Origin of the sequence: Dysgonomonas sp. GY617, from assembly GCF_015233815.1 — a bacterium.
Lineage (GTDB): Bacteria > Bacteroidota > Bacteroidia > Bacteroidales > Dysgonomonadaceae > Dysgonomonas_A.
The window spans coordinates 258,410-316,080 of record NZ_JADCLR010000001.1; the positions used below are offsets into that span (position 1 = coordinate 258,410).

Here is a 57,671-nt window from a genome sequence, read left to right on the forward strand (position 1 = left end):
CCGAAAAAACAATGAGAATAGCTGGTACTAAGACAACTTTTGTTGGAACGAAAAACTAAGATATATTTTCATCTGAATAAAAAAGGATTCAACAGCAATGTTGAATCCTTTTTGTATCTGTATGTTTTGGGTGTGAGAAGTCGCATTAATCCTCCATTACCTCCTCTCTTCAATTTCTTGTAAGACCAATTTATTAATATCGGTTTTAGCATCTCTCATAATATGTATTCTTGTTCCTCTCTCTCGAGCAAGGGGAGTTTTTATCTCATCAAAATACTCCACCGTTTCGAACAATGGTCTTTCTTTATCTCTATCCAGATCGTTATCCGTCAGATCGTGTACCATAATTATATTCTTTATTTCTTTACTCAAATCAAACCAGTTGATATAATCGGCATTAAAAGAAACTGCTTGATGAGTCTTATTCTTTGTATAGAAATTAAAAGCTCCCGCTTCTCCGTAATTGCTGCATAAGATGAGGGTATGCTCTTTGTCTTGAATAGTATTTAAGGCACTGTCTACCTTGTGTGCCATTTCTTTCCACCCAAGCATATCTGAAAAATCCTGAGGTATGGGATGTTCTTTTCCATCTTCCCAACGAGGCTGCCCCATTTCCTTATATCGTTCTTCAAGTACCGATGGCGGTACATTGGGATAAAGGAAACTTAATGTAGGAATAAATAAAAGTATGGGAATAATAATAGCAACGGGTTGTAAATATCTTCTCCATCCCTTGCTGAGCAACACCGACAGATAAACCGAACCGAATGCAATAAGAATAGGATATAAGCCAATAGCATAATATCCTTTGGCTTTGAAGTAAGTGAATACTACGAGTGTAAATAAAAATGACCAGAAGAAAACCTGATATTTACGGAAAGGTTCGTATATGAAAAATGCAGCAAAAGCAGCTAGAATAACAAAAAGAGAACCTAGAAAGAACATGATTTGTTCGCTTAGAAAAGTAAATCGGCTGGAGTTTTCTAATTGAGTTTTTGTAAGTTCTTCTAAATGCTTGAAAACAGGAAAATCGTTCTGGTATTGCCATATTAAATTGGGCAGAATCAATACCAATGCTAAAATTGCCGAAAAATAAAGATGCTTGTTTGTATATACTTTCCTTAAGTCGGTAAGCAAGAGAGCAGGCAACAATCCCAATATTAGAAAAACAATATTGTATTTATTCAGAAAACCAACAACAAACAGTATTGCCAGAAAATAGAGATGCTTATTCTCTTTAGTATTTATATATTTTAGAATAACAAAATAGCCAGAAGTCCAGATTAATATATCGAGCGAGTTAGGCTGATAAAGTGTATTGATGCGAAGGAGCGAAGAGAATAAAATGGCAGTAGCTCCTAATACCAATGCAAATAAATTGCCTTTGAGTTCTTCAATCGTTTTCCATACCACTGCTATGGTTAAAGCTCCAAAGAGAGCAGGGAAAAGTTTGACAACAAATTCGCTTTTGCCCAATAATAAAATAATAGAAGAAAGCCACGATGTAAGTGGTGGAACGGATGCATATCCCCATGCTAGATGGTATGCCTGATCGATGTGCAGATACTCGTCTCTATGCAAATCGTATTCGGGACTAATGAGGAAATACTGAATGATAAATTTTGCAATGATAAATGCCCAAAATATACCGGTCTTTGTATTCATAGTTTGAAATAGATCGATTAGTTCTGTCTATATTTTTTTGTAAAGATATATAAAGGTCATTATAAATTTTACGCTGTAAATAATAAAAATAACAGCTCTTTGGTATAAAACCAAAGAGCTGTTGTCTTTTATAGTTAATTGCTTAGAATCAATTGTGTTATCTTAGCTTATCTGCTGTGAAAGTATCCATATCATCATAATCAAGATTTTCGCCACACATAGCCCATATAAAGGTATAGTTGCTTGTGCCTGCTGCCGAGTGAATAGACCACGATGGAGAGATAACCGCTTGCTCGTTAGCCATAAAAATATGACGAGTTTCCTGAGGCTGTCCCATAAAATGACATACTGCTTGTTGCTCAGGTACTTTGAAGTAGAAATATGCTTCCATACGACGCGAGTGTGTGTGTGGAGGCATGGTGTTCCATACGCTACCTTCTTTGATCTCGGTCATACCCATTTGCAATTGACAGCAAGGTACTATTTCGCTTAGAATAATTTGGTTCAACAGACGTTCGTTAGAAGTTGCTTTAACTCCTAAGTCTCTTGTACGACGCATTTCGGATGTAATTTGCGCAGTAGGATATGCTTTGTGTGCAGGCGATGATGCAAAGTAAAATTTAGCAGGTTTACTGCTATCGTTACTTTTGAAGATAACTTCTTTTGAACCACGACCTACATAAACAGCGTCTTTAAATGCTAACTTATATTCAGTACCATCTACCGTAACAGAGCCTTCGCCTTCGATACAGATGATACCCAATTCGCGACGTTCACAGAAATACTCTGAGCGGATCAAATCAACAGTCTCCAACTTCAATGCTTCTTTTACAGGTAGTGCACCACCAATAATCAAACGGTCGTTGTGAGTATAAGTCATCAATACCGAATCAGCATCGAAAAGCTTTTCAACTAAAAATTCTTTACGCAACTGTGCTGTGTCATATTTTTTGACATCATCAGGATGCGTCCCCCAGCGTTCTTCTATACTTGTTTTCATTTTAATTAATTATAATAGAGTTAATAAATTATGCTGTTTTTCTACGTGCTAAGATAGCAAAAAATATCCAATTTGTATATCACACTTTACAAATTAGCGAATGTTATGATTGGCTAAGAGGTGCAGAAACCAGCTTTTATAGTTAAGGTATTAGTAAACATAAAGAATAAAATAAGAGGTAAAACCTTTGCGGATATTACCTCTTATTTGGTATTTGTAGAATGAGATATTTAATATTTCAATCCCGCTTTAGATGCTGCATCTTTAGTGCTCGATACGGGTATCAAGGTAAATGCCCAGTCGTAATCCTCATCCGAATAGATAGTAGCTTCGGGTATTGGGCGCGATCCCCAACTGTCGTAACCGGCTACACCTTGTTGCTTAAGGTCTACACAAATCTCAACAAAGTCACGAGGCGTGATGTCGTTGATGTGTGTATGCTTAGGCAAAATATTGCGGGCTTTCTTCATATCCTTGTTTGCAATTTCTGCTGCCGAGAAATTGTTCCATTGATATTCAGCATCAGCTTCTTCCGAATCGAAATCTTCTACCGAGTTTCTCAGTGCATTGAATCCGATTGTTTTTTCTGCCTGAATCAGTAACCCCTTGCCATTGCTTTGGGTAGCAGTTAACCAACGGGTATCGGTATGATGTCCGTTTTCCTGTGGACGTACGTAAGGATAGTACAGGTCTTCTGCTGTTGCTTTATACTGCCCTACCATTGTACCCATGAAACGATCCACATAGTTTTCCTCAGGTCCGCGTCCAAAATATTCGATGTTATTCATTCCCACCGGAACTCTGAATCTTACACCTATACGTGGCACTTCCAATACATTGTTCTTGGCTTTAGCTTCTGCTTTGGCTTTAGGTGTGTACGTTGCCATTTCTTCGGCTTCCGATTTAGCAACGCTTGCTTCTTTAGCCTCTTTGAGTGCTGTAAAGCGAGACGATATATTAACTACACCCGATGGATAAATCTTATAATCGATTATATAGTGGTTTCCTGCTGCAAGTAGATAATCTACACTTAGCAATACATTATCACCCTCTTTGCTCGTTTTAAGATCTGCAATCTTGAAATCTTTGCTCGATTCCTTCCATATCTGTAAACGACTTGGCGCTCTGTTGCCATAATCGTTGTCGGTAGGTGCTCTCCAGAAGTTAGGCTGAATACCAAAACCATCTTTGAAATACTCCTGACCATCTACTTTGTATGAAGTTACAATACCTTTCGATCTGTCTAGAGTAAAATTCACCTTAGAAGACGAAATAGTGACAAGTCCGTTTTGCTCAGCAATACTCAAAGCAGGAGCATTAGGCGATTTGTATTCTTTCTTGTCGGCTGCAATAGGTAGTTGAAACTGATCGTAAGCTATGATATGACCTACGGGAATAAGAGGTTCGGGTACTTTGGTTGTTACCTCAAAATTAACGAAGTATTCAACGCCGGCTTCAGGTTTTAGACCCGTTAGCGGAATGTTTACCGTCTTAGAAGTTTGTGGGGCAAGTGATAAAGGAAGATTGCCTTCTTTTATAGAAGTACCGTTTTTATAGATTTTATACTTGATCTGATATTTAGATAGATCGGTAAAATAGAATCTGTTGTTAACTTTTACTGTACCTGCCGACAAGTCTACTGCTTCGAATGCTATATTTTGAAGGTTGTATTTCACTTCTGCCATAGCAGGGTGAGGGCGTTGATCGGGACCAATCAAACCATCAGCCACAAAGTTTCCGTCCGAAGGCATGTTTTTGCCATAATCGCCACCATAAGTCCAGTAAGGTTTACCATCCTTGTCGTAAGCCAACAAAGCATGATCTATCCATTCCCACACATAGCCACCTTGTAAATTTGGATATTTGTAGATAGCATTCCACTGTCCGTGGAAATCGCCTGTCGAATTACCCATTGCATGAGCATATTCCGATGGTACTACAGGACGGTCGCTACCTTCTTTACCTATCTCTTCTAACCATGCTGCCGAAGGATATTGAGGTACATACATATCGGTATTCCATTCCCACAATGCACGTTCGTAACATACGGGGCGATTCATCAAATCCTTATCATGTTCCTTTACCCACAGATAAGTCTGATAGAAGTTGTATCCGTTTCCGGCTTCGTTACCTAACGACCAGATGGTTACCGATGGATAGTTCTTGTTTCTTTCGAACATGTTTTCGGTTCTGTATATGTGATTAGCCAACCAATCGGGATTGTTACCCAACGATTTGCCTTTGCTCAGATTGTAGTACATACCATGCGACTCTATATTTGCCTCATCGTATACGTACAAACCAAATTCGTCACACATTTCGTAAAATTTACGATCTTGAGGATAATGGCTCAAACGAACTGTGTTGATGTTGTTTAGCTTCATCAATTCGAAGTTTTTACGCATTTCTTCAGGTGTAACGTAGTGTCCTGTGTATTGGCTAACTTCGTGTATATTAGTTCCCTTTAGTTTGATGGGCTGTCCGTTTACATAGAAAAGGTTTTGTTTTTTACCATTCACTATATAATCACTTTCATTAATCTCAATTTTACGGAATCCAACTTGAAAGGGTACAACCTCAGCCGTTTGATTTCCTTTCTGAACAGTCATAACCAGTTTGTATAGATTAGGATATTCAGAAGTCCAAGTAGCTACGTCGTTCAGAGTTGCATTAAAGTTGGCAGTCTTCATACTGTTGGCATCTATGTTTAAGGTGCTTGATGAGGTTGCAACAACTTTGCCTTTATCGTCAATCAGTTCGTAGCTAATATTTACGGGCGATGCAGCCGAGCTTGTGTTCTTCACATCAATACCCAGTTTGAATATTCCGTTTTTGTAGCTATCGTCTAATGTAGATACTACTCTGAAATCGTTTACCGCTGTTTTGGGTTGCGACCACAAGAATACATCTCTTTCGATACCACTGATACGCCAGAAATCCTGACACTCGAGATACGAGCCTGTACTCCATCTGAAAATTTTGATAGCTAATGAGTTCTTTCCGGGTTGAACATACTTGTTTAGAAGAAATTCAGCAGGGTTTTTCGAATCCTCGCTGTAACCTATTTCTTTTCCGTTGATATATACATATACACCCGATTTTGCTCCGGCAATATGCAGGTAAATATCTCTGTCCATCCAATCAGCAGGAATATCTATGTCGCGACGATATACACCCACCTCATTATCATCCGGCAAAAGCGGAGGGGTAGGGTTGCGAGGTTGAAATTCGTATCCGTGATTTATGTAAATAGGTAGCCCAAAGCCTTGTACTTCCCAGTTGCCCGGTACTTTTATATCGCTCCAACTTGAAGTATTGATGTTGGCATCCGTTACATTGGCAGGTAGTTTTTTGTAAGTGTCTGCATAGTAAAATTTCCAAGTACCGTTCAGTAACTCGTAATATTTACTGCTTTCGTATTTTCCCGTTAAAGCTTCGGCTTTGCTGTCGTATGACATAAAGCTCGTTCGTGGTTTTTCTTTGTTTACTGACAAAACATTCAGATCGCGCCAGAAAGGAAGTTTCTCCTGAGCTCCTAACGACATCCCCACTGCCAGTATACAGCATATGGAAAATAGTTTTTTTATCATGTCTTATTTTAATTATTATATGAATGAGTAATATTGAGATTCTTTTTTGAATATAAGGATAGAGTTTTGCTCTATCCTTATTGCTATTCAATTATAAGATCTGAGTCTTTAGTCTTTCAACTTTTTATATCTGGTCAAAGCTTCCAAGAAATAATAATCGGCATAGGTAAGAGGCACATCAATTTCGTTTTTGTGAGGAATACTTCCTACACTGTGCATCAAAATGAAGTTGCCATTGCTACCCAATGTTGCTCTGTAATTGGGTGATGCTAAGCTTTTCAACATCTTTGTTGCCGAATCGATATAGGCTTTGTTATTTGCGAGCTGACCCAATTCAAACAATCCCGAACATACTACTGCCGCAGCCGAAGCATCTCTTAGTTTCTCTTTGAATTCTACTGCATACGATTTTCCTTCAGGTGTAAAACCTTCTTGTCCCACATTGAAATCCCAAAGAGGTACAAGATCTTCGGGTAAGTTCTTCAAATAAAAGTCTGTTGCTTTGATAGCTGCATTAAGATAGGAAGAGTCTTTTGTTTCGCGATACATCATTGTATAGCCATAAATAGCCCAAGCTTGTCCGCGCGACCAAGTTGAATTGTCGCTGTAACCCTGACAAGTTGCCTGATCTTTTACTACTCCCGTTATAGTATCGTAATCTACCACGTGATAGGTACTGAAATCGTCTCTGAAATGATTCTTTAATGTTGTGTTGGCATGGCTCACTGCAATATCGTAGTAACGTTTGTCGCCACTCACTTTAGAAGCATAAAACAACATTTCCAGATTCATCATATTATCTATAATAACAGGATAGAACCATTCGGTAGTATCGTTCCAAGCCTTGCGATAATTCCACGATTTTATACATTTGGTAACATCGCTATAACGTGACGATAACGATTGTGCACTCTGAATCAAAATATCTTTGTATTCGGGTTTAGGAGCCAAACGTTCGGCATTTCCATAACTGCAATACATCATAAAACCCAAATCGTGATGACCTGTAAAAGTTTTAAGAGGCTCTAGGCTTTCAGTCCATTTTGCAGCCTGATTGCGCCATGTGCTGTCGCCCGTAAGTTCGTACAGATACCAAAGCGATCCGGGGAAGAAGCCGGGAGTCCAGTCATACATATTGGTGACTACCAATTTGCCTTCGGGATCGAGCGTACGAGGATAGTTTTTGCCTGTTGGCTCACCCACACTTTCGAGCATCTTAAGAGTTTGGGCAGATGCAAATGCTACATTCTGATCGATAAATTCGGCTTTTACTTTTTCCGCTTTCGGAGTACATGAGAAAGCCATTATTCCCACAATGGAAAGTGGCAGGAGTTTGTTTTTGAAAATTTTCATAGTTATTAAGTATTGAGGTAATATTTATAGATGTATTTTATAATTGTCTTTGTATGTTATGATTAATGATATTGTAAGTAGAACTTTCTACTTTATTTTTTAATTGATTCATGGTAATCCTTCGGGAACGATTTTCCACTCCAAGCCCTTTTAGAAGTCCATTCCTCAGCAGGAGCAGTCCAGAAAGGAGCATCGGCAGGTAATCCCAAAGGTAAAAATACCAATGAGGTAAGGTATAAGCTTCCGTTGTTGGTATAGTAATCAGCCAATTCGGGTTGATGCCCTACGAAACCTAATTGAAGAAAGTCGTCTTTTCCGAAGTTGCCTTCAACCGAAAACATGTTTTTCATCACCGTTGTCAATGCACTTCGTACCTGCCCATTGGTGAGGGTTTTAGGTAATCCGTATTTCCATACAGCCAGAGCCAGTGGCTGAAACGATCCCATACGATAGGTCATAGAACGACCTACGGCAGGAAATGTTCCTTCTGGAGAAATCAACCTTTCTATCAATTGATTGTAACGTTGCATACGTCTGATTGCCAAATCGGAACTGATAGCGGTGTACATTTTCTTGCTTTCCAATATCTCGGTTATTTCCACCAACATCGGGTGCATCACATAGCCATTGTAATAGTCGAGCGAATACTCAGGACCATCCGAATACCATCCGTCTCCCAAATACCATTCTTCCATCTTTTGTACAGCCAATCGCAATGCAAAACCATCGGCATCTTCATCTATGCTAACCAAAAAGGCTTCTATTATACCTCTGAACAGTATCCAATTATTGTAAGGAGGTTGTATGGTGCGAAGGCTTTTAAATTCTTTGATGTATCTATCTTTAGTAGTCTGATCTAAAGGCTCCCACAACGTTTTAGGCGCACGTATAAAGCTTGTAGCTATATAAGCCGCATCAACAAGTGCTTGGCTGGGACCTTTCCATCCCAAATAATCGGGACTGTTGGGATCAACCGAATGCGCATAGCTTTTGAGTGCCCACTCACGTAATTGTTTTCTTTGTTTACCTTCGGCGGTATTGTCGTCAGGCAAATTCAGCCAAGGTGCTACTCCCGCCATTAAGCGTCCGAATGCCTCCATGTAAGTAACGCTGATGTCTCTTTTATCCCATTGAGGGCTTAGCTCAACGGTCATGTTTTTTTTGAGTTCGCCTTTGCTCATATTGCTCAATACAGGAGCCGAAATTTTGTAGCAGAGGTTTGCCCAATAGGCTCGATCCGATTCGGGAGATGTGTCTTTTTTCTGAGCGTAGGTTGTAAAGCTCAGCAAAAAGCATAGTGTTAAAATGCAGTTTTTCATCGTATAAGTATTATTTGAGGTTTAATAAAATATAATGCTGTTACTGTTTAGGTTTGCGCAAATAATGTGAAAAACAGCTACAATCTTTCACAAAGATATAATCTGGCATAGACTAAACAAAAATAAAAAATACATGACTTAAATTTATATGTTTTTCATTAAAGGGGATATCCTTTTGCAATATAAGAAATAGGGGTGATAATATATTGATATTTAATCTATTTTTAAAGCTTTTTTGCTTTTGATATTCGGGGTAGCGGCAATAGAATGAGAAAAATGAAAGTCTGACCTTAATACTGGCTGAAAAAACAAATAATTCTGATTCAATTTTGTTTCTTTGTTTCCTTATTCCGAAAACTGATTTTTATGTTTATACGACTATTTGCATTGTTCTTTATTTTGCTCAGTGGCAGTGTTTCGATGCATTCGCAAGGTATAACTGATTGTAGTACTTGCAGTACAACCCTTTTGAAAGCTCAGGATATAGATACTTTGAGTGTGGATGAGCTTCGGTTGTTTACCAATGAAATTTATGCCCGTAAGGGATATAAGTTTTCGAATGAGCGCTATCAAGATTATTTTCAGGGGTTTGAGTGGTACAAGCCTTTAGCAGACAATAGTCTGGTGAAGTTATCTACTGTTGAGGAGCAAAATGTAAAGTTGTTGCAAGATCGTCGCAAGGCTCGTGAAGATGAAAGGCTGGTTATTCTTACTTACTTTAAAGGGCTTAAACAGTTGGCTGTAAACGGAAATGATGCTGAGTTGAAGAGAATCTTCGTAAGTTCACCTTATGCCGAAGAGGCATCGATAGACTATTTAAAAGCGGTACTTGTACGTATGAATTTTGATGATGTCAATTGGTACAAAAACAATGCTTTACACAGAGTGGAAGTAGACAATGGGTATGTGAAGATGCGCTATTCTTTTTCCGTATCTAGTGAAGGTATTGCTTTAGAATACAATTATATGGCACATTCTGATCTTATGGAAGACTTTGGAACGATGTTCTCCGATTACATGTCAGAAGAAGAGTATGCCGTTTGGTGGGTCTTTTCTTATGAGAATGGTAAAGTTGTTTTTAAGAATATCGGAATGGCTGGTTGATAAGGTCTTAGAGCTTTCAGTTACTTAATTTCTAACAATAGTATTTACAATGGATATTATAAATGGTTTCTTATCGTTTTTTGTACCTCTCTTTTTAGTATTGGTCTATTATTGGTACGTTACTATACCTCTTATTGCTCTAGCTATATTTGGCTACATAAAGACAAAGAATGAAGGCTTGAAACGTGCGATTCGTATTTTTTTCGCATTCCTTATACTTTCGGTAGTCGGTATTCTTGCAATGTTAATTAACAATGGCTGAAAATACATTTACTTGAAGGGCATTTGCTACGTTTTCCAATGAAAGCAAACAAATATCTTTAGAACCTTCACAACTATAAAAAGGTCTTAGACCTTTATTGCTGATAACTTTCTCGCGATTCTTGTATAACCTCCGTATTTTTTAGTGCCCAGTTTACTAATCCTCTCAACGGGTCTAATAAACTATATCCCAGATCGGTCAATTGATACTCTACACGAGGAGGTACTTCCGGGAAAACTTGTCGGCTCACCAAACCGTCAGCTTCCAGCGAACGAAGCGTAACAGTAAGCATTCGTTGCGAAATATCAGGTATCGATTTGTGAATCTCTCCAAATCTCATCTTCGGATTCTGGCTGAGGGTGTATATAACCAATAGAGACCACTTGTCGCTAAGGCTCGCAATTATATCGCGAATAGGACAAATACCTTCTATTATATTATTTACTATTTTTTCTTCACTCATAAGTGCCTCTTTCTCTGTATTAGTTATCTCCATGTAAGTATCTTATTATCATGTGCCTTCTTGTTTATATAGATCTTCATGTCTATATTTACATGCACAAAAGTAATAAAGTTCTTAAAAGTAACTATTGTCAAATTTTAAAAATATAATCTTATGGGAAAAAAAGTAGCTGTAATAGCATTTAGTCCGGTAAACGGAATGGGTTTATTTCAATACTTGGAGGCATTCTTCGAAAACAAAATTCAATACAAAACATTTGCTATTGATAGCACCAAAGAAATCAAAACCAATTCGGGTATAACTATTACTTTGGATGATGTAATCGCAAACCTCAAAGGTCACGAATCGGAATACGACGCACTCGTTTTCTCTTGCGGTGATGCTATGATGACGTTTGGGGACAACGCTGACAAACAATATTATAAAGATATGTTTGAGGTTTTGAAAAAATTCAACGATCAGGGAAAACTTATCGCAGGACATTGTGCTGCTGCCGTAATCTTCGAAAAAGCAGGAATCACAGCAGGCAAAAAAGTAGCTGTACATCCTTATGGAAAGCCAGCCATTCAGAGCGGTGTTGCTACAGATGATAAAGCAACGGTAGATCAAAATCTATATACTGCTCAATGCGAAGGTTCTATCTGGGAACTTATGCCTCAGCTTTTGGCTGCATTGAAGTAATATTGATAAGGCTCATCGAGAAAGGCTTTGATTCGGAATCTCTGAATCAGAGCCTTTTTTGTTTGATTTGATAATAGAGGTTTTCTATTTACGCTATATTCTGTTCTAATAATTAATTATATTTTTGTAGTTGAATAATTTGATTGGCTATGACTAAGAAAGAATATAGAGAGACGTTTGACGAAGAGGAGGCAGTAGGCTGGTTGGCAATAGATAAAAAGGTGGAGGAAGTTTACGGTACTCAAAATCCTCGTCATTATGCATCTGTGCTGCGTTATGTACTCGGAGGAAATGATCCTTTGGATGGAACAAGTATCTACGATTCTGAGAAGCAAGAATTTCACCGTCATTTTGTGAGTTATGGAATGTCGGAGTTGTATTATAACGAAGATGCGGTAGAAAGCGAATTCAGCAGATGGGGATTCGAGTTTACTTTCCGTTTGAAACCTTTCGAGGAAGACGAAGAAGATCCCGTATGGATTATTGAGGTCATGAATAATTTGGCTCGATATGTATTCGAAAGTGGAAATTGGTTCGACGAGAATCACTTTGTTCCTGCTAACGGACCTATTCGCACCAATACTAAGGCCGAAATAGATATAGTAGGTGTGGCATTTACTTTAGATCCTGAGTTGGGAACAATAAGTACACCTAACGGTAAAGTTTCGTTCTTGCAAATGGTGGGTATAACCTCTGCCGAGCTTGAACGATTAAAAGCTAATCCGACAAAAACGGAGGTAAAAGCGTTACTGGATGAGCTTAGAAAAGACAATCCTCTATTGATTACTGATCTTACCCGTAAGTAATGTCTCAATCTATAGATACACATTTATCTAACTAAGAAGAAACAAATATAATATAGAGAAGGCGGCAATTGATGTTATAATCATTGTCGTCTTTCTTGCTTTTGTGAAAAAAAATGGAATGTTTAAGTTGTTTGTAATGAGTGTTCTATGCTTTTGTTGGTAGAAAAATATTACGAAAGATCATTTTTTTGAAAAATTTTAAAATATATTTCTGACTTGTTCGTCTTCAATTGTAGAGACATGTCGATCATTAAAATTATTCGGAATAACTAATAGAAAAATAGAAAATAATGAAAAATAAGAAATTTAAAAAACTGTGGGGAATTCCCTTATTCATCGCTATATTTGCTTTACTCGTTTGGGCTACCATGTTGTTATGGAATGCTTTACTACCAGCTATATTTGGTATTGTAACCATAACCTATTGGCAAGCTTTGGGCTTACTTGTATTGGGACGCCTTCTATTTGGTGGTTTTGGACGTGGCGGAGGAATGCACCGCTTTGGACGTCATCGCCATCATCACGGATGTGGTAAACGAGGAGGCAATGGTCGTTTTGGACGAGGTGGTTTTGATTTTATGTTAGACGGTAACGAACGTTTCGACAGACGTGGCGGAGACCCTTTTCATAGAATGAGAGACAAAATGAAATCGATGACGAAAGACGAACGTCGCGAGTTTTTTCATGACAGATTACACAATCAGCATATTCTTTGGGAAGAGATGCTGGATGATTTTGATAATTTCGATAAAAAAGTAGATCGGGATGACCAACAATGAGCCATCAAAAAATAAAATATCAGATGTTTTTAAAAAGTATCAGGCTCAGTTAAAAGGCTACATCAATAAACGTGTAACTTCTAAAGAGGATGGCGAGGATATTTTACAGAATGTATTTTATCAGCTCCTTAAAACAGATTCACTAATTAACCCGATAGAGGAAATGACAGCATGGTTGTATGCTGTTGCTCGTAACCAGATTATTGACTGGAAGAGAAAACGCAAGGAGGAAGAGATGCCTTACATTACGGCTAGTGATAGCGATGAGGTGTTTATGAACGAGATTTCGAGTTTTCTGTTTGATGAAGAGTCATCAAGTCCCGAGGATGTTTACTTACGTTCGTTAGTTTGGACTGAGCTGGAAGCTGCTCTCGAAGAATTACCGCAGGAACAAAAAGAAGTATTCGAATGGACTGAGCTGCAAGGGTTACCTTTTAAGGAAATATCGGAAACGACAGGGATTGCTGTCAATACTTTGATTTCGAGAAAACGATATGCAGTGCTTCACTTACGCTTGCGACTCAAATCGTTGTACGACGATCTGTTGAATAAATAAAGTTGACGCAAACTTTTTATAGCCTCGATACGATACAGTAATAAATAATTGAATTTATATAGTTTCTAATTTTGTAATTCAGCCGATAAGTGTGGTTCTTATCGGCTGATTTTATATATAAATTTCTATTGATAGCTTAATTTACAAGCAACTAAATGAATTTTTAGAGTCATTATTTAGGCTTTAAAATCGGTGTTTATGTATGTTAAAAAGGAATAAATAAGATTTCAGCTGACTGGTTGAAATCGTTCGGTCTCAATTATATTTATACCTTTGTGCCTGATTATAAGTATGGAAGAATAACAACGACAATGTTTTTTTGCCCTTCACTACCCATACTAAACCTATAACCATCAAATTTTATTAAACTATAAAAAGCTTTTTATGCGCTTTCTATAGTTGATTTGATGATCATAGTTTTATAAACTAATTATACAATAGCATGAGATTTTTGTTATTATCATTATTTTTTACTTCTACAATAAGCGTTTTTTCGCAAGTAGGAGTTAATACCGAATCGCCAAAGGCAACTTTAGATATTGCACCTTCAACAACAGGTAATGCCACCGTAGAAGGAGCAATACTTCCTTACCTTACAAGAGAACAGTTAATTTCGAAAGATGCTCTTTACAATCAAACACATAAGGCTACTATTGTTTATGTAACAGATTTATCGGGAGTAATAACACCCAAAACGGTTAATATAACAGGCGTGGGGTACTATTATTTTGATGGTGCAGTATGGCATCCGTTTGTAGTAGAGGCATGGAATAAAATAGGCTCACAATTACCTTCCAATAATAATACTGACGATATATATCAAAGTGGTAAAGTGGTGGTAAATGGTGTATCAATAGGAAAAGTGAATGGTGGCGATGCTGCTTTGACTGTAACTGGCGGCGATGCTCTTATCAATGGAGTAACGGTAGGGCGGGGAGCAGCAAATAATGCGGCTTCGGTAGCCTTGGGTTTTTCCGCTCTGGGTCGAAACTCACAGGGGATTTCTAACACCGCAGTGGGGTCGTACTCGCTCTTCTCCAATACAACAGGATCTTCTAATACGGCAATGGGATCATCCTCTCTTCTTGCTGGAACTACAGGTTCAAATAATACAGCTATCGGTTCTTCTTCGTTGCGTACCAACAGCGTTGGTGCAGGCAATACAGCTATAGGCTCGGAATCTTTGTTTTCTAATAGCACAGGATCTGATAATACGGCGGTTGGTTTCTCAGCCCTTCGTACTAATATTGGAGGTTCGGGCAATACTGCAATCGGCTCTTCTTCTCTTTTAGCCAACAATGGAGGTTCGGGCAATACGGCAGTTGGTTTTCAGTCTCTTAAAACAAATACATCAGGTGCTCGTAATGTGGCACTGGGTTATCAGGCTCTCACCTCTAATGTTACAGGTAGTGCCAACGTTGCTTTGGGATACACTTCTTTATATAGTAATACCGCAGGATCCAACAATTTTGCTGCCGGCACTCAGTCTCTTTATAATAATACTACGGGTAGTGCTAATGTAGCTCTGGGCTCTTCTTCTCTTATGGCTAATACTACGGGATACGAGAATGTAGCTATTGGAATTTCTTCTCTTGCTGCTAATACTACCGGCTATGCAAACATGTCTTTAGGAGCATATGCCTTAGCTTCTAATATTGATGGTGCACGTAATACTGCTGTTGGGTATCATGCATTAGAAAAAAATACGGCAGGTTTTAATAATGTAGCTCTTGGTAGTTATGCACTAAATATGAACGTTTCGGGGAGAGATAATTTGGCTCTTGGTGGAAGTGCATTGTATGCCAATACTACGGGACTTAATAACGTGGCTATTGGGAATAGTGCATCGCAAAACAATACTACAGGCGAGTATAATATTGCAATTGGTTACAGGGCTTTTATTAGTAATGTTATAGGTTCTCGCAATGTTGTTATTGGTGCAATACCATCTACAACAGCCTATAAGGATGTAAACAATACTACAATGCTTGGCTATGGGACATATGCTTATGAAGATTTTGGTATAGTAATAGGCTCGGGTTCTCAGGCATTGGCAGGATCAACCAATAGTATTGTTATTGGTAACAATGTTAAAGTATCTACCCCAAATACAATAGTAATGGGAAACCCCAATGTGGCGTATGCCATGAAAATTGGTACAGGTACGGTTACCGTCAATTCAGATAAACGAATCAAAAAAGATATAGAAAGCGATGTTCCCGGTTTGGAATTTATCAAAAAACTAAGACCGGTTACTTATCATTATGATTATGAGTCTCTTTCTTCGATACAAGGTACTGCCGATAGTATCAGAGATCGAAAAACTGAGATAGAGCAAGAGAAAGTTGTACGAACTGGTTTTATCGCTCAGGAGGTAGAAGAGGCTGCTCAAACTGTGAACTATGATTTTGATGGTGTATCCGTTCCTCAGAATGACCAAGATGTGTATGGATTAAACTATTCAACTTTTGTAGTGCCATTAGTAAAAGCCGTTCAAGAACAACAAGTACAGATTGATGAGCTGTTAGAGCAAAATAAGGAGCAGCAAGCTCAGATAGCAGAATTGCTTGAGCGTCTTCATCAACTTGTTGTGTCAAAGTAAAATTAATTCTTTCATATACAATAACAGAAGCCTTTGATCAATCAAAGGCTTCTGTTATTTATAGAGCTATATTATGTGTGATAACTGTTAAACTTATCACATATTCTTTACAAAGTTTCCGTATCCGTCAAGTACACTATCGTCATCCAAGCGATATTGGGTATAAGTGGGGTCGATATCTAATACATATCCCCAACTGCCGATAATAAGTGGTAATGCTTTATAGATATTGTTGTTTTTATCAATAAGCATGGCTTTGCCATCTTTCTCTACATAAGCGTATTCGCCCTGAAAGGGTAGGGCTCTGTCATATTCAATGGGAATTGTTAGCTTACCTTTTGTATCAATATACCCGTATTTATATTCTTCCGTTTTGGGGTCTTTTTGCTCAACAACTGTCATACCAAACCAGAACTCATTGTCGAACTCATAGTCGTTTGATTGTGGAATTACTATCTCTGCTTGTTTATTGATATAGAACTTACTCCCGTTTTCATCCTCAATTAATACCAGATCGGAGTGAGGGGTGAATTGATTTTGTGCACTCCATTTATCCTTTGTTATTTGTTTGATATCAGTATCAAATATGGTAGTTAATAGTCTCTCATTATCATAGATGGAGGCGTATATATAGCCATCTTCTCCAACATTTATCGGATAGTATATCTCAGGTAGTATTACTTCACCCAATTCGTTGTACAAACCGGTTTTAATAGTTTCTCCATTACTAGCTTTCACAATGAACAGATTTTTCAGAGGAGAGTAAATAGAATATTTTTCGAGAGGTATTATTATCTTTTCGTCTCTATCCATCAGTCCTGTTTTGTCCGAAGATTCACCTTCATAAACCACATAATACTTGCCCGATATGGTATCTGCTATTTGGTATTTATAGGGTGCAAGTATTCGTTTTTCAATATCCAGTTTATAAGTTTTATAGTCTTGATCGTTCTCATCTTTCTCTCCTTCAAAAAAGAGGTCGTTGAAATGTTTCAACCAAAGGAATTGAGGTTCGATAATCCAATTACCCGTATTGTCTACAACACCATACTTGTAGGTTTCAGAGTCACTGGCTAGATGAAAACCTTTTTTTGAAGACCTAGATAAATCTCTATTGACAATTGTTTCAGATATCTCTATACTATCTTGTTGTGTTGTATAATATATATCAACGCCTTTGATTTTTCTCTTGAATTGTACCCATGCTGTATAGTGTTGGCTTTCTTCGGGGGCTTCAATAGACGATAGTCTCTGAAGCATGTCTTTTTTTAGATCGTCAAACGAAGCGTATTTCTTATTGTCTATATTGTCAATTATTACCTGACTTTCTTTAGCTACTTCTTGAAAATAGATACTTGTGGATGGTGAATAATTAGAAGATGTGCTTTTAGAGGTATGGTCTAATGCCTTACCATTATTGTCGATACCTTGTATTACTATCAGATTGTTATAAACTTTTTTGGATAATGTAAGGCTGGCTTCTCGCTTTTGGATAGAGGTCATTTGTATAGTGCTGTCTTCAACAGATGTCTGCTCTGCCGATAGGGATATCTTTTGTACAGCCGTGGGATAATGTAGCACCATCTTTACTTGCATACTATCAATAAATCGGGCGTGGTCAAACTCCTGATATTGCTTTAGGAATAATTCTTTCTCGGGACTTTCAATTGTACCATCTGCGTAATATATTTTATGAGCTGTCAGATTAATCAGAGCATCTGGGTTGGATAGGGGGATACCAAAAATAAGAGCAAGGTCGGAAGCATCGTAGCCACTTCTAAACTCAGACGTTGGAGGAGTCAAATTTTGAGTGAAAGATATTTTCTGAAAATAATTCGCAAGTTTGGCTTTTATACTATCACCATTTATATGGGTAGGAATAGAAATGGCTGGCTTGTAATCCTCATCCTCGTTACTATCTTCCTCATCCTCGTCTGCCGACATAAGTTTTATACTTTGCAGGCTATGCATGCTTTCTATAAAATCGATAGCTTTTATTTGTTCGTCCAGTTTATCGCGGGCGTCCTCAATACTTTGAATACTTTCTATGTATTTTTTTATGTCCTCTTTCATGTTTTGAGCTTTGGCTCCAGAATATAGGACTAGTAGTGTGAAAATTGTAACAGAGATTCTCTTTAGCATAGTGTGATGTGTTTTTTTTACGCTAACAAAAGTAATAAAAAAAATAAAAGAGTAGAAGTTCAATTTCTACTCTTTTGGTTGTTAGTTTATTATATCGATGATATCCGATTGTTGAGACATTGCTCCGGGATTTATACCCTTTTCGCCTTCGGGTATAGGTATGCCCAGCTTCTTGAAATGTGTGACCCAATTGGGCGAATATTCACCCGTTTCCTTCGATTTGAAAGTCATTACATTCAATGGAAATACGGGTACATTATTATTTGCCTTGAGTAGAATGTCATAAATAAGTTCCGAGCAATAATATTGATCGTTGCTGAGGTCGAAAGCATCGTCGTAATCTTTGCCTACCAGTTTCTTTGCTTCTTCCAAAGCTTGTGGTATTAAAGCTCTGAACTGAGGCTTTAAACGTCCGACAACCGATTTTGGAGCACATTTGGCATCCTCTGGGTGTATATATTCCTGCAAGGGTGTTATACGCACTTTAGGGTGTGTGGCTTCAATAACATACACCACATTGGTTGTAGCATCAATATATACAATGCCCACATGTGTGAAATTATAGCCCTCTATGCCTGATGTTACATCTTTTATGGCATCGCCCATATCTCCGTTACAAGATTCCTGAAATATAAGATCTCCGTCTTGAAGACTGTTTCCTACATTGTCATTCGGGAAGAAAGGGGAAAGAAAGATAAATGTCGATAATATAATATTAAGCATCTGGTCTTATTGTTTTATACCTATTTTGTTATTTAGTGTCTTGTCTTCTTCATCTAATAGTCTGATGTCATACAAAATACTTGAGAGTTTCGTTACTCAGTGGATTTCTTATCAATACCATTAACTGTTCAAAGTTATCACAAACTTTTGTAACTTCTTCAAATTCGGGTTCAAGACCATAAACTATCTCTCCATGTCGATCGTTTTCCAAGCAAATAGCCAAATATTGATATTCTCCTTTCACCGATAATACAATCGGGAGATGGTTGTTCCAGAATTTCCGTACATTTTCAGATTCCTTCTCACCAGTGTGATAAATTTCGAGACTTTGCAATTCAAAATCGTTCCATGTAAATACATTTTCAGATTCACCATTAAAATCTTCAATTGAGTTGAACCATGTTGTATCGTCGTCTGTGGCTATTAGCTCAAACTGTTTCAGAAAAATCAAGTAATCCTCTGGAATATTCTGGTATCGTTTGAGTATTTCAGCAGGTAAATCTCGAGGGTTTTCTCTATGGATGAAATTAAAACCGCCAATTTCAAGATTTTCTATATAGTTCATTTACTATTTGTTTTCTTCGATTTTACTTCCACAAGTCGGTGATAGGCTTACCTATACATCCGCTTGGCATTTGTATATGTAGCAGTGCAGCAACTGTTGGAGCTATATCTGTCATGTAAACCTCGGTGTTCGACGATCCTTGTTTAATTCCCCAACCCATCCACACCAATGGTATGTGTGCATCGTAAGGATTCCATGTGCCATGTGTAGCACCTTTTAAATCGCTGTCGCTGTACCATCCCGGTTTTAGGATAATTTGTATTTCGCCACAAAGATCTCTGTTATATCCGTTTACTATCTTTTCTTTGATAACGGCAGGAATAGTTGCTTCCGATACCTTAGCGGTTTCTACTACATAAGCCACACCTTCAACTTTTTGCAGATATTGGATAGATGCTTCACGCAAATCGTCCATATCGATAGATGAGTTGATTTGCTTGTAATTATAGTTTACCTGATAATTGTATAAATTATAGACTAGATTATCTACACCAAATTTTTCTGCCAGAAATTTATTCAATCCAGTATTGATTGTTTTTACATCCCAGTTTCCTGCGGGAATTTTATTATCCCTAAGGAATTGTCCGTTATGTGCACCACCGTGGTCGGCAGTAAGGAATACAGTATAATTACCTTTTCCTACTTTCTGATCTAAGTATGCAAAAAAGTCACCTAAGTCTTTATCCAGCCGTAGATAGTTGTCTTCCACCTTTACCGAGTTGGGTCCAAACTGATGTCCAATATAATCGGGTGACGATAGGCTGACAGCCAGAAAGTCGGTAACTTGATTGTTACCCATTTGTTCGTTTTCGATTACTAATTTGGCAACATCCAAAGTCAATGTATTGCCATAAGGAGTGGTGCGGATAAGTCCCAAGCCATTCTTTTTTACCAGATCGGATGTTTTAATTGGGAATTTTACTTTATCGATGCCTTTGAATGTTTCCTCATAGATATTATCATCGCTTGTGCTTTGTACATAAGTATCAATAGGGTAGAGGGTATTCCAATTTTGATCGAGATATTTTTTAGCTACTTCTTTGCTGTTGAATTCTTTCAACCATTTGGGTAGATCGTCCATGTACCATGTACTTGTAATCCAGTTCCCCGATTCTCCATCGAACCAATAAGCAGCGTTGGCAGCATGTCCTGCAGGAAGTATACTTCCTCTGTCTTTAATAGAAACACCTACTACTTTGGAACGAAAATTGGTAGCAAGTTTCAATTCGTCTGTTATGGTGCTGGCTTTCAGATTAAAGGGCGACATCTTTCCGGCAGTTGCATTCTTGTCTTTAGTGCCTACACTGTTTACATTATCGTCTTGTGTGCAATATAGCGATTGCCCCGTAGCCTGTACTATAAAATCGTTGCCTGCTATGCCATGTATAGCAGGAACCGAGCCTGTGTAAATAGTACTATGCCCGATTGCCGTATAGGATGGTACATAATTGAGCATGGTGTTTTCGCACGTGAAACCTTCGTTCAGCATACGTTTAAAACCATTGTTACTGTATCTGTCATAGTATCGGTAGAGGTAATCCCAACGCATTTGATCTACTACAATACCAACTACTAATTTGGGACGGTTTACTTGAGTCTGATTTCCCGATTGGGCAAAAATAGAGAAGGTTGCCAACAAGAGAGGAAATGTAAGAAATTTTTTCACATTCATTGTTTTATGCTTTTTTCGTATAATGATAGATGCGAGGTTTCAGGCTTTAAAAGCTTTTATTTTTTTTATAAAAAACGAGAAACTATGCGTCGTTTAATCTCATGTAAAGTTATGAAAAAAGACACAAAAGGAAGGGAGGCTATCTTGAAAAATAACAGCCTAAAAAGTTAAGAATTTCACTTAAAAATGAAAATAAGGTTACTAAAAAGTTAAAAAGTAGATGGCGTTTATAACTTCTCTTATTTTACAATAACCTTAGTTGTATAGATTTCTTTAGAGGATTTTATTCTGATAATGAAAACACCTTTCGAGCGTATAGGCACTGTAACAAAACTTTCTTTTGCTACTTTATTGTAGATGTTTTGTCCCGAAGGATTAAATACCCATATATGCGAACCCTCTGGAATAGAAGAAATAAGAATAGCTTCGCTCGTGGTGGATATAACATAGGAATACCTATTACCATCCTTAGAAGTAGGATTCAAGAATTCAGGATGAGGAGAGCCATGATAATTCCCACCAACAGAAATGCCTGTTATGCAGCAGAAAAATAACACGATGATAATAAGTTGCTTCATAGCTCAAATATGATAAATCCTAAACCTTAACAAATGTAAATAAATAATTCGAATCACCAAAGAAATATACTGATTTAACTCTTGTGCTAGTTTGTAATTGATTGTTTTCTAAATTGTTTTAGCTGAGAACCTTTGTTTGTGAAAGAACAAAGGTTTATATTGGATAAATAAGGAAAGTTGGCTTTCTAGTTTCTACTGCTATTTGTCTTTTATGTAATGCTGTCTATTTTCAATCCAATGAATAGCAATGTTAATAGGTTCAGTAGAGTCAGAAAATGTAAGGTTATGACCTAATGTTGAAAATAAGCAGTATTCGTAAGGCTTCCCCTGCGCCTTGAGTGCGTTGAGATACTCCATTGATAACCGGACTGGTATTTGCACATCCTTGTTACCAAAAAGCCAAAGCCCCGGAATAGAAAGTGTGCCAAGTGCATCGCAAGGATCGGTGTTTGCAAATTGATAACGATCGGCATCATTCCGTACATGTTCGCGTACTTCAGCTTCGGTATGGTTGTCCCAAAAATTAGGCTTTCCTTCTGTGAAAAACTGAAATCGAAGTTGTTCAAGAGTTGGGACCAGAGATTCACTAAACAATACCATAAAATCTACAAGCGAATTGTTGTTTGCGGCAATAGGAATAATCCACCCTGCCTGACTAAAACCAACTAAACCAATAGGTACATCCTTGTTTTGCTGATGAAGTACATTTATGGCGGCGCTTGCATCTTTAGCTAATAGGGTGAGGTTAGCCGAATCGATGTTGTTAGTGCCTACTTCGGGACCTGCATAAATTCCTCCCGATTCGCCAACTCCACGTTTGTCATAGGTTAACACCGAAATTCCATTTTTAGCCAAAAGTGATGCAAAACCCTTCGTGCGAGATTCCTGACCAGACCCATGTACAATAACTACGGCTGCATGCGAATGCTGAGGTTTGTAGATTGTGCCAACCAATGTGACTCCCTCACTATTAAAGCTGATATTTTCAGTAATCATCTCTGGCGATTGTGCTTTTACTTCATTGAATGATACTAAGAGGAACAGTAAAAAAAGACATTTCAGATAAGAAATAGAGATACTTCTTACTCTATCAAAGCTTTTAGTGTAGCTTATGGTGTAATTATTTTTGTTCATATATGTCTTTTTATTGAAGGCTGTTGAGACAAAATTGATACTTATACTGTATTGATACTATTTGAATTGCTGTTTGTATTTTGTGAGATAGATATAAGACTGCCTCTTATTGCAGTCTCTCGAATATCAAAGACGAAAATGTTTTGACTCCAATTTTGATACACTCTTCATCCACTCCATAGTTAGGAAAATGGGGCATTGATATAATTCCTTTTTCGAAATTAGAACCTCCGAGGAAGAAGTAAACTCCAGGTATTTTTTGTTGAAAATAGGCGAAGTCGTCATTAGAATAAGGCACTTGTCCATAGCACGTTGCAACAATCTGTTTTCCATAAATATCGCTGAGTATATCTATGGAAGCATTTGTCAGTTTAGGGTCGTTTATAACAATTGGATTTCCTCTTATAAATGAAACAGAAAGTAATTGAGAAGAATAATTTTGGTCTTTAATTACTTGTTTTATAATGGGACTGATATTCTGTAATCTGGCTGAATCTGTTTCATATAATTGGGCATCAATCTGTATTTTGTCATTTTCAGAATGAATTCTAAAATTTTCTTCTGCAATCAGAAAGTCTTTGAAAATAGAGTTCGGGCTTGCCAATCCAATCTCAGGGTCAACAAGCAATTGGAGTTCCCAGGGCTTACTTCCATCCTTTGCTCTAACTAATGAATTGCGGATCTTTGTTGCAAGTTCTTTTGTTTCTTCTTGGGATAGCGTATTTTTAAGTTCTATTCTTACTTCTTTTTGGTAGGCATACATTTCGTTTGGCTTTACCATTATTTGTCCCACTTGTAATGGTATTATATGAAGTCCGTAAATCTCGTCAATCTCAAATTTAGTGAGCAATTTATTGTCAAGCATACCTTTTGCACCTTCAAAGGTTTCCTCTTCCGGCTGAAAAATAAAATAGACTGTTCCTTGTAAAGAGCTTTTGTTTTTTGAAAGAACCTCTGCTATTCCTAATGCAATTGCCAGATGCACATCGTGCCCACAACTATGTTTAGCACCTTGTATTATAGATTTGAAATCAACATTATCAGGAGAATTATCCGGTAAAGCATCCATATCAGCTCGCCAAGCAATCTTTTTTCCTTTTTTATCTCCTTCTAAAATGCCTACAATGGCATACCCGTAGATGTCTGTTTCAACTTGAAGACCTAATTCTAATAGATGTTTTTTTATAACTTCTTGTGTTCTCTTTTCTTCACTCGAAACTTCCGGGTATTTGTGAAAATCTCTTCTAATTTCAATTAACTTGTCTAAAATCTTATCAGTTTCAAGTCGAATAGATTCATGAATTAAGGTTTCACTTTTTTTATCTTGTCCATAAGCAATATTTGAGGCGCAAGAAACGATGGTTAAGACAATCAGCAATAGTATAATTTGTTTCTTCATTGCAAATATCAGTTAATTAGTTCTCTTTCTAAATAAGACGCAATAGATTAAAAAGGTTACATGTTTTTGCAGTGTTTCTCTGAATTAAATTCGCGCATAAAAATGTGTGTCAGTAAACTATAGTTAATACTTATAGCTTGCTGACACAGTTTATTCAGTTGCAGTTGTAGACTTTTTAGAACTTATATTTTAGTTCAAACTCTACGCCTTTCTGCTTAAAGTCTGTTACATACTTGGCTCCTAAGCCCAGATTGTGATAAAAAATACCTCCGCCCATACCTATATAGTTCAATGTGATGTACGATATGCTTGTATAAGGCATCCACACTTGCTCTTTTCTGATCGATATTTCTTTTTGTATAGGGGTGAACTCGTATTTAAGTGAGTGTAATTGATTGTATTGTATGGAAGCATCTATCGCTAAAGTTCCATGTTGATTGTCAAAAAGATTTTTTTTGTAGCTTCGTTTTATTATCCAATCGTTTAATATTGCGTTGGTATCTACTTCTGTTGTAATAGTGTTGAATACTGTATCCGACTGTTTGTATAAATAAATGGGTTTTGAAGGTATTTCTATTTCGTAGGGTATTGGTATTTCTACCAGTTTCTCTATCGTCTCCCCTTTTATGTATTTAATAGATTCTTCTGATTGCGAGTTTTGTCTACCAATTATAAATCCGGATATGAAACCGATGAGTGCGTATATTATGTATAGAGTTTGCTTTTTCATTGGTTTAGAATCTGTTTTGCTCGTTGCCATATTTTATATCTGTCTGTGTATCCGTTATAACCTCCGTTAATAATGCGTGTGATTCGTTTAAAGTTGGCTTCAGAATCACCATCTGCTAACTCGTTTAGCTTGCGATTGTGCCACCACCAGCAAGCCGATTTACAGCATACTCGGGTTCTTTGAGTAGATCGGGTTGGTCTACAAAATCGACACCTAAGGGTAGTCCTCTTATTTCGTTTGTTAGCTTTTGATAGTTGGCTCTTCCTGTTATCTGAATCAACCCTCTGCCTTTAAACTTTATGCCATCACCCTTTTCTGTATTTCCAAGATCAAGCCTGCCTTCGTAAGCTTTGCCCGAAGCTATCTCTTCGTTATAGAAAAGCTGTCCCGATTCGTGCCCAATTTGTGCTAAGAATGCAGCTGCTCTGGCTTGTGTATTGATTTCGAAGAGTGGCATGAATTGATTGAGGTAAGGTAAATATTTCAACCTGTTTTTCTCAGTCGAGAATGGATACATTTTCTTGAGTGGATCGTTAGTTAGTATCATGTTGTTCTGTTTGATGGTTTTCCGAATTCTTGAGTATTTCTGATACTCCTTTCAGTAGATTGTCTTTATTTTCGATGAGTATTACCAGGTCTTTTATGCTTTCATTTATTTTTCGTCTGTCTTTATCCTGAGCTTTTTCCAATACCGATTTTGCTTCTATAAATACCAGAAAGAAACTAGCTAACATCGAAAAATAAGATAGTGGTAATACTAAGGATGCTAGTACATCGAACATAAAAGCAAAGCATAATAGTCCATAATATTGTACCATTTTACTTACCGTACGACGAAATCCATATGAAGTATGTATCTCTCCCAAAAGAGTAGCTTTGCGTAGTCCCGATATGAGGTCTATGATAATGGCTATGAGTACAACTACCCACATAATGATAACTAGTTCTAGTTTGATAGTTAGTACTTCATAATCCTTGTTCAGAAATGAATTAATTAAAAGTTGTGTCATATTTATATAGGTTTATATTTCTACCTTATAGATAAAATAGGGGTGTGGCCTTACGCCTTTTTTAACGAAAAAACTGTGCCGAGAAGAGTAATTTCCTTCGACACAGTTTTTAATTGAGGTTGCAGACAAGTTTATGATTTATTCTGCAATGGATCTTTAACCTGAAGTCTTTATATTTATAAGTAAAATAGAACGATGTTTTTACCTTCAGGCTCGGTAGCGAGTACTATATTATTAATAGAGTATGGTTTTACATTGCCTTCTACCTTTTCTGTATTTATAGTAATAGACTCTATCGATTGTGGTTCTAGCTCTTTAGGTTCATCAGTATCTATACTTATGGTTTGTATCCTCTGACTCTCTGCTGCTTTATATTCAGAACTATCTAAGGTTATATTAGAGATTCTTTTACCTGTCAGATCCGTGTTTAGAGGGGGTAAACCATTGTCGAAGTCTGCCATATTACATAGGGTTTATAGTTGTTATTGGTATTCTTAATTGTAAGAATGATCCTACAATGTTATCATATGGAGGTATTTTTATACCACTTGCTCCTGTTATTGCATTATAAAATTCAACATGACCAGATGCAATATATTTCCCATCCTCACCTACTGCCATTTCAACAGAAAGTGGATTACTATCTTTTAACAAGCATCTAAGATCATTACTCGCAATATCGAAATAATAAGGCTTTTGTTTATTTTCCCAAAAGGCTTTGTCTGTAGTTTCGGTGCTGTGATTATAATCTTGTTTCCAGCATCTTCGCAAGCGAACATTGGCTGTCGTTTCAAAAGTTGCTGTTGAGTCAGCCAAGAAAGAATCTAATGCTGGTCTTTTAGTTTGCTTGTAGGTAATATACCCTGTTAAGTCGTTCAAATTTGTGGGTTCTACGAAATACCAATAATCTTTCTGTAAATTGCCAGATGTAATTGTGGCAGTAGGAAGTTCACGCATTAAGCGAGCCTGAATACTTTTTTGGTTTGACATATCAAGTACCTGAAATACTTCAGGTTGTCCACTCTCATCCGTATATGCAGGTTGTGGTGTTATATTGCTGGTTAAAAAGACATTTTTTCGTAATAATACGGAAGATGAATATACTACGTTATTGTATCTTATAGAACTAATTGCATTATATCCACTTTTTGATCTTACAATATAATGAGTACTGGGTTGTAACTTACTTTTTTCGGTAGGGTCTTTAGCAAGTCCATAAGAGCTATCTGGTGATATCCCTGCGAACTCAGGTAGATTATGTATAATGTTTAAGTCTTTTAATTTGCATAATCCTCCAAGCCAAATAATTTTGCTATCAACGTAAGCTTCTGTTCTCTGTGTTACATCGGCTATATTTAAAGAAATAGAGTCATTTTGAACTACTACGTTTTCTTTTGGCATTTCAGCACTTATAGAAGCTGGTATGTTTAAGGCTGTAGTTATAGGGATAACTCTTTGGGCTATATCTGAATGTCCAAGATATATACCTCTTGTTTTGGAGAATTTATCTATTTCACTATCTTTTATAGTAATATAGTCTCCCGATACGGATGTCTTGCTGAAAATCCAGCGACCAGCAGCTATGTCAGTTCCGAAATCATTTATAGTTGGTACTTCTAATCCTTGTGAAACACAGCGAGTAACAAAATTTGCTCTTAATTCACTTTCTGTATTACCTGTTAACAGAGTTGCATTTGTTTCATTTCCAATTTTGAATAAGCAGTTATTAAATCCATTATATTGGGCTATCGTAGTAGTTGCTACTAAAGATGTTTGGTCGATATTAAAAGTACACCTATTAAATAAGGAACTTCCAGTTAATATAGCATAATAACTTTCTTCTGACATAACACAATCAACGAAAGTGTTTTGTACACAGAATAGAAAGTTGACAGGATTGCCAATTATATTTCTTACATATGCTTTGCCTTTTTGTATACAGTTAATAACAGCTTTTTCTGCTGGTGATTGTGGAATGGGATTCCCCGCAGATGATAATGCTATAAAATTATCGAAAATACAATTTTACCATAAGTCCTAACATATGTATAAGATGCAGTTGCAGTCTTAGCTGACTTAAAAGTTAAATCTTTACCATGGAAATAGTTCCCTGCAGAGGAGAGTGGATCTAATATTGAGGATTCCATTGATTGACCTATAACAATTGGAGTGCCATGCATGTATAAACCTTGAAATGTGCCATTACTAATAATTACGTATTGGTTTGTTCCTGGTATATTTAAGTTGGGAGGATATGGATTTTCTCTAGTACCTGATCCTGCAGTTGTGGCAAGTATTGAAAAATAGTTTGCAGAGCCTACAACCGGTATTCCTCCATTTGTTATATAGCTATCTTTCCAATCAAATGTTTTCATTTTCTATTTCATTTAATGATATTAATACTCTATTTGATTTGGTGAATAGCGATGTTGTTGCATTGTCAAATTCGACCATGAAAATTCCATCAGCTGTTATTTTCTCGGCTTCATGAAAAGCGGACTGAAATTCTTGCGATTGCTGATTGAACGGCTTCAGGTCATCGATTTTGTATGTTTTTTTGCTTGTTTTACTTCGTAAATCATAATTGTTATTCTAATATTTTAGTGAATAAATAAACAGTAGCTGTGTTATCAGTACTAGTTCTTTCTATCTGAATCAAAGCATCAAACCCAGCATCTACATAACTGCTGAGGTCTATGCTTATAGTATTATCCTTTAGTGGGACTGGAGTCCAATTAGTAGAAGAATTATTTGCTTTAATTTTTAAGCTGCCCAGATTATTGCCTCTGGCTTCTGTTATTTTCATTTTTTCGCCAATAGGAATGACTTGCTCATTGGTCTCCATAACAATACCTATCCGTCTTTCATTCGAAGCTTTGGCAACAGCCGAAAATGGAATTTTGACAGATTGTTCATTTAAAGGTTTGTTGGGGTCGGAGTCGTATCCGAAAAAGTACGTTGATTCTACGCTTCTGCTGTCTGGCAGATCGCTGATTTTAATAATTCGAAGATTGTTACTCATGGAATTTCTATTAAGTAATTTGTATTTATGATATCGCTTTTTTCGGTAGTTATATACGAAAGAAACTCACTGCCTAACACCTTTGTCTTTAAAGTATCACCATTAACTTCGAACATGGGATAGATAGAGTTCTTTTCTAGTTTGATCGTTGCTCCATTTACATCACCCATTTGTCCGGTTTGTGCTGAGTAGGAAAGTTTTACCCCTCCATCTGATCCAAATGTGAAAAAGCGATCGTGCATTGTTCGGAAAATAACCAAGTATCTTCCCTGCATAGCATATTGAAGCCAGTTCAAAGTCTCTTCGCTCAACGTGCGTACAAAAGTGTTCAGTTCTTGTTTGTATATTCCGTTTCCTATTGTTTCTTTTAGATTGGTTTCGTCTACACGCCCCAATTCGATAAAGGGATTACTTTTATAGACTTCATTTACATAGCCTGAATTATATAAGCTATCATCTCGAAACTGATATGCCTTAAAATCGTCTATGTTAAGTAGCCAAATATTTGATATTCCCCCTAAATTATATTCTGGAACATTATCGATACCTTTTGTCAATTTATAGGCCATCTTTTTATTGTATAGATAAATTCATTTGTTTTTGATATGTGGTGTGTAAAATTATTTATATATTAATATAGTTTATAATGTAAACTTATTTATATTTGTGGAGTGAAATTGAAAAACAAGCAATGAAAATAATTTATATCTGCCTCGTACAATTAATTTTTATTAGTGCCTATATGAGTTTATACGGACAAGAAAATACAGTCAAAGGGTTAATCAGTGATGAGAATAATGCTCCACTCGCATTTGTGAATGTGTCAATAGCAGGAACTATAGATGGAACAAGTTCCGAAGAAGATGGAATGTTTGAATTAGAAACATCAGCGTTTGGAACAGTCATTTTAAAGGCAACCTTACTCGGGTATGAAGATTATAGCAAAGAAATAAACATACCACAACAAGATAAACTTATAATAGTATTGAAACCAAACGCTAAAGTATTATCAGAAGTTGTAGTTTCAGCAAGTAGCTTTCAATTAAAGGGAGGCTCTCCCGATAATCTCAAAAGTGCAGTTGAGTTGGTTACTGTTGCCGGATCAGATGGCGATTTGTATAAAGCAATGTCTGTTTTGCCTGGAGTACAGGCGGCAGGAACAGATGGTAAATTGCTTGTACGGGGAGGGGAAAGCCGAGAGTCGCAAACCTACATAGATGATATGCATGTGTTGAATCCATATTCTTCGACACCCGAAAATACGGCTGCCAGAGGTCGCTATTCACCTTTCTTATTTGATGGAATCAGCTTTCAACTAGGAGGTTATTCTTCCGAATATTCTCAAGGTCTGTCTAGTATTCTACCATTATCAACTAAGGACGAAAGTCGTGTTTCAAAACTAGGAGCTAGTATATTAAATGTGGGTGCAGGCGCAGGAGGAACTAAATCGTGGGCACAATCTTCAGCCTCTTTTAATGTGGATTATACCAATTTGGGACCTTATGAGAATTTTCTGTATTCAAGAGGTCGTGGGGAATGGATTAAACCTTACTCTACATTATCGGCACAAAATCAGTTAAGATTCAATATAGGAGAAAATTCGGTTCTTAAAACTTATTTCGCTTATGATAAAACCCGATTTGAAAGAGTCACAAAGAATAACTTTTCGACCAATGAACGAAATCTTAATTTCAATGAAGACAATACCTATCTGAATACAACATTTAGAACGAAATCAAAATCAGGATTCAATTTCTTCTCAGGAGCAGCACTTTCCATAAATGATAAAAGAATAATGGGCGGATTGGTTGCCGAAGACAGGGTAGGGATGAAAGAATCGGAATTACATTTAAAAACAAAAATCTCTAAACGCTTTAGCGATACCTATAAATTGGGTGTTGGAGCTGAGTCGATGATAAGAGCATACAACTTTTCTTATGCCGACACTGCAACCTTTAGTTCGGATATCGACCATTCTATAAACGGACTATATGTGATGAATGATTTTATACTAGCCTCTGATCTGTTTTTGAACATATCGTCCCGATTAGAATATACTTCTATAAATAAATCATGGAATGTACTTCCCCGAATATCTCTTAGCTATGCTTACAATGATTATACCATCTTGGCTACTTATGGTAAATATCAACAGTTAGCAGATAGAGATTATCTTCTGTATAATAATGAGTTGAAGACTGAAATTTGTCAGCATTTTCTTTTTGGAGTACATCATCAATCTAAAAACAAAGTATATCGAGCTGAGTTTTATCACAAAACATACGATAACCTAGTGACTGGAAGTAATTACAACTACAAAGCTTCAGGTAAAGGTTTTAGCAACGGTGTAGATTTGTTTTTTAGCGATACTCAATTCCTGAAGAACTGGCAATATACACTTGCTTATTCGTATAATAATTCGAAACGTAGCTTTCTGAAATATACCGAGAAAGTTACACCCGAATATGTGACTCAGCATAATGCTTCTATTACCTTGAAATATAACCTATTTAAATATAAAACGATATGGGCAGTAACTAATCGGTTTGCAAGTGGACGCCCCTATCACAATCCTAATAAAGCGGGAATTATGAATTCTGAAACTTCGCCTTATAATAGTCTCGATTTTTGTGTGACCTATCTGGCTCATAAAAAGGTGATTGTGTATGCATCGGCTTCTAATGTCTTGAATCGTTCCAATGTATTTGGATATAATTATTCATCTCAAAAAAATAGTTCCGGAAAATTCGATAGAGTAACTGTACAATCGAATAGAAACCAATTCTTTGTAATTGGTCTTTTTATAACGCTTGGAGGGAAAACGGCTTATGATCCATCTACTTTCTGAGGCTCGAGACCTCTGTATTATTGTATAAATAAAAACATGATTGAATTAAATCAAACAAAAACACTTAATTATGAAAAGTTTAAAAATCAGTTTATTGTTCTTTTTCACTTTGCTTACTATATCTCTATCCGCTCAATCTACGGATGAAGTATATACTAAAGGTCTGGAGAATGCCATTACTAAAATGGATACAGCAAAAACTATTCGTTCAATAAAACAAGTCCGTAATCAATTTGACCGTATTGCTCAAAAGTATTCCGACCAATGGTTACCTATTTATTATGTGGCTTATAATAATCTGGAAATGATATACCTTAATCCCCAATCAGAAGATAATCTTAATTTGTTAGTTGAGGCTAAAGAGCGATTAAATCAGTTGGAAAAGCTCAAAGGAGTAAACAAATCGGAACTAAGTACCTTGTGGGGATACTATTATAGTGCTTTGATTGTGAGAGACCCCGCAACAAACGGTGCAAAGTATTATAACGATGTAATGTCTAACTACAAGAAAGCAATAGAATTGGATGCCAGTAATCCCCGTCCTGTTTTTTTACTTGCCTTTTTTGAGCAAAACTTACCTTCGTTTTTGCAATCGGGTAAAAATTATTGTGGAGAATTAAAGAAATCAGAAGCCCTTTACAACGAAAATAAAAACTTGACAAGCGAAATTCATTGGGGAAAGAATTTTCTGACAATGCTACTCACAAAGTGTCAATAAGATTATAAACCTATCTTACACTATTCAAAAATATATATCTTTATACATTATTAAAGTCTGAGACTTTTTATAGCTTTGGTAAGCACAGTAATAAGCTATTGTCATAGCTGTAAAAAGTTGTAGTAAAGAGACGAAATTACTTATATACAAACAATGGAAAATAACTTTAATGAACAAGATAGCTTGAAGTTAATCAATGAAATGATTACTCAGGCACGCAATAATTTTAGAAAAGGAGCAGGAAACAGCTTTATATTGTGGGGATACGTAATTGCTATATTGGCAATATCAGATTTTATTCTTCTGCAAGTTCTAGAGCCCGCTTATTATGCTAATTATGTATGGCTTATAACAATACCGGTATTTATTGGTAATTATTGGAACGAGTCTCGAAAAGCTAAAGAAGCACTTGTGATTACCCATCTCGATAGGGTTGTAGGCTTTATCTGGTTAGGTTTCTTTATATCCAACCTTTTATTTATCTGCACTATATTTTTTATTGCTATTAATTGGAATACATATATTCCATACCTGTTTATCACTCCTATAATAATGATTATGGTTGGGTTGGCTCTATTTGTTACAGCAAAAGTGTACCGCTTCAAACCTTATTTCTATGGAGCTTGTATCTTTTGGTTGGGAGCAGTTTTATGCGTTTTACAATACTCATTCATCAAGAATATTGATTTTGAGTTTATAATATTATCAGTATCCATGATTTTAGGTTTTGTTATTCCCGGACATATTCTAAATCGAAAAGCAGAATCTAATGTTTAAAGAACTCGATCCGTTATTGCATTCTCAATTACGATTGGCAATAGTATCATTACTATTGTCGGTTGAGGAAGCCGATTTTGTCTTCATTCGGGAAAAGACGGGGGCAACAGCAGGTAACCTGAGCGTGCAGATCGAGAAGCTAAGTGAAGCCAAATACATTGAAGTCCGCAAATTTATAGATGGTAAAAGACCTCGTACTGTTTGTAAAATAACCGAAAATGGTATTGCAGCCTTTAATTCGTACGTACAAGCCTTGCAGGATTATATCAGCAAAAAGTAATTCTGAATATATAATAAAACGAGATGAGACGAATCGTAGTATTTCTCGATTATGTGACAGGCAAAGGAAGCGTAAGGCATACTCAAATATGGTTTGCTATTGCTGTTATTCTTACCTCATATACAGCTTATGGTATATTGGCTAGAGGTGAAGATACGGTTTCTAATGTTGCTATATATTCTATAACCGCTCTCTTGGGATATCTGTCAGTAGTTTCCTTAGCCTTTCGTAAGCCAATATCAGGAAATGTTTTGGGTATAACCGCCAATCTGGGCGAAATGTATTCTCAATTTCAATTCCGCAATATAGGATTAGTATTTAGCGCAGGATATTATCTGCTTTTTCATGTTGTAGGACTTATTACATGGACTAAAAAAGAGAATCAGGATGAAGGCGGGAGGGTGAAAACAACAACTACTAATCAGGGCTTCGTCATTTTTACTATCATATCGGGTATAGTTGGTTGTGCTTGCTTGTATCTATATGGTTCGCAATGGGGTTTAATTAACCAAGATCAGCCATTGCTTCTCTATCTAAATATCCTTGCCTTTGTAGTGGGAATTTTGTCTCAAATGATAATGATTTTGCGGAAACCTTGGGCATGGTATATGTGGCTTACCTCCAATGTTATTTGGTTTGTGTTAAATCTGATGTCAGGTAATTATATTTTTATGGTTCAATCAGTCCTCTATGAATGGAACTGTATTTTGGCAATCTATATCTGGCACAAAGAGTCTAACCAATAAACTCAACTTATATACAATACAAAAGACCTTTTACCTTTAGAGTAGAAGGTCTTTTGTATTTTGAGCAAAAAAGAGTCTAAGGCATTAATCTTCGTCCTCTTCGTCGTATTTGTCTAGCTCAGCCTCATAAAAGCCTAAAGCTTGTTCTATCAAATCCTGCATAGCTTCTTCTTCAACTTCCGATCCATCAAGAATCTCAAATTCTTCACTATCTACATCTAGAATAAATCGAGGTTTTTCGGTATGTAGCACATAAGTATTTTCGGGATACTCCTCGTTGTCAGCGATCAAAAATCTAGGTAATTCCATCTTATCTGTATTTAATGTTTATTACTGCAAAAGTAGAGATTTATATCATAAATAAGTTGTTATAGCTTATAAAAATAAAGAGCTGTCCCATTCGGACAGCTCCTTTGTTTGTTATAGAATTAAACTCCGTTTGTTTATCAAGGAGTAACAACTACTGTTGGAGCAACTGGAGTGATAACCGATTCATCTTCCAATAATTTTGCAATCTCCAATTCAGTTCCTGCAAGTACAGTAGTCCATCCGTTAGCGTCGGCATCTCCGGCACCCGAAGCGTAGTTGAATGAAGTTGCACTTAGTCCGTTGTTGCGACCTAATACGATTGAACGACCCGATTTGTCTACAATGATAGCAATAAATCTGCCTAAGCTTAGTGCATCACCTTGATTCATGGTATTGTAGTCGTATTCGCTTACTGTGAAGTTAACGGTGTGAGTGCGGTATTTTCCACCGTTTCCGTTTACTGCTAAGTCGTCAGAGAATGAAGCTGTGCCTTCCACGAAATTTACTTTGTAGATAGACTCCGATGCATCAAGAGTAATCTTACTGATAATTTTGTTATCGGCTGTAGTTCCGTCAGGATTTTTCTTAAACTCGAATGTTGGGTTTGCATCCAAATTGATTAAATATACTGATTTGATACCTGCTACTTGATATTGGCAGTTTTCTTTTGTAATGTTTGCTGTTAATTTACAAGACATAATTTATGTGTATTTGTTTGTGTATACTAGTTTTGTTTAATGAACTTTATTGAAAATAGGTACAGACCTTAATTGTAGAATACTACTTCGTCTTCGAATGGAATTACAAAGCCTAGACGTAAGCGTCCGTCGATGAAGATTTTGCTGTCGTGAGGAGCAGGGAATTGTCCGATGCGGATTTCTTCGGTGTCGCTCAACAAGTCTGTAGCCAATAAGAAGTTGGTAATGTCGGCAGCAATCATAGTTTTGTTATTCAAACCTTTTACAGGAACTATTTCTACTCCAAGATAGCGAAGTACTTCGGTTTCGATAGTAAAGGCAGTTGCTATCACTTGATTGCTTACAGAGGCTAGAGCCATCTTTAGACGTTGTAGTGTTTCGTATGCAACATATATTTTCACTGTGTCGAATTCTAAGCCTTTTACCAATACATTTTCAGGAATGGCATCATATACTTTCTCAATTTCGCTGATTACGTTTGCTTTTGTAAGAGCCGAACCTGTAATCTTAACAGCTTCAGTGCTTGCTGATAGAACGGTTACTGCACCATCAAAATCGTTAACGTCTACTGAGCTGTCTCCTGTGAATATTTTAGACTCTATCTCAGAGCTAAGTTCGGCAGCAAGCATTTGCATCGTAGCTTCTTCGAGAGCATCGGGCAATTCGGTGTTTTTTGCACCCGGTTTAAGCATGATATTGATACGTTTGCGTTCTAAGTCGTCAATGCATTGCTCAAGGTTGATTTTGTATGTTTTGATTTTTACGTCCTTTTCGCTCAACTTGAATACTTGTTCGGGAGTCCAAGCACAATCGCGACCATCGGGTTGTAATAGAGTATGTTCGAAGTTTAATAGGTTAAGGAATGTGCTTTCTTTTACACCTGTGATGACATCGATTTTACCGTTTTCGATCAAACGACCTCCGAATAGTGCTTTCGTAAACCAATCCATATTGGTACTTGGCTGATAGCTAAGAGGTGAAATATTATACATATTTGCCATATTGTTTTAAATTGAAGTTTTGTAATGTGTTTGTTAAATTTGTTTTATAAACAGTCTAAAGCATTTGCGCTCAACAAAGCAATAGAGAATACCTTATTTACGGTTTTTGATTGTCATAGAAAGAGCTTGTGCCATTTGTTCGTAGCGTTTCAACTCAGACAATTTGCGGCAGGCGGCCATTGCTGTGGCAGGCATGCTGCTTGGTGTTTGACTGCGAAGCTTTTGCACCTCTGTGTTTGCTTCTTTGGCCAATCCGGCAAGTTCCGATAGTTTAGCTTCGAGATCTGCAATTTTCTGTTTCAAAATTTCTGTTGATTCAGTACCTTCTGATGCTGTTCCTTGTGGTTTGGCGATGGCTTTGTCTTCGAATTTTTGTCTGAACGCTTTTCTTAATGCTTCGGGAGCTGTTGCTTGTGCTGGATCCGAAGTTTCGGCAGACGCTTCTTTGGTTTCGAGAAATTGCCCCTGCTCGTCAACTATCAGTATATTTCCGTCAGCCAAAGGATGTTCGCCAGCCGGAAGTTGCTCTTCGTTGAGTGTTGCAAATCCGTCGGCATCGATATATACTTCTTTGCCATCGGCTAGGGTGAAAATTACGTAAGCTACTCCGCTTGTTGTAGCATCGGCTTTTTCTACTGCCTGAATGTCGAGAAAGAACTGTGAGATGCGAGATAGTAATGTTCCCGATTTCTTGTTTCTTTGATTCATTTTTTCATTTCGATTTTGATTAGTAACTGATTTATTAATTTTGTTTTTCTTTATTTCCTGAAAGAAGAAACCCTCTAAAGAAAATCCTCTGACGTTTCCTGTCATCACTTGCGTATCCCAATAATTTTTGTCAGCAATTTTATAGCTACACATAAGTGTGCCTTTCGGTAAGTCGGTAAAGCCGAGAGCTTGAGATTTGTCATGTTTTGGATTTTCAACAATCCACAGTTCGGTCAGATAATTTCCTTCCAGAGGGTTTTGGTGTTGGTGTGTAGTATTGTGTAAAGCGATGCCTGTACGCATCATTTTTTGTGCAATTTTTTCGATTTGATCTGCCGAAAACTGGATGTAATATTCGCCTCTGTTGTCGTTGCGATATATTAACTGATCGGGACGGAGTACTGCTCCTGTGAGTATTTGCTTTTTAGAATCACGATTTAGCTTTTCCTCTTTAGGCTGTTTGGCTAATGTAATGAAGTCTATTTCGTTGGCGGGTACATCTACAAACGAAATGGCATAGATACCGCTTTGATCTTCTGTGTTTTCGTCTATCAGACAGTTGTAAACGGGTATGTTCATAAGTGCTTGATTTTACTTATAGATAAAACCAAAACTTATTTTTCGGGGAAAGAAAATATTTTAGTATATATTTGTCAAACTAACTAAACTAACAGAAAGAGATGAAAAAACTAAAGTACTTGCTATTATTTTTAATAATGCTATTCTTTACTGCAATTCAGTTGCAAGCACAAGCTTATAGGTTGGATGTAATGCGAGGAATAGAGCATCCTCCCCAAGTTGTTAAAATGCCTGCTTATCCAACGGGTACTGATGAAATGATGAAATTTATAGAAAAGTTTTTAATCTACCCTAAAGATGCACTTAAGAAGAAAATAGAGGGTCGGGTTGTAGTTCAGTTTATTGTTTCAAAAGAAGGAAATGTTCAGAGTATCAAAGTGGTGAGGGGTCTAAGCCCAAGTTGTGATCAGGAAGCAGTGAGAATTATTTCTATCATGCCTAAATGGTCTCCGGGGAAGGTCGACGGAAAGGTTGCTGATCTTAAGTATACTTTGCCGATTTTATTTAGCTTTTCCAAAAGCGAAGAGACGAGCCATATTAGCGTGGTTTGTGATGGTTTAAGCGTGAGAGAATAAGTAGTATTATATTGATAAATAGGAATAAATGAAGTATATATTAGAGACCGAAAGATTGTATTTAAGGGAAATTGATTCTCAGGATGTAGATGACTTGTTTGAAATGGACTCTGATCCCGAGGTACATAAATACATAGAGAATAAGCCTGTAAAGTTTAAAGAGCAAATTGTAGAAGTAATAGAAATGCTTCGAGCACAATACAAAAAGAATGGTATAGCTCGTTGGGCGGTTGTATATAAGCAATCGGGTGAGTGTATCGGATGGGCTGGCTTGAAGTATTTCAGCGAGCCATTGAATAATCACTCCGATTTTTATGAATTGGGCTATCGTTTAAAAAAGAAGCATTGGGGGAAGGGCTACGTTACAGAAGCTGCCACTTCGATAGTGAAATATGGCTTTGAAAACTTAGGTCTTGATATTATATATGCCACTGCCCATACTGAGAATGATGGCTCAATAAATGTTTTGAAAAAGTTAGGATTTAAATTTACAGAAGTATTTGATTACGAAGGAGACCCAACAAATTGGTTTGAGCTACAAAAGACCAATTGATTTGACCAATTTTCTAAAATGAAAAAGTTGCACCGATATAGATGCAACTTTGGTAAGAAACGAAATAGTTTATTTAAAATTTATATCCAACTGAGAATGTTAGGTTTCTGTTTCTCCATGTTTCTCCCATATTAATACCTTCCGAATTTCGTGCGGTAGCAAGGCTAGATAATCCGTATTCGTAATTTGCATTTAGTGAGAATTTCTTATATTCTAGTCCAACTCCCCCTATTAAGCCATAATCAGCATCACCCTTTTTGCTTGTTTTACCTTCTTCATAAGTGGTGTTTGTTTCACCATCAGCATATATATTAGTTACCCATGTTTGTTGTGTGCCTTTTCCTGAAAGTCCGATAGCCAAATAAGCTCCTGCATTAAAGGTTATATTTACATCTTTAGATACTGGAAGTCTATATCCTAAAGTTAATGGTAATTGAAGATATTTAAATCTTCGAGAATCACTGATAGAGCGATAAGTCCAATAAGGATCTCCATTTTCGGGAAGAATAGAATTCAAAGGACCTGCTGTGTAATAATCAGCTCCTTTTGTTGTAAACTCCAATCCTGAGTGCAGAAAGAAATTATTACGCAAAGCATACTCCACGGTTACACCTCCATTAAAACCGGTTGTTCCATCCATACTACTTAAAGTCGTTCCGTCGGACTTGAAGGTTGATAAGTTAACTCCGGCTTTAACTCCGAATGTCCATGGTGACTGGGTCTCTTGTGCATTAATAATGGGAGTTGAACATAAGCAAATTCCCGAGATTGTTAGTAGTGTACGAAATTTCATAAAAAATACTTTAATAGGGTTTTATAATAAAAATAGACTTTTCGATTATATGAAAAGTTAGATCATAATAAGCATATATCATATTTCGTTGTCAGGGCAAAAGTATGATAGACCTAAACATAATAACTTCTTAATGCCGCAAAATAAAGTCCCAAAATAGCAATTAAAGAGTCTTGTTTTTGCAAGCTGTTTATAGTTAATGGATTTAGTGTCTTTGCTTTTCGTTTTTACATGTTTTTAACTTCGAAAAATGATGAGGTTCTAATTTAGATATTCGAACGTAAAGTGTTTGTTTTTAAGTTTTTGAGTCTTGCTTTCTTGGTTTTATGTAAAATTGGGGATGTTTGTTTAATTTTACATAAAATTCCGCGGTTGATATTTTAGTCAAATATGAAGTCTTTTACTATCTATTTCTTATAGATATAATTTTTTATTGGCTATTTAAGGTGTGTTTTTTAGAGTCAATTACTTGCTTTTTCTCTAATAAGTAAAGTTAGTGTTGGTATTTGTGATAAAAAGAATGTCATCAGCTTATGTAGGACGATTGCTTATCGTTTTAATTTTAGTTACTTAAAATAATAATAAAAACTCGCATTTTCGGGAGTTGGTATAAATTCGCCGCTTAAGTGATCTACTGTCATGATGATGGGCTCATCTGCTATGCGATTTTTTTCCAGATACATAGGTGTTGTTAAGTATTTTCCGAAATTAAATTTCTTATTCGGATTTGGTATTCCAACAGTATGAAAAAAGGTACTGTTTCTTATCGTTCCTTTATTTATAAATTGGTACTCTCCATCTTTCTTAAAAATAGGTACATAGCACTTGTAATTCGATACATATGCCTGCCCGTTTATAACAATAGCATACACCTCGTCTGTTTTAAACTTGATCTGTTTGTTAGTCTTAATATCTGTTGCTTTGAACGATACTAAAAGGCTATCTTCAAAATAAGGTTCTATTGCAACCTCTTTAGGTGTTTGGTTTGCAAAGGATTTAAAGTCTTTGTAAAGTCCGTCCTTTAGTTGATGGATACCGTATAATTTGAGGTTTCCTTTTTCGAAGTAATTGATGTTAAGCACATCAACCATAGAGTACGATTGATTAGGATTAGCTTCTTGAGTAAGGCTGTTTGCTATCTGTGAAACTATTGTATTAGATGCTTTGTTGAGTAATTTGCTCGTAACATCTATTGCTTTTACGGTTACCAATGTATCGAGCATGCTGATAAAGTAATATCTGTTGTCCTTTTTCTCGTATAGATTGTAGCGTATGTGGCAATAGCCGGTTTCGCTGGCACTTTTGGTAATTTCGCTGAAATATAATCGCCTTAGTTGAAAGAGGAGTGTTCTTTTTTGAGCGTTTTGTGTTGTGATTTGTTGGAATACATTTTTTAATTGTTTTTCTAAGGACGTTTCTTCAACAACAGGAGTTTGATAATTGAATATGGACGTTTGTACAAACCCCAGATAACCATTAAAAGATCGACTGTCGATAAACTCAATTTTATTATATAGACTCTTGTCTACCATGAGATTAGCAGGAGTGACCAATTCAAAAACTTTAGTGTCAGCCTCCGCTTTTACGGTATATCCAAAGCAGTATAATATAATAAGTAGTGAGATTATCTTTTTCATATTTTTATTTAGATCTTATATCTTGCCGCAAAGATAAGTTTTATTGTAAATAAATTTGTGCATAAAACACTTACTTCTAATTCCTATTACTTACTTTTGCTCCGATAATTTTAGTTAGTTGGTATTTATAATAAAAAGAATGTCATCAGTTTATACGGTTCTATTGCTTATTGCTTCTAATGTTTTTATGACTATTGCTTGGTATGGGCATTTGAAGATGAAAGATTTTTCGTGGTTTGCTGCATTGCCCCTGTTGGGAGTAATCTTAATCAGTTGGGGAGTTGCCTTTTTTGAGTATTGTTTTCAAGTACCTGCCAATCGGATTGGTTATCAGGAAAACGGAGGTCCTTTTTCGCTGATTCAGCTAAAAATTATTCAAGAAGTAGTCAGTCTTACAGTATTTATGGTATTTACAACTATAGTATTCAAGAACGAGGCTTTTAAGTGGAATCATATTCTGGCTTTTCTATTTCTGATTGCTGCCGTATATTTGGTGTTCAAAAAATGATGATTTATGCATAAGATAATTTACTTATTTCTGTTGGTTGCTTTGGTTACGTCTTGTGAGCAAAATAACGATTCGCCATTCTTATATATTCTCGATCACGATGCTCAAATCGTAGAGACAGATGTAGAGGTTGCTCTTTCGGGAAATTTGGTTTTTACACCTATCGTGCATGCCAGTCAGATGATTGTGAATTGGGGCGATGGAAGCAAGATTACAGAATTTGTAAATAGAGATTCGGCTGTGGTAGATGCACCGCCATTGAAACCGCTGAGATATACTTTTGCTTCAACAGGTAATTATACGGTCAATTTCAGAGCGATTAAAATTACGAGGTTAGATATTTCGATAGATAGTGTAGGGCAGCCTATCAACCAATTGAGGTTGACTAATTGCCGCCATTTGAAAGAGTTTTCGAGTGTGGGACAAGTGTTGAAATCGGTAAATATAACTACATCGGGTCTGAAAAATGTAAATTTCAGCAATCTGCCTGCAATGGAGAATTTTACAATCTCGCAATGCGATAGCTTATCTCGTATTACATTAGATAATAATGCTATATTAAATACTATTTCTTTATCCAACAATCCGTTGTTATCGGCAACGGCACTCAATGCAATGTTTCAGCAGTTGCCTCTAGCTAAGTCCGATACTAGAACTATTATGCTGAGTAATAATGCGGGCGATGCTACTTGCGATAAAGCGATTGCAACCCAAAAGGGATGGACGGTGAATATTGAATAAACGGAGTTGTTTTATTTATTAAGAGTTCTCATTGCTTTCTTTACAATATAAGCGGTTGCTTTGGTGGGACTTTCGTTCTCCCATTTCTTACAAAGATCGATAACAAACTGAGGCTGAGTTTTGCTTGCATCGTTGAGCCAGTTGCCAACACTGTCGCAAACGTATTTGGATGAGTCAGACCTTAGCGGCTCTAAAATGGGCAGAGCCAATTCGGGATTCTGTTTCAGCGCTTCTATATGTTCGCACCACACACCACGAGGTCGAGTGGCTTCGGTGGTAAATCGCCTTACATTTTCATTCTCCGAAGATGTCCATTTGGTAAATATTTGCAAGCTTTCTTCCAGATTGGCAATAATAGATTGTCGAACAGTCATCCACGAAATCTCCCTTACTCCAAAATGTGTATCGGCTGCAAAAGGTTGTATCTGCTCTAGTTTTTCGGATAGAGATAGTTCTGAATTTAGCCCAATGGTATAAGTAATCCAACAACGTACAGTGTCGGATGTGTGCGAAGATATATCTTTTAAGAATTGAGAATCATTCCTTTTAGACGTTTCATTTAATAAGCTTACACCTATCGTTTCATTTAGAGTGTTGGTAGTTTGCTTCTTTAGTTTGGCTATTTCGGCAAGTATAGGCTCTAGATAATGTATTTTATTATGTTGTTGAAGGAGATTCTGTAATAATAGGGTTTGATTTACAGCCAGCCATTCGGTGAGGTTTGCACTTTCTATCTCTCCACTATTCAGTTGATTGAGTATTTCCTGCGATAAGTCGTTGAACGATCTGGCTCCCTTTCGTTTTTGTTCCATGTAATTATATAAAAGAAAGAATTTCTAAAATGTAACTTTTTGACTAAAGTAGTAAAAAAGGATTGATAGTTTATAAGCTATTCAACAGTTCCTCTATATTTACTCTCTCGGTATAATCAGCATCTATAAAAGAGAATGTAACGGTTTTGTTTTTATCCATCACAAATACTGCGGGTATCGGGAGGCTGTTTTCCTCACTCCCATTATATTCTCCTAAATGGATACCCAATTGTTGATAGTAAAGCACGACAGATGCTTGTAGGTCGAAGGCTATATTCAACTCCTTAGCGTATTTGTTATTCTTATCCCAAAGTATATCGAATGTGAAAGGGTTATCAGCAGACATACTTACACTTTTTTCGATCAGTTGAGGCGAAATAGCCACTAAAGCTGCTTTCTTAGCCTTTATTTGAGGCAACACATCGTGCAGAGCTTTCAGTTCGAGATTGCAATAGGGGCACCATCCTCCTCTGAAAAATGCAATAATTAGTTTATCATTCTCTAATAGTAATTGATCAGAATTGATTAATTCGCCTTTCGTATTTGGCAGAGTAAAAGAGGGTAGGTTATCTCCCGGCTTATGTGCCGATTCGCCTATTCTCTGCTTTTTCAGATCGTGGATCGATTCTTCAAATGCTGTATTTATGGCTTCAGGCAATTGTGCCGATAGCTGAAGTTTTAGATTGTGGAGAAGATTGTTTAAATTTATCATTTCTGTTCTATATTATTCCGTTGCAAAACTGCGAATTAAAAGAGTGGTCTGCAATACGGGATATTTTTATGGCATAGGGGTAAAAAAGTCAATCTTATGAAAACAAAGAAACCTACGATAGAAGAAAAAGTGTGTACGTTGGAAATTGCTGTAAATGCAATCAGCGGAAAATGGAAAATACCGATCTTTTGGCAACTCAGTCAAGGCAAAAAACGTCCCAGCGAATTTGTGAAAGGAATAGGGCAAGTAGACAGGCGTGTGCTGAGTGAACAGTTGAAAGAGATGGAAGCCGACGGACTTCTTAAGAGAGAGGTTTTTAATGAACTGCCTCCTCGTGTAGAGTATAGTCTGACGGATATAGCCAAGCCTTTGGTCGATATACTTTGGGCTTTGAATGATTGGGGAAAACTTCTTATCGATGAGCAGCAAAAAGAAGATAATAAGTAATTAATCGCTTATATTAATAGTATGATTAAGAGTTGCAACTCGGTTGATACTTACTTAAATAATAAAAAGGTGTAATACCTCAAAATCTTGATTAACAAAAAGAGGTTTTGTTTGTTATAGTTTTAATATAACAGATGAATTTTGGGAAATGGAAGATTATAGAATTTTTTTAGGAACCAAAAACGAAACATGGCAACAAGCTATCGACAGGTTCTTACGGTTTCGTGAAGCAGAGATGAAGAGTTATTTTTCGAAGAAAGAGTATTCGTACCGCTTTGCAGAAAACAATGCGTATGCGTATCATCCTACGGGAAAGGTATCGAAACGCTATATAACCGAATTTGAGGAAAAGGATGAAGCAGGAGTACCCGATGCTCTTGTCGATTTATTGTGTAACCATGGAGCATTTAAAATTGGCGACGGTTTATTCGAAATATTCAGCGAAAAGGAAGAGGAGGCTATAATGACTCTGCCACAGATACTGACTAAGTATGGTTATGCCAATTTTGTAGAAAAGATAGGTACGGGAATGTTGAGGTCGTTGAGCGGTTTTTATTTCTTCTTTGGAGTTAGTTTTCCCGAGAGCGAAGAGATGTCTTTCTTGTATTTTAGTAAAGCCGGTAACTTCGGCAAAATGCTTTTTTCTCCAGACAATCCCGCTTTGGTGCTTCAAAAAGTATTACCCTCTATGTTTAACGGTAGTATAGATAAGTATACTCTTGATAGCCTGATAAGTAATCAAATTGATAGAGTAGTAGTAAATGCATTAACGGTAAAGGGTTATATAGATTGATAGCTTTGTGGTTCTGTTTAACAGAACCGTCTCTTTATAAAGTGTTTTTATTCTTTGAAAATCTTTATGTTAAAGTGTGCTAAGTGAAGTGAACTTCACTATCTTTGTGGCGATTTTATAAATCAGTATTTGGTAGTGAGATTAGTAGGATATTTTAGGTTATATAGTAATGCAAAAATTTGCAAAATAAAGCTATGAGGACTAAGGTTTTAGTTGTTGCGGTAACGCTTGTGATGGTAGGTTGTAAAAATCCTTCGAATAATGCCGAGCAGGTGCAAAATATACCCGCCGATACAGTAGTGGTTATTGATACTGTTCCACAGACGGTTGACGAAGATCAAGCCATTCAATTTATCAAAAAACATATTCTGACTGAAAAAGATTTGTACACCGATTATGATGGGGGTACGCAGTTGGCTGACTTTTTTGTGATCGAGCTAATTGATAAAGATACTTTTCTGAAAAACAAAGGTTCGGCCGTTCAGTATTTCACACTCGATACAACTTCCATTCAGAAGTCGAAAGGAATCTTACGCTTGCCTTGTAACAATGGGGCGTTTGTTACTCTTACCGATAATCTTTCGGATGGTGAGCATCATAAAGAGTATAGCTATGTAGGGCAGGTTAAAGCACTCAATGCTTATCTTATATCGGGTATTTACTGGGAAGACTGGAATTATTTCTTTGTAGATAAGAACGGTGGACGCACGGTGCAGACTTTTGCCAATTTTCCTTATCTGTCGGCTGACGAAAGATACATTGTCAGTGTAGATGTAGACTCGTTCGAAGGGGCTGCATATATAGACTTGTATGAGGTGAGCAATAGACGCTACATTGACCCTATGATAGGTATGTACATCAAAAATTGGATACCGTTGGGTAACGACAAAATGTATTGGAGTACCGATAGTTATCTCTATATGGCTGTTTTGAGTAACAGAGATTATTGGGCTGCCGAGGGCAACTATGCAGGGCTCGACCAGTATATCCGCCTCAGACCCGTAGCATAGTTATATATAGAAGATAATTTCTAAATAAAGAATGTAAGAAAAGGAGACAGCTTATTGAAAGCTGCCTCCTTTTGTCTTTTTTAGTGGATAAACTGTGAGTTTGTTTTATACCCCTGCTATATCTTTTACATGAGTTATATTGCTCTGTGCACTGGCAATATCGACGACAGAAACTACGGGTTGGAAATTGATTTGCGAAATTGCTTCCAGAATCTTACTGTTGTCGGGAGCCGTTGCCGAATCTACTACTTCGAGATTCGTGAGCTGTCCGCCTTGTTCATACATGTGTTTCATGCTATGTTGTAGCGGCGAACTGCTTTTTCCTGTACGATTGAAGTAGGTACTCAGATCGTCGGGCGATAGCTCTCTGCGTTGCTTATTGATATAGTCAATCAATCCCAGATTTTTACGTGTAGATACTCGATTGACTACAAATTCATCGCCTTCTACTTCTATGTTAGTTCCTTCGATGCGCATTCCTCCCTGTGAGTGACGTTTACCGTTAAGCAAACCTCCATCTTCGAGTTTCGACATCTGACGTGTGATAATGGCAACTTGCACTGCACCGGCAGCTGCTGTTAATGCAGCCATTATTTGTCCGATAAAAGGTCCTGCCCCCATTGCCTGAACTACGGCAAAAGCTGTGTTTGCAATACTTTGCACAAGTTTTTGACCTAGTTCTATCTTTTTTGCCTGCTTTTCTTTCTTGGCAATGTCTTTCTCCAGCTTTTCTTTTTGCTTAGCCAAGTCTTGCTCTTGTTTAGCTAATTCTTGATTGGCTTCCATCTGGCGGGCAATCTGTTCTTGAATAACAATGGCACGTCCTCCCGAGGCAGATGAGGCTTCCTCTTCGAGACTTTTTATCTTGTCCTGACATTCCTTTCGTTTTTCAACAACGGCATCGTACTGTTTGGTGACCTCCTCTAGCTTTACTTTGGCTTCGTCTATTTGTTGTTGAATGATCGAATTGGCAATTTCACAAGCCGAAGTCAGAGCTTCGTTTATACTGCCCCATGTTTCGGTCATTTTATCATGCAACTCTTTGTAGAACTCTTTTTGAAGATTTGTTGATTTCTCGGTATTGTCGATTATCCTATCTTCGGTTTCTTTCTTTTCGTCTGCATAGTTTTTGTGTTCGGCAGACATTTTATCTTGTATGTCTTTCCACTCTTTGCTGTTTTCTTTTACTAAATCTTGTTCTTCTTTTAGTAATTTCATTTTAGCCAGATGGCTTATATTCAGATCCGAAAGATATTGTTGGTCAGCAGCTAATGCTTTAGCATAGTTTTCTTTTGTTGCACTTACGTCTATGAGCCCAAGTTTGTTGCGCTTTACCTGATCTTTGTGAAGGTCTTCATTTCCTTTTTTCTTATCTTCAATAAATTTGTTTTGGGCTGCAATCAGTAGGTCGTTTCTTTCTAGTTCGCCTTGTATGGCAGCACTCTCCACTTTTTCTTTTATAGCTCTTAGCTCTTTACCTTGTTTTTTGGCTAGCTCTAAATTCTGCTTTGACTGCCTTTCCTTCAAAGCTCTTTCTTTCAAAGCAAAAGATTCGTTTATTTCGGCAAGTCTCTCGGCATTCCCTCTATACTTTTTCTGCATTTCCTGGTGATGCTCAGTCAAAGCATCTATTTCCTCCTGATTCTTTTTCAATTGGAGAGCAGACTCTTTTTTTGCAGCCTCTTCCATAAAACCAATAGCATCACTCGTATTGGTGTTGGCAGCCATGTTTTTGTAATGCTCAATCTGCTTTTCTTCTGTTGACTTATAGATTGCTTCTGTTTCTTTTTGTACTTTTTTCAAGTCATCGAGATAAGTGTCAGGCTCTTCTCTTTTAGGTTGGGCTGATGCTCTAGGTTTGTTTTTTCGCTCTTCCACCTCTCTGAAAAAATTCCATTTTTGGAGTTGAATTTTTCTGTAGTCCTCCGAATCTTTTTCGTACATGGCAAGGCACGAGCTGAAGTAGCTATCATACATAGTTATACCATCTTTAGTATATTTCCAATCGGCGCCCTTTTGAGCTTCCATATTTTCGATATACATATGCGTGGTATCTGAATGCATCTTTAAGATCTTTCTAGTACTCTCTTTTGCTGATTCTATTCTGCTTTTGGTGGCTGCCTCTTCATAATTTTTCACAACATTCATAGAATCCATCTGTATCTTGGCGCCTCTTTCAACAGTATTGCCAATCTCTTTAAAAGCGTCTTTGAAGCCTGCTGTACCTTGTTCTTTGAAAATGTCAATTATATTAATCAGACCCTCTACTGCATTGATAATGTGTTTGATATGGTTCAGTAAAAACTGTACTAGTACATTTCCTACTCCGGCGATAACGGGTTCTATTTTTCGCATAATGGCATCAAACCTGTCCATGCCCCCGGTAGCCCCTCCAATTTGTTTTTTGATGTCGTCGAAGTTGGCTATAAGGTATCCTAATAATACAATGAAAGCTCCGACTCCGGTCGAGATCAGGGCAGCCTTGAATCCTTTAAGGGCAACGCTACTGCCTTGTGTACTTTTTGTAAAGAGATTTTTTGCTACCGCAGCGGCTTTCATTACAATAGAGTCTTTTGATACAAGTTGAGTGTAAAGAGACTGAATGGCGCTGACGGTTTTGGTAATTTCGCCGAGTTTTTCTACTGCTTGGGTAAGTGTGCGACTCTCTACTCCGAATAACTTAAGAACGTCGGAACTAGATGAAAGAATACCCGAAAAGGAGTTGATTGTGCTGTTTGTATTGGTAAATCCGTCGGAGATAGTGTTTAAAGTATCGCCCAAAGAACCGAATATTGCTAAATGGCTCTTGCTCATAGTTTCGAGGTTCGATAGCTCTTCTTGTAGCGTTTGTATGCGGCTAATAAGGTCTGCACCGCTAACCTTTCTTTCGGCTTTGCTTAATCCCTCGTATTCTTCGGTAAGTTGTTTTATTAACAGTTTTAGTTGCTCTATACTACCTTGTTCGGTTTCGCGTAGAGCAAATGTTTTTTCAACTTCTTTGTTTTGTTCTCTTAGGGCAAAGGTTGAAGCTCTTAGGGTCGATTGGTATTCTTCTATATCCTGTAATAGCTTCTGACCGGTATCTCCTTCTTGTGCAGCTCGGTCTAACGAGTTATAAGCTTCTTCAAGAGTCTTTAAGTTGTGGGTTAAATCTGCTACACTCGACGAATTGGCACTCTTATCGAGTTCTTCGCGAAGTGTAGTGATATCGGTTATCGTTTTGTCTACACCGTCAATTTTGATTGTGAAGGTTTTCAGTTTTTCCTTGTGATCATTTAAGGCTATTGTTGATTCTTGAAGGGCTGTATTGTATCGCTGAATATCACCTAATAGTTGCGTACCTATAGCCGAATCGCGTTCCGTTTGGTTGAGCGATTTGTAAGCTTCTTCGAGAACTTTGAGATTATGCTCTAGTTCCTCTATGTTTGATGCAGCTAAGTTTTTATCGAGTTCTTCCCGAAGCGTTTTAATATCGGTTATGGTTTTGTCAATACCATCTATCTTAATTTTAAATTCTCTAGAACCTGCCATATTTCTTTTCTCTTATAGATAAAATGGCACTAATGAGGGTTTGAGGCTCTAAAACAAAAACAGCATCAATCGAAAGACTAATGCTGCTCGGCAGATAGCTGTTAACTATCTGTTAATTTCTTATTTTAACGGGTAAGGGTTCCGAACGTACTCCATAACCAGCTACTTGAACAATGTTCACATCGATCACGCTACTTTGTGTAGATGTTGGAATGGGATTGGGGGCGGTTATTGCTACATCTGCTTTGGCTGAGGATATGATTTCGAACTCTTTTAGCAGGCTTACGGTGAGACATAGGGCAATTACTGTAAGTACGATTTTGGTGTACAGGTCTGTTTTCATGATTCGATAGTTGTTAATGGTTATTATGTTGCTTGTTACAAATATAGACCATTCTATCGGGTTAAGGTTTAAGGGTAGTGAAATAGAAGTTTCGATAGTGGTGAGTTTGGGTATTTGTAATGTCTTATTAATGTGTTGTTAGTTACTGATTTATAATGTTTTTTTAGTGAGCCGTTTGATCAGTTTTTACATTTGGTTTAGAAATTATTGAGAATTATTTCAGCGAAAATAAAAAAGAGAGATAAATAGTTAAAATAATTGATATATTTGCCATCTCGTATAGAATGTAATCACACTTAAATTGTAGCAAATGAAAAAACACAACGTAGGAGTAATGTCTCTTATCTTAGCAGGTTCTTTACTGTTAGCAAGCTGTTCCAGTACCACTGTAATCAACTCATCACCATCGGGAGCTAAAGTTTTTCTAAATGGCGAAGCTGTGGGAACAACTCCATATCATTACACTGATACTAAAATTGTAGGTTCATCTACCTCTGTTAAATTAGAAAAAGAAGGTTACGAGCCTTTTTATGCCGGATTTTCGAGAAGTGAAAAAGCTGATGTAGGTGCTATTATTGGGGGTGTATTTGTATTGGTTCCGTTCTTGTGGACTATGAAATACAAACCCGAACGTACTTACGAAATGGTTCCTTTGGCAGGTACAAAACTAGAGGAAGTTAAAAAAGATACGGGTGCTGTAAGCCAAACAAAAGCAGAAGAATTGAGAAGTCTCAAACTGCTTTTGGATGACAATATCATTACTGCTGAGGAGTATGAAAAAGAAAAGAAGAAAATTTTAGATAACTAACTAATTCTTAATACTACACCAGATAAACGCTTTGCTCGATGTTGATGCAAGGCGTTTCTTTTTTCTGAGCCAATCGGCTGTTGATAAACCATTGGCAAGCTGATGCTATTTTTCAATAACGAAAACTTATCCCTTTGGGGGATTATAGGGGGAAATAGTATTTCTTTCTTCCTCTTTCTTTTCTTTCTTAAAGTTTGGGTTACCGCTAGGTTAGCCGAGAGTTATTTTTTCATTTGTTGTTAGGATATAGTTTTGTTTAAATGCTTTCTTATCAGTTCGATAAGTGGGCTGTTTGTTGGGTTATTTGCCGGGTTATTGATGTTTCAATAGAGCAATAACGGGTTGTGGACCAACGATATACTCAATTTCGCTCGGTTGCCTCAAATCGTATAGACTTCATCGAGTCTATTCACGCTTCGCACTCCGAAAGTATCCGTGCTTCAAAAAATATGTCCGCTTGATAGATAAATAGCTTAAAGTTCTTTTTCTACAAATTGCTTTAGTTCGGGGAAAAATGTGTTGTACCCTGCTTGAAGTTCCTTGTAATTCTGCTCGAAAGCAGCGTATATATTGGCATCTTCGGGTAAGAATTTGGCTCGCTGAGTGAGGCGTTCAAAACTTCGCTGCATCATCCATTTATGACGATAGTTATAGAGCCAGTCTTCTTTTTTCATGTACGAAAACAAGCGCTGAAAAATGTGTGGTGTTTCGTCAATATTATTATCTATTTGAAGATAGCACCATTCGCTGAATTTTTGCCAGCCTTCGGGCGGTTCGTTGAGAGAATCTATTGCCAAAAAATGGTCGAATGTTACATCCAGAAAGACTCCATTGTATCTTCCTGCCGAATGGGTGTATAGTTTCTGTATTTCTCTGATAACGGGATGTGCATCGGTGTATTCATCTATCTTCCGATGAAGGTGTATGCCTTGTTGAATGCCTTCCGTAAAATCGTTTATCTGTTTACCTTTTACACAATCGGCAATGAGATTTCCGACAAGTAGTTCAGGGTTATTAAACGATAAATATGCATGTGCCAGATAGTTCATATTGAGGTGTCTCGATAAATAGTTTTACTTAAGAAAGGATTGTTTCCATGAAAGAAACAATCCCTCTGTTAAATGGTTTAGATTTTCTTACCTATATAAAATACATAGCCGTAATAAGCCTTGTATTTATTATATAACTTCATCTCGTGCCGTTGATTGGCAATAAAATCTTCAGCTGTTTTATTGCCTGCGTGCTTCTTCAGGAAGATTTCCTGTGCAGAGGCTTGCGGCATGTAGAAATGTTCTGTCCAACAATTTTCGGGTAGTATAAATGTGGCAACGGGAATATATCCTGCTTTCTGCATCTGTGCTACTTTGTTAGGAATTGTATCTATTTCGGGATAAGCATCGTTCCAAAAATCGTTAATCTCAGTGGGGCGTTCGTCAGTGAACCACGATGCTTCCGTAACTGCTAAATAGCCTCCCTTTTTCAAGAGTTTGTGCCATTGGTTTATACCTTGTTCAAATCCTACATTGTAGATTGCTCCCTCCGACCAAATCAGGTCTAACTCTTCATCCTTGAAGTGAAGATTGTCCATCGAACCAACTATGCCTTTCACTCTGTTGTTGAAACCCAATTGAGTGGCATTGATGTTGAACTGTTCTATAAACTTAGGGAAGATGTCGATAGCCGTAATCTCTCCCGATGTATGTTGTGCCAGCACCATTGTTTGTCCACCCGTTCCGCAGCCGATGTCGGCTATACGCGATTCTGATGTGAGATTATCTATAAAGCTCAATACTTTTATGGTTATTTCTGGACTTCCGGGTCCTTGGCGTTCTACATTGGAGAAATATTCGCAGATTAAGTTGAAGTCGAATTCGTGAATTGATTTATTTTCGTTATTCATAATTTTTCGTTTTTAGTCATATTATGCCAAAAGGCTCTGATAATAGCCTGGCATGATACGAAACATCAGTTTTGATAATTAAATAAAATGAACTATTCCCAAAAGATTATTCGGGAATAAACGAAAGGACAACCTGTAAATGAGATACAGATTGTTTACGAAACGGACTCCTTCTTTAGTATTGAAATAGTATACATACACTAATTTTAATTCTACAAATATATAAATTTTTCGGGTTTGACAGCCAGTTTTAAACAATTGTCAGTAAAAAGGTTGAAATAAGAGATGGTGTTTAAGGCTTGATACTCTTCTGTTTTCGTTTATTGGTAAGCCATGCACGTATCGGTTCGTCATAGAATCGGACTATGATATAGGCGAATATTAAATTGAAAATAATGAATGCCGAAACTATAACAGCAAGTTTGGTTCCCGTGGGAGAGTATTTGTTGTAATAATTGGTAAATATCCAGACGGTTGTAACATGCGTCATATAAATAGGGTAGGACAGACGCCCGATGAGCTTGCAAAAGCTTTGCATCCGCCCTTTAACTCTGGCTCCTGCACCAATGCTGATTATAAGTGGAAAGGCTACGATTACTAGTAGTGACTCCTTAAACCAATCGTTTAGCGAATGCGGATATAGGAATGCACCGACGAGTAAAACGCAGGGGAGTAGGAAACCGAACTTGTTTTTCCAGATCAGATTGAAGCGAAATATCAATAAGCCTGCTATGAACGAAAAGCTTACTCGGGGAAACCCATCGAGAAACGTTGCCCCGTCCCATCCGTTGATGAGCCAACCCGCCGAGCGTGCTGTATGCAGTAACCAGATGGCACAGACTGCTCCTAAAGCAAGTAACCATTTTTTGCTGAGGCGAATCAATACAAGTGCATATACTATGTTGGCTAGATATTCTAGAAATAACGACCATGCAGGGGTGTTGTAAGGAAACAAGGCTCCTGCTCTACCCGTAAGGAAAGGGGTGGGGATGATGAGTAAAGACCCAACGAATGCAGGAATGATAAGCTTCCATTCGAGAATATAGTCTCCATCTCCAAAAGGGTTGAAGATATAACCGATCGCTCCGATTACTGTACCAAGAATAACAAGTGGATGCAAACGTATAAGGCGATTGATGTAGAAATTTTTTACGCCTATTTGTGGCAGTCGTTTGTCATATGCAAAACCGATAATGAAGCCCGACAGACAAAAGAAAAAATCGACAGCCAAAAAGCCATGTCCTAAAATATTGTCAGCCTTGTTGGGGTAAATCATTTCCAGATAGTGGAAAACCAAAATAACAATGGCAGCCGTACCTCGCAGTCCGTCTAATACATCAAAATAATAAGGCTTCGGTAGAGGTTGCTGTGTGTTGGTGTGCATCTGAATCGAAATTACATGAAATAAGGTCTAAAGATAACAATATCCGTCAGATTTATCTATTCAATAAAACTACTTATATGATTAACAGTATTATCGAAATGTTTCGTCGACAAGCACGTGAACACAAAACAATCCGTTCATTTTACTACAATCGTAATTACGAAATAGGGTCGGGCAATGAGGCACATCCGCTTTTCTGGCTCGAAGATCCGTTGACGGGTCGCAATAATGCAAATACTTTTTCGAATACGGCAAACTTCTCTATACTTTTTGTGCCGAAGGATGATAGCGAGATTGCCAACTTGCAAAATCTGGCTTTCTCTATTGGGCTTAATATCTTGGAACGCATTAAGTACGACAATGCTGTTCCCGTTTCTATACTTCCTACGTGGTCATACCTTACTCTTCGGAACTATTACGATAACAATGCTTGCGGATGCCGTTTTACGGTTGATTTTGTTCAACGTAATATGCAGGACTTGTGTTTGATTGAAGAACAATTCGATGTTTTGAAAGACTTCGAAGCAGAGGGAGTCTTAAACAGCTTTGATGTGAAAACTGCCAATACCTGCGAAACATTTATAAATAAACTACCCGTATTTGATCTTAAAACTTCTAAACGATGAATGAGGCAATAGTAAAGGTACTGAATAGTATTGCCGAAGATATTCTTTCGCTTGTTCATCTTATTTTAGACGAAAACGGATTGAGAAATAGTGCATTGAAGGACGAGGCTAGATGTACGGTTGAGACTTCGGGCAATCCTGTTTTTAGAATTATCTTCAATGATTATATTGATTACATAAAAAATGGCAGGAAGCCAGATTCGGGAGAGGCGCCTCCCATATCGGACTTAAGAGACTGGGCACTACGCAAGGGAATACCTGCCACCAATGATGTTTTGTATGCTATTGCCGAGACGATAAGAAAGCAGGGAATGGCTCCCCGACCTATTTTGGCTATGCTGGAAGAGGAGATAGAAAAATCGTTCGAAAATGAGTGGGCAGATGAGTTGTTTGAGGCTATAATTAGGGAAATCGAAGTGTTTTTTAACGATTGAGATAAGTAATATGATCAGTCCATCTTTAAAAAATATGTATATTTATGGCTCGAATCAATTAAAACTTAAATCTTATTCGTATGAAGACAAACCTTTCTGCTATTGGAGAAAAATTCGCTTTTGAAGGAACAGTTAAAGAAATCCGTTCCTTGGGAGAAGGTCTCATTAATGATACCTTTTTCGTTGAAACAGAGGGATCGAGCCCCAATTATATTTTGCAGTGCAAAAACAAAAATATCTTTCAGAATATACCTGCCATGATGGAGAACATCCATAAGGTAACTACACATCTGAAGAAAAAAATAGTAGCTCAAGGCGGCGATCCAATGCGTGAAGCTCTTACTGTGACCCTTACAAAAGACGGTAAACTATATTATCACGATGAGCAGGACGAGTATTGGGCTGCATGTCTGTTTATAGAAGACACGATAACTTATCAGAAGGCTGATTCTACTATATTGGCTGAGCAGGGCGGACGCGGTATTGGTCAGTTCCAAGCCCTGCTTTCGGATATGAAAGAGCCTTTGACAGATATTCTACCAGGGTTTCACAATATGCGATTCCGTTTCAAACAATGGGATGAGGTAATAGCAAAAGATCCCGTAGGACGTAAAGCTAAAGTTGAGAAAGAGGTGGCATGGATTGAAAGCCGCAGAGAAGAAATGCTTGCATTCTGGGCAAAAGCCGAATCGGGCGAACTTCCTACTCGTGTAACTCATAACGACACTAAGATCAGCAATATCTTGTTCGACAAGAACGAAAAGGTGCTTTGTGTAATAGACCTCGATACGGTATTGAATAGTATTTGTTTGAACGATTATGGCGATGCCATCCGTTCATATACTAATGCTGCGGGTTTTGAGGACGAAGAGGACTTAAGCAAAGTATATGTTGATATGGATATATTTGAAGCTTATACTAAAGGCTATCTGGCAGAAACGGTTAGTTTTCTAACTCCTGCTGAAGCAGATAATGTGGCATTTTCGGCTAAGTATATCACTTTCGAACAAGTGCTTCGCTTCTTGATGGATTATATTGATGGTGATAATTATTACAAGGTGAAGAATGATACTCACAATCTGGTTCGTGCACGCGGTCAATACAAGCTATTGCAATCGTTGGACGAAAACTACGATAAGATGTGTGAGATTGTAAATTCTGAGCTAGCGGCTCTTAGAAAATAAGAATCTAACTAAAATGGTAGCCTGTAAAGACAGTTTCAGAGAGACTCTCTTTACAGGTTTACTGAATTATTATTGACTATAATATTTGAAGATGAATAAGATAAAAATACCAAAGCTATCTATTGATGCGTCTGATATAGAGGCGGTAGCTAAGCAGATGGCAAGCTTGCCGATAAATAAAATAGAGACTATTAATTGGCCCGATACATATCCATCAAAACCCGATGTTGCTTTTACCATTGCACACAATAGCAACAATATATTGCTGCAATATAGAGTCAAAGAAAACGAAATATTGGCGGCTGTAACGGCCGATAATGGAGAGGTGTGGACCGATTCGTGTGTGGAAATGTTCATTTCGTTCGACAATAAGCATTACTACAATGCCGAGTTTACTTGTATTGGCAAAGCTTTGCTGGGTTACAGAGTATTTGGAGGACATGCCGAGCATGCACATACGGAGGTTATGCAATCTATTTTGAGGCTTCCCAGTTTGGGGACTGCCAATAGAGAGAAGGAGATAGGTAGTTTCGATTGGACATTGACACTTGTTATTCCTTCTTCAGCTTTTTGGAAAAGCAACATAACTACTTTCGATGGTTTAAAGGTAAAAGGAAATTTCTTTAAATGTGGCGATAAGCTTACTGTGCCTCATTTTGTTTCCTGGACAACTATCGATACACCAAGCCCAAGTTTCCATCAACCTCAGTTTTTCGGTGAATTGTATTTTGAATGAAACGAGTTCAATTTTGAGAATTAAAGAGATAATAATTATATAAAATTGATTTATCTTTGCTGTCAAAGTAATAATAATAAAGTTGGCTCGTTTAAGATTAGATAAGACTCCATTGTTTAGGGTCACACATTTTGATAATATTCAGCATATTGCAGAAAAAGGAATAACGCATATTTCGTCTCCGGACAGTAATGAAAATTATGTGCCTATAGGTAATAATGCTATTATTGATAAACGCAAAGAACGTCTGCTTCCGAGTGGACGTCCTTTGACTGATTATATTCCTTTTCATTTTGCACCTAGAATGCCTATGCTCTATGCAATA

The 57,671-nt window shown here is 37.2% G+C and carries 60 protein-coding genes (2 of these 60 running past the window's edge); 26 read left to right on the plus strand and 34 right to left on the minus strand.

Features of this window, described 5'->3' with window-relative positions; translation table 11 throughout:
- A protein-coding gene (locus tag IR022_RS00925) for a hypothetical protein (RefSeq protein WP_194202271.1) crosses the window boundary here: on the plus strand, positions 1-59 show its end. It extends 352 nt beyond the left edge of the window; only the last 59 of its 411 coding nucleotides appear in the window; the start codon falls outside the window, past its left edge; its stop codon occupies positions 57-59.
- A gap of 97 nt (positions 60-156) precedes the next feature.
- On the opposite strand, the gene IR022_RS00930 is transcribed toward IR022_RS00925, so the two are convergent.
- The 5 genes from IR022_RS00930 to IR022_RS00950 form a co-directional block, all read right to left on the minus strand.
- On the minus strand, positions 157-1,665 hold the full coding sequence (locus IR022_RS00930) for a glycosyltransferase family 39 protein (RefSeq protein ID WP_194202272.1): 1,509 nt from the start codon (positions 1,663-1,665) through the stop codon (positions 157-159).
- Between the two features lie 157 nt (positions 1,666-1,822).
- Positions 1,823-2,665, minus strand: coding sequence for a 5-dehydro-4-deoxy-D-glucuronate isomerase (gene kduI / locus IR022_RS00935; protein ID WP_050710269.1), 843 nt, complete (start codon positions 2,663-2,665; stop codon positions 1,823-1,825).
- A 230-nt stretch (positions 2,666-2,895) separates the two neighbouring features.
- The gene (locus IR022_RS00940) at positions 2,896-6,210 is read right to left on the minus strand and encodes a glycoside hydrolase family 2 TIM barrel-domain containing protein (RefSeq protein ID WP_242053037.1); all 3,315 of its coding nucleotides are present in this window, start codon (positions 6,208-6,210) and stop codon (positions 2,896-2,898) included.
- A 153-nt stretch (positions 6,211-6,363) separates the two neighbouring features.
- Positions 6,364-7,608, minus strand: a complete 1,245-nt coding sequence (locus IR022_RS00945) for a glycoside hydrolase family 88 protein (RefSeq protein ID WP_194202274.1) — start codon at positions 7,606-7,608, stop codon at positions 6,364-6,366.
- A gap of 92 nt (positions 7,609-7,700) precedes the next feature.
- Positions 7,701-8,927: a DUF2264 domain-containing protein gene (locus IR022_RS00950; RefSeq protein WP_194202275.1), complete on the minus strand. Its 1,227-nt coding sequence runs from the start codon at positions 8,925-8,927 to the stop codon at positions 7,701-7,703.
- 366 nt (positions 8,928-9,293) lie between these two features.
- On the opposite strand from IR022_RS00950, the gene IR022_RS00955 reads away from it, so the two are divergent.
- Positions 9,294-10,031: a YARHG domain-containing protein gene (locus tag IR022_RS00955; RefSeq protein ID WP_194202276.1), complete on the plus strand. Its 738-nt coding sequence runs from the start codon at positions 9,294-9,296 to the stop codon at positions 10,029-10,031.
- Between the two features lie 49 nt (positions 10,032-10,080).
- Entirely contained in the window at positions 10,081-10,293 is a 213-nt protein-coding gene (locus IR022_RS00960; protein WP_194202277.1) for a hypothetical protein, read from the plus strand.
- A 94-nt stretch (positions 10,294-10,387) separates the two neighbouring features.
- On the opposite strand, the gene IR022_RS00965 is transcribed toward IR022_RS00960, so the two are convergent.
- Entirely contained in the window at positions 10,388-10,756 is a 369-nt protein-coding gene (locus IR022_RS00965; RefSeq protein WP_199330251.1) for a winged helix-turn-helix transcriptional regulator, read from the minus strand.
- 153 nt (positions 10,757-10,909) lie between these two features.
- Here IR022_RS00965 and IR022_RS00970 point away from each other — a divergent pair, with 153 nt between their 5' ends.
- From IR022_RS00970 to IR022_RS00990, 5 genes are all read left to right on the plus strand, one after another.
- Complete coding sequence (locus tag IR022_RS00970) at positions 10,910-11,437, plus strand: DJ-1/PfpI family protein (RefSeq protein ID WP_050710263.1); 528 nt, start codon at positions 10,910-10,912, stop codon at positions 11,435-11,437.
- A gap of 149 nt (positions 11,438-11,586) precedes the next feature.
- The gene (locus IR022_RS00975; protein ID WP_194202279.1) at positions 11,587-12,243 is read left to right on the plus strand and encodes a suppressor of fused domain protein; all 657 of its coding nucleotides are present in this window, start codon (positions 11,587-11,589) and stop codon (positions 12,241-12,243) included.
- Between the two features lie 290 nt (positions 12,244-12,533).
- Positions 12,534-13,022: a hypothetical protein gene (locus IR022_RS00980; RefSeq protein WP_194202661.1), complete on the plus strand. Its 489-nt coding sequence runs from the start codon at positions 12,534-12,536 to the stop codon at positions 13,020-13,022.
- Positions 13,009-13,578, plus strand: coding sequence for an RNA polymerase sigma factor (locus IR022_RS00985; protein ID WP_050710260.1), 570 nt, complete (start codon positions 13,009-13,011; stop codon positions 13,576-13,578). Before IR022_RS00980 ends, IR022_RS00985 begins: the two co-directional genes overlap by 14 nt.
- Positions 13,579-14,020: 442 nt before the next feature.
- Positions 14,021-16,180, plus strand: a complete 2,160-nt coding sequence (locus IR022_RS00990; RefSeq protein ID WP_050710259.1) for a tail fiber domain-containing protein — start codon at positions 14,021-14,023, stop codon at positions 16,178-16,180.
- A 96-nt stretch (positions 16,181-16,276) separates the two neighbouring features.
- Here IR022_RS00990 and IR022_RS00995 read toward each other — a convergent pair whose 3' ends face one another.
- The 15 genes from IR022_RS00995 to IR022_RS01065 form a co-directional block, all read right to left on the minus strand.
- Positions 16,277-18,322, minus strand: a complete 2,046-nt coding sequence (locus IR022_RS00995; RefSeq protein WP_194202280.1) for a WG repeat-containing protein — start codon at positions 18,320-18,322, stop codon at positions 16,277-16,279.
- Positions 18,323-18,403: 81 nt separating this feature from the next.
- Complete coding sequence (locus IR022_RS01000; RefSeq protein WP_194202281.1) at positions 18,404-19,045, minus strand: YiiX/YebB-like N1pC/P60 family cysteine hydrolase; 642 nt, start codon at positions 19,043-19,045, stop codon at positions 18,404-18,406.
- 67 nt (positions 19,046-19,112) lie between these two features.
- On the minus strand, positions 19,113-19,610 hold the full coding sequence (locus IR022_RS01005) for an SMI1/KNR4 family protein (RefSeq protein WP_050710256.1): 498 nt from the start codon (positions 19,608-19,610) through the stop codon (positions 19,113-19,115).
- A gap of 22 nt (positions 19,611-19,632) precedes the next feature.
- Complete coding sequence (gene pafA, locus IR022_RS01010) at positions 19,633-21,282, minus strand: alkaline phosphatase PafA (protein ID WP_194202282.1); 1,650 nt, start codon at positions 21,280-21,282, stop codon at positions 19,633-19,635.
- A gap of 239 nt (positions 21,283-21,521) precedes the next feature.
- Positions 21,522-21,860: a T9SS type A sorting domain-containing protein gene (locus tag IR022_RS01015; RefSeq protein WP_050710254.1), complete on the minus strand. Its 339-nt coding sequence runs from the start codon at positions 21,858-21,860 to the stop codon at positions 21,522-21,524.
- Between the two features lie 198 nt (positions 21,861-22,058).
- Complete coding sequence (locus IR022_RS01020; RefSeq protein ID WP_194202283.1) at positions 22,059-22,994, minus strand: alpha/beta hydrolase family protein; 936 nt, start codon at positions 22,992-22,994, stop codon at positions 22,059-22,061.
- A 106-nt stretch (positions 22,995-23,100) separates the two neighbouring features.
- Positions 23,101-24,393, minus strand: a complete 1,293-nt coding sequence (locus IR022_RS01025) for a M20 family metallopeptidase (protein ID WP_194202284.1) — start codon at positions 24,391-24,393, stop codon at positions 23,101-23,103.
- Between the two features lie 175 nt (positions 24,394-24,568).
- Positions 24,569-25,153, minus strand: a complete 585-nt coding sequence (locus IR022_RS01030) for a hypothetical protein (RefSeq protein ID WP_194202285.1) — start codon at positions 25,151-25,153, stop codon at positions 24,569-24,571.
- Positions 25,154-25,247: 94 nt separating this feature from the next.
- A complete protein-coding gene (locus IR022_RS01035) occupies positions 25,248-25,670 on the minus strand; it encodes a glycoside hydrolase family 19 protein (protein WP_199330238.1) in 423 nt (140 codons plus the stop codon).
- On the minus strand, positions 25,657-26,133 hold the full coding sequence (locus IR022_RS01040; protein WP_050710249.1) for a phage holin family protein: 477 nt from the start codon (positions 26,131-26,133) through the stop codon (positions 25,657-25,659). The genes IR022_RS01035 and IR022_RS01040 overlap by 14 nt, the downstream gene beginning before the upstream one ends.
- A gap of 176 nt (positions 26,134-26,309) precedes the next feature.
- Entirely contained in the window at positions 26,310-26,594 is a 285-nt protein-coding gene (locus IR022_RS01045) for a hypothetical protein (protein WP_050710248.1), read from the minus strand.
- 1 nt (position 26,595) lies between these two features.
- Positions 26,596-27,981 (minus strand): hypothetical protein, encoded by a 1,386-nt coding sequence (locus IR022_RS01050; RefSeq protein WP_194202286.1) that lies wholly within the window; start codon positions 27,979-27,981, stop codon positions 26,596-26,598.
- Positions 27,982-28,133: 152 nt separating this feature from the next.
- A complete protein-coding gene (locus IR022_RS01055) occupies positions 28,134-28,508 on the minus strand; it encodes a hypothetical protein (protein WP_194202287.1) in 375 nt (124 codons plus the stop codon).
- A 212-nt stretch (positions 28,509-28,720) separates the two neighbouring features.
- Complete coding sequence (locus tag IR022_RS01060; protein WP_194202288.1) at positions 28,721-29,155, minus strand: hypothetical protein; 435 nt, start codon at positions 29,153-29,155, stop codon at positions 28,721-28,723.
- Positions 29,152-29,724, minus strand: a complete 573-nt coding sequence (locus IR022_RS01065) for a hypothetical protein (RefSeq protein ID WP_194202289.1) — start codon at positions 29,722-29,724, stop codon at positions 29,152-29,154. The genes IR022_RS01060 and IR022_RS01065 overlap by 4 nt, the downstream gene beginning before the upstream one ends.
- A 122-nt stretch (positions 29,725-29,846) precedes the next feature.
- On the opposite strand from IR022_RS01065, the gene IR022_RS01070 reads away from it, so the two are divergent.
- The 5 genes from IR022_RS01070 (at position 29,847) to pnuC (ending at position 34,524) form a co-directional block, all read left to right on the plus strand.
- Entirely contained in the window at positions 29,847-32,003 is a 2,157-nt protein-coding gene (locus IR022_RS01070; protein WP_194202290.1) for a TonB-dependent receptor, read from the plus strand.
- Positions 32,004-32,073: 70 nt separating this feature from the next.
- Positions 32,074-32,721, plus strand: a complete 648-nt coding sequence (locus tag IR022_RS01075; RefSeq protein WP_194202291.1) for a hypothetical protein — start codon at positions 32,074-32,076, stop codon at positions 32,719-32,721.
- Positions 32,722-32,874: 153 nt separating this feature from the next.
- Positions 32,875-33,498: a hypothetical protein gene (locus IR022_RS01080; protein ID WP_194202292.1), complete on the plus strand. Its 624-nt coding sequence runs from the start codon at positions 32,875-32,877 to the stop codon at positions 33,496-33,498.
- On the plus strand, positions 33,491-33,778 hold the full coding sequence (locus tag IR022_RS01085; RefSeq protein ID WP_194202293.1) for a winged helix-turn-helix domain-containing protein: 288 nt from the start codon (positions 33,491-33,493) through the stop codon (positions 33,776-33,778). Before IR022_RS01080 ends, IR022_RS01085 begins: the two co-directional genes overlap by 8 nt.
- A gap of 23 nt (positions 33,779-33,801) precedes the next feature.
- A complete protein-coding gene (pnuC, locus tag IR022_RS01090; RefSeq protein WP_194202294.1) occupies positions 33,802-34,524 on the plus strand; it encodes a nicotinamide riboside transporter PnuC in 723 nt (240 codons plus the stop codon).
- An 84-nt stretch (positions 34,525-34,608) separates the two neighbouring features.
- On the opposite strand, the gene IR022_RS01095 is transcribed toward pnuC, so the two are convergent.
- The 4 genes from IR022_RS01095 to IR022_RS01110 form a co-directional block, all read right to left on the minus strand.
- The gene (locus IR022_RS01095; RefSeq protein WP_050710238.1) at positions 34,609-34,833 is read right to left on the minus strand and encodes a hypothetical protein; all 225 of its coding nucleotides are present in this window, start codon (positions 34,831-34,833) and stop codon (positions 34,609-34,611) included.
- A 137-nt stretch (positions 34,834-34,970) separates the two neighbouring features.
- A complete protein-coding gene (locus tag IR022_RS01100) occupies positions 34,971-35,531 on the minus strand; it encodes a hypothetical protein (RefSeq protein WP_050710236.1) in 561 nt (186 codons plus the stop codon).
- Between the two features lie 68 nt (positions 35,532-35,599).
- A complete protein-coding gene (locus IR022_RS01105) occupies positions 35,600-36,532 on the minus strand; it encodes a hypothetical protein (protein ID WP_194202295.1) in 933 nt (310 codons plus the stop codon).
- A 93-nt stretch (positions 36,533-36,625) separates the two neighbouring features.
- The gene (locus IR022_RS01110) at positions 36,626-37,819 is read right to left on the minus strand and encodes an XkdF-like putative serine protease domain-containing protein (RefSeq protein ID WP_194202296.1); all 1,194 of its coding nucleotides are present in this window, start codon (positions 37,817-37,819) and stop codon (positions 36,626-36,628) included.
- Between the two features lie 101 nt (positions 37,820-37,920).
- On the opposite strand from IR022_RS01110, the gene IR022_RS01115 reads away from it, so the two are divergent.
- Together IR022_RS01115 and IR022_RS01120 are read left to right on the plus strand one after the other, a co-directional pair.
- On the plus strand, positions 37,921-38,394 hold the full coding sequence (locus IR022_RS01115) for an energy transducer TonB (protein WP_194202297.1): 474 nt from the start codon (positions 37,921-37,923) through the stop codon (positions 38,392-38,394).
- 28 nt (positions 38,395-38,422) lie between these two features.
- Positions 38,423-38,947, plus strand: coding sequence for a GNAT family N-acetyltransferase (locus IR022_RS01120; RefSeq protein WP_194202298.1), 525 nt, complete (start codon positions 38,423-38,425; stop codon positions 38,945-38,947).
- Positions 38,948-39,020: 73 nt separating this feature from the next.
- Here IR022_RS01120 and IR022_RS01125 read toward each other — a convergent pair whose 3' ends face one another.
- Positions 39,021-39,740 carry a porin family protein gene (locus IR022_RS01125; protein ID WP_194202299.1) on the minus strand — a complete coding sequence of 240 codons (720 nt, stop codon included), beginning with the start codon at positions 39,738-39,740 and terminating at the stop codon, positions 39,021-39,023.
- A 566-nt stretch (positions 39,741-40,306) separates the two neighbouring features.
- Entirely contained in the window at positions 40,307-41,377 is a 1,071-nt protein-coding gene (locus tag IR022_RS01130) for a hypothetical protein (RefSeq protein WP_194202300.1), read from the minus strand.
- Positions 41,378-41,516: 139 nt separating this feature from the next.
- Here IR022_RS01130 and IR022_RS01135 point away from each other — a divergent pair, with 139 nt between their 5' ends.
- Both IR022_RS01135 and IR022_RS01140 read left to right on the plus strand, forming a co-directional pair.
- Positions 41,517-41,885, plus strand: coding sequence for a DMT family protein (locus IR022_RS01135; protein ID WP_194202301.1), 369 nt, complete (start codon positions 41,517-41,519; stop codon positions 41,883-41,885).
- A gap of 6 nt (positions 41,886-41,891) precedes the next feature.
- A complete protein-coding gene (locus IR022_RS01140) occupies positions 41,892-42,626 on the plus strand; it encodes a hypothetical protein (protein ID WP_194202302.1) in 735 nt (244 codons plus the stop codon).
- Positions 42,627-42,637: 11 nt separating this feature from the next.
- On the opposite strand, the gene IR022_RS01145 is transcribed toward IR022_RS01140, so the two are convergent.
- Together IR022_RS01145 and IR022_RS01150 are read right to left on the minus strand one after the other, a co-directional pair.
- Positions 42,638-43,438: a DNA alkylation repair protein gene (locus IR022_RS01145; RefSeq protein WP_194202303.1), complete on the minus strand. Its 801-nt coding sequence runs from the start codon at positions 43,436-43,438 to the stop codon at positions 42,638-42,640.
- Between the two features lie 70 nt (positions 43,439-43,508).
- Positions 43,509-44,150: a peroxiredoxin-like family protein gene (locus IR022_RS01150; protein WP_194202304.1), complete on the minus strand. Its 642-nt coding sequence runs from the start codon at positions 44,148-44,150 to the stop codon at positions 43,509-43,511.
- 96 nt (positions 44,151-44,246) lie between these two features.
- Here IR022_RS01150 and IR022_RS01155 point away from each other — a divergent pair, with 96 nt between their 5' ends.
- From IR022_RS01155 to IR022_RS01165, 3 genes are all read left to right on the plus strand, one after another.
- Positions 44,247-44,597 carry a winged helix-turn-helix transcriptional regulator gene (locus IR022_RS01155; RefSeq protein ID WP_194202305.1) on the plus strand — a complete coding sequence of 117 codons (351 nt, stop codon included), beginning with the start codon at positions 44,247-44,249 and terminating at the stop codon, positions 44,595-44,597.
- A gap of 148 nt (positions 44,598-44,745) precedes the next feature.
- Positions 44,746-45,390 carry a hypothetical protein gene (locus IR022_RS01160; RefSeq protein ID WP_194202306.1) on the plus strand — a complete coding sequence of 215 codons (645 nt, stop codon included), beginning with the start codon at positions 44,746-44,748 and terminating at the stop codon, positions 45,388-45,390.
- Positions 45,391-45,584: 194 nt separating this feature from the next.
- Positions 45,585-46,400: a hypothetical protein gene (locus IR022_RS01165; protein WP_050710224.1), complete on the plus strand. Its 816-nt coding sequence runs from the start codon at positions 45,585-45,587 to the stop codon at positions 46,398-46,400.
- Positions 46,401-46,505: 105 nt separating this feature from the next.
- Here the strand turns inward: IR022_RS01165 and IR022_RS01170 are convergent, their stop codons facing one another.
- Together IR022_RS01170 and IR022_RS01175 are read right to left on the minus strand one after the other, a co-directional pair.
- Entirely contained in the window at positions 46,506-49,931 is a 3,426-nt protein-coding gene (locus IR022_RS01170; RefSeq protein ID WP_194202307.1) for a hypothetical protein, read from the minus strand.
- A gap of 112 nt (positions 49,932-50,043) precedes the next feature.
- Positions 50,044-50,274: a hypothetical protein gene (locus tag IR022_RS01175; RefSeq protein WP_050710222.1), complete on the minus strand. Its 231-nt coding sequence runs from the start codon at positions 50,272-50,274 to the stop codon at positions 50,044-50,046.
- 310 nt (positions 50,275-50,584) lie between these two features.
- Here IR022_RS01175 and IR022_RS01180 point away from each other — a divergent pair, with 310 nt between their 5' ends.
- Positions 50,585-51,082, plus strand: a complete 498-nt coding sequence (locus IR022_RS01180) for a PEGA domain-containing protein (RefSeq protein ID WP_194202308.1) — start codon at positions 50,585-50,587, stop codon at positions 51,080-51,082.
- A 473-nt stretch (positions 51,083-51,555) separates the two neighbouring features.
- Here the strand turns inward: IR022_RS01180 and IR022_RS01185 are convergent, their stop codons facing one another.
- From IR022_RS01185 to IR022_RS01195, 3 genes are all read right to left on the minus strand, one after another.
- Positions 51,556-52,131: an ACP phosphodiesterase gene (locus IR022_RS01185; RefSeq protein ID WP_194202309.1), complete on the minus strand. Its 576-nt coding sequence runs from the start codon at positions 52,129-52,131 to the stop codon at positions 51,556-51,558.
- 77 nt (positions 52,132-52,208) lie between these two features.
- Entirely contained in the window at positions 52,209-52,982 is a 774-nt protein-coding gene (locus IR022_RS01190; protein WP_194202310.1) for a class I SAM-dependent methyltransferase, read from the minus strand.
- A 292-nt stretch (positions 52,983-53,274) separates the two neighbouring features.
- Positions 53,275-54,366, minus strand: coding sequence for an acyltransferase family protein (locus tag IR022_RS01195; protein ID WP_194202311.1), 1,092 nt, complete (start codon positions 54,364-54,366; stop codon positions 53,275-53,277).
- A 77-nt stretch (positions 54,367-54,443) separates the two neighbouring features.
- On the opposite strand from IR022_RS01195, the gene IR022_RS01200 reads away from it, so the two are divergent.
- The 5 genes from IR022_RS01200 to IR022_RS01220 form a co-directional block, all read left to right on the plus strand.
- Entirely contained in the window at positions 54,444-54,992 is a 549-nt protein-coding gene (locus tag IR022_RS01200) for a hypothetical protein (RefSeq protein WP_194202312.1), read from the plus strand.
- Positions 54,989-55,426, plus strand: a complete 438-nt coding sequence (locus tag IR022_RS01205) for a hypothetical protein (protein ID WP_194202313.1) — start codon at positions 54,989-54,991, stop codon at positions 55,424-55,426. The genes IR022_RS01200 and IR022_RS01205 overlap by 4 nt, the downstream gene beginning before the upstream one ends.
- An 80-nt stretch (positions 55,427-55,506) precedes the next feature.
- Positions 55,507-56,610: a phosphotransferase enzyme family protein gene (locus IR022_RS01210; RefSeq protein ID WP_194202314.1), complete on the plus strand. Its 1,104-nt coding sequence runs from the start codon at positions 55,507-55,509 to the stop codon at positions 56,608-56,610.
- A gap of 91 nt (positions 56,611-56,701) precedes the next feature.
- Positions 56,702-57,346: a carbohydrate-binding family 9-like protein gene (locus tag IR022_RS01215; protein WP_194202315.1), complete on the plus strand. Its 645-nt coding sequence runs from the start codon at positions 56,702-56,704 to the stop codon at positions 57,344-57,346.
- Between the two features lie 82 nt (positions 57,347-57,428).
- Positions 57,429-57,671, plus strand: partial view of a DUF4433 domain-containing protein gene (locus IR022_RS01220; protein WP_050710213.1) — the 5' portion only. Its footprint extends 384 nt past the window's final position; the window shows 243 of its 627 coding nt (coding positions 1-243); it begins with the start codon at positions 57,429-57,431; its stop codon lies off the right edge, out of view.

Excerpts from the sequence above, each read along its gene's own strand:
- IR022_RS00930 (WP_194202272.1), bottom strand. The coding sequence starts at position 1,665 with ATGAATACAAAGACCGGTATATTTTGGGCATTTATCATTGCAAAATTT.
- kduI (WP_050710269.1), bottom strand. The coding sequence starts at position 2,665 with ATGAAAACAAGTATAGAAGAACGCTGGGGGACGCATCCTGATGATGTC.
- IR022_RS00940 (WP_242053037.1), bottom strand. The coding sequence starts at position 6,210 with ATGTCGTTAGGAGCTCAGGAGAAACTTCCTTTCTGGCGCGATCTGAAT.
- IR022_RS00945 (WP_194202274.1), bottom strand. The coding sequence starts at position 7,608 with ATGAAAATTTTCAAAAACAAACTCCTGCCACTTTCCATTGTGGGAATA.
- IR022_RS00950 (WP_194202275.1), bottom strand. The coding sequence starts at position 8,927 with ATGAAAAACTGCATTTTAACACTATGCTTTTTGCTGAGCTTTACAACC.
- IR022_RS00955 (WP_194202276.1), top strand. The coding sequence starts at position 9,294 with ATGTTTATACGACTATTTGCATTGTTCTTTATTTTGCTCAGTGGCAGT.
- IR022_RS00960 (WP_194202277.1), top strand. The coding sequence starts at position 10,081 with ATGGATATTATAAATGGTTTCTTATCGTTTTTTGTACCTCTCTTTTTA.
- IR022_RS00965 (WP_199330251.1), bottom strand. The coding sequence starts at position 10,756 with ATGAGTGAAGAAAAAATAGTAAATAATATAATAGAAGGTATTTGTCCT.
- IR022_RS00970 (WP_050710263.1), top strand. The coding sequence starts at position 10,910 with ATGGGAAAAAAAGTAGCTGTAATAGCATTTAGTCCGGTAAACGGAATG.
- IR022_RS00975 (WP_194202279.1), top strand. The coding sequence starts at position 11,587 with ATGACTAAGAAAGAATATAGAGAGACGTTTGACGAAGAGGAGGCAGTA.
- IR022_RS00980 (WP_194202661.1), top strand. The coding sequence starts at position 12,534 with ATGAAAAATAAGAAATTTAAAAAACTGTGGGGAATTCCCTTATTCATC.
- IR022_RS00985 (WP_050710260.1), top strand. The coding sequence starts at position 13,009 with ATGACCAACAATGAGCCATCAAAAAATAAAATATCAGATGTTTTTAAA.
- IR022_RS00990 (WP_050710259.1), top strand. The coding sequence starts at position 14,021 with ATGAGATTTTTGTTATTATCATTATTTTTTACTTCTACAATAAGCGTT.
- IR022_RS00995 (WP_194202280.1), bottom strand. The coding sequence starts at position 18,322 with ATGCTAAAGAGAATCTCTGTTACAATTTTCACACTACTAGTCCTATAT.
- IR022_RS01000 (WP_194202281.1), bottom strand. The coding sequence starts at position 19,045 with ATGCTTAATATTATATTATCGACATTTATCTTTCTTTCCCCTTTCTTC.
- IR022_RS01005 (WP_050710256.1), bottom strand. The coding sequence starts at position 19,610 with ATGAACTATATAGAAAATCTTGAAATTGGCGGTTTTAATTTCATCCAT.
- pafA (WP_194202282.1), bottom strand. The coding sequence starts at position 21,282 with ATGAATGTGAAAAAATTTCTTACATTTCCTCTCTTGTTGGCAACCTTC.
- IR022_RS01015 (WP_050710254.1), bottom strand. The coding sequence starts at position 21,860 with ATGAAGCAACTTATTATCATCGTGTTATTTTTCTGCTGCATAACAGGC.
- IR022_RS01020 (WP_194202283.1), bottom strand. The coding sequence starts at position 22,994 with ATGAACAAAAATAATTACACCATAAGCTACACTAAAAGCTTTGATAGA.
- IR022_RS01025 (WP_194202284.1), bottom strand. The coding sequence starts at position 24,393 with ATGAAGAAACAAATTATACTATTGCTGATTGTCTTAACCATCGTTTCT.
- IR022_RS01030 (WP_194202285.1), bottom strand. The coding sequence starts at position 25,153 with ATGGCAACGAGCAAAACAGATTCTAAACCAATGAAAAAGCAAACTCTA.
- IR022_RS01035 (WP_199330238.1), bottom strand. The coding sequence starts at position 25,670 with ATGATACTAACTAACGATCCACTCAAGAAAATGTATCCATTCTCGACT.
- IR022_RS01040 (WP_050710249.1), bottom strand. The coding sequence starts at position 26,133 with ATGACACAACTTTTAATTAATTCATTTCTGAACAAGGATTATGAAGTA.
- IR022_RS01045 (WP_050710248.1), bottom strand. The coding sequence starts at position 26,594 with ATGGCAGACTTCGACAATGGTTTACCCCCTCTAAACACGGATCTGACA.
- IR022_RS01050 (WP_194202286.1), bottom strand. The coding sequence starts at position 27,981 with ATGTCAGAAGAAAGTTATTATGCTATATTAACTGGAAGTTCCTTATTT.
- IR022_RS01055 (WP_194202287.1), bottom strand. The coding sequence starts at position 28,508 with ATGAAAACATTTGATTGGAAAGATAGCTATATAACAAATGGAGGAATA.
- IR022_RS01060 (WP_194202288.1), bottom strand. The coding sequence starts at position 29,155 with ATGAGTAACAATCTTCGAATTATTAAAATCAGCGATCTGCCAGACAGC.
- IR022_RS01065 (WP_194202289.1), bottom strand. The coding sequence starts at position 29,724 with ATGGCCTATAAATTGACAAAAGGTATCGATAATGTTCCAGAATATAAT.
- IR022_RS01070 (WP_194202290.1), top strand. The coding sequence starts at position 29,847 with ATGAAAATAATTTATATCTGCCTCGTACAATTAATTTTTATTAGTGCC.
- IR022_RS01075 (WP_194202291.1), top strand. The coding sequence starts at position 32,074 with ATGAAAAGTTTAAAAATCAGTTTATTGTTCTTTTTCACTTTGCTTACT.
- IR022_RS01080 (WP_194202292.1), top strand. The coding sequence starts at position 32,875 with ATGGAAAATAACTTTAATGAACAAGATAGCTTGAAGTTAATCAATGAA.
- IR022_RS01085 (WP_194202293.1), top strand. The coding sequence starts at position 33,491 with ATGTTTAAAGAACTCGATCCGTTATTGCATTCTCAATTACGATTGGCA.
- pnuC (WP_194202294.1), top strand. The coding sequence starts at position 33,802 with ATGAGACGAATCGTAGTATTTCTCGATTATGTGACAGGCAAAGGAAGC.
- IR022_RS01095 (WP_050710238.1), bottom strand. The coding sequence starts at position 34,833 with ATGGAATTACCTAGATTTTTGATCGCTGACAACGAGGAGTATCCCGAA.
- IR022_RS01100 (WP_050710236.1), bottom strand. The coding sequence starts at position 35,531 with ATGTCTTGTAAATTAACAGCAAACATTACAAAAGAAAACTGCCAATAT.
- IR022_RS01105 (WP_194202295.1), bottom strand. The coding sequence starts at position 36,532 with ATGGCAAATATGTATAATATTTCACCTCTTAGCTATCAGCCAAGTACC.
- IR022_RS01110 (WP_194202296.1), bottom strand. The coding sequence starts at position 37,819 with ATGAACATACCCGTTTACAACTGTCTGATAGACGAAAACACAGAAGAT.
- IR022_RS01115 (WP_194202297.1), top strand. The coding sequence starts at position 37,921 with ATGAAAAAACTAAAGTACTTGCTATTATTTTTAATAATGCTATTCTTT.
- IR022_RS01120 (WP_194202298.1), top strand. The coding sequence starts at position 38,423 with ATGAAGTATATATTAGAGACCGAAAGATTGTATTTAAGGGAAATTGAT.
- IR022_RS01125 (WP_194202299.1), bottom strand. The coding sequence starts at position 39,740 with ATGAAATTTCGTACACTACTAACAATCTCGGGAATTTGCTTATGTTCA.
- IR022_RS01130 (WP_194202300.1), bottom strand. The coding sequence starts at position 41,377 with ATGAAAAAGATAATCTCACTACTTATTATATTATACTGCTTTGGATAT.
- IR022_RS01135 (WP_194202301.1), top strand. The coding sequence starts at position 41,517 with ATGTCATCAGTTTATACGGTTCTATTGCTTATTGCTTCTAATGTTTTT.
- IR022_RS01140 (WP_194202302.1), top strand. The coding sequence starts at position 41,892 with ATGCATAAGATAATTTACTTATTTCTGTTGGTTGCTTTGGTTACGTCT.
- IR022_RS01145 (WP_194202303.1), bottom strand. The coding sequence starts at position 43,438 with ATGGAACAAAAACGAAAGGGAGCCAGATCGTTCAACGACTTATCGCAG.
- IR022_RS01150 (WP_194202304.1), bottom strand. The coding sequence starts at position 44,150 with ATGATAAATTTAAACAATCTTCTCCACAATCTAAAACTTCAGCTATCG.
- IR022_RS01155 (WP_194202305.1), top strand. The coding sequence starts at position 44,247 with ATGAAAACAAAGAAACCTACGATAGAAGAAAAAGTGTGTACGTTGGAA.
- IR022_RS01160 (WP_194202306.1), top strand. The coding sequence starts at position 44,746 with ATGGAAGATTATAGAATTTTTTTAGGAACCAAAAACGAAACATGGCAA.
- IR022_RS01165 (WP_050710224.1), top strand. The coding sequence starts at position 45,585 with ATGAGGACTAAGGTTTTAGTTGTTGCGGTAACGCTTGTGATGGTAGGT.
- IR022_RS01170 (WP_194202307.1), bottom strand. The coding sequence starts at position 49,931 with ATGGCAGGTTCTAGAGAATTTAAAATTAAGATAGATGGTATTGACAAA.
- IR022_RS01175 (WP_050710222.1), bottom strand. The coding sequence starts at position 50,274 with ATGAAAACAGACCTGTACACCAAAATCGTACTTACAGTAATTGCCCTA.
- IR022_RS01180 (WP_194202308.1), top strand. The coding sequence starts at position 50,585 with ATGAAAAAACACAACGTAGGAGTAATGTCTCTTATCTTAGCAGGTTCT.
- IR022_RS01185 (WP_194202309.1), bottom strand. The coding sequence starts at position 52,131 with ATGAACTATCTGGCACATGCATATTTATCGTTTAATAACCCTGAACTA.
- IR022_RS01190 (WP_194202310.1), bottom strand. The coding sequence starts at position 52,982 with ATGAATAACGAAAATAAATCAATTCACGAATTCGACTTCAACTTAATC.
- IR022_RS01195 (WP_194202311.1), bottom strand. The coding sequence starts at position 54,366 with ATGCACACCAACACACAGCAACCTCTACCGAAGCCTTATTATTTTGAT.
- IR022_RS01200 (WP_194202312.1), top strand. The coding sequence starts at position 54,444 with ATGATTAACAGTATTATCGAAATGTTTCGTCGACAAGCACGTGAACAC.
- IR022_RS01205 (WP_194202313.1), top strand. The coding sequence starts at position 54,989 with ATGAATGAGGCAATAGTAAAGGTACTGAATAGTATTGCCGAAGATATT.
- IR022_RS01210 (WP_194202314.1), top strand. The coding sequence starts at position 55,507 with ATGAAGACAAACCTTTCTGCTATTGGAGAAAAATTCGCTTTTGAAGGA.
- IR022_RS01215 (WP_194202315.1), top strand. The coding sequence starts at position 56,702 with ATGAATAAGATAAAAATACCAAAGCTATCTATTGATGCGTCTGATATA.